Below are 57,671 nucleotides of genomic sequence, written 5' to 3' on the forward strand. Positions count from 1 at the left end.
TTTGCTATTTTGGTTAAACTTCATGTGGATACCTCCGTAAAATATTAGGGTTTAGTCGTCTTAATTTTACATCGAGGTATCTTTTTTTTTCAACCATTTACTTTTTTATTATACAGGAATGCTCCTTTCTGTTAAATATTTAATCTCTATTACCAAATCAAAGGTAATTAAAAAATAATCATATTCACTACTATACTTAATATGATTATTTATGTATAAATCCTTTTAAAAAAAATTCATTAGGTATAAAAAAAATCCTTGACTTTCAATTTAAAAACTGTTATCATTATTTTGTAATCAATACAAAAATGAAACGAAAATCAAATAAAGGGAGTGAATTAGAATGGCTAAAATGAGATGTACAGTATGTGGGGAAATATTAGATGCAAGTTTTGAGGTCTGTCCAGTATGTAAGGCAGGGAAAGACAAATTCGTAGCTTATGATGAGAATGCTACTGAAGAGTGGGCAACTGAACATAAATTAGGAGAAGGTTTAGCTTGCGGGGATGCAGAGATCATCGAAGGTTTAAAAGCTAACTTTGCAGGAGAATGTACAGAAGTAGGGATGTACTTGGCAATGTCAAGAGTAGCAGACAGAGAGGGATATCCGGAAGTAGCTGAAGCTTACAAGAGAATTGCATTTGAAGAGGCAGAACATGCAGCTAAATTTGCTGAATTGTTAGGAGAAGTGGTAACAGATTCATCGGAAGAAAACTTAAGATTAAGAGTAGCAGCTGAATATGGAGCTACATCTGGTAAATTCGAATTAGCTAAGAGAGCTAAACAATTAGGATTCGATGCAATCCACGATACAGTGCACGAGATGGCTAAAGATGAAGCCAGACACGGAAAAGCATTCAAAGGTTTATTAGAGAGACATTTTGAAGGGAAATAATTAAATTACTATAAAAGAGGTGGAAGATATGAAAAAATATGTTTGTGAAGTATGTGGATATGTTTATGATCCAGAAGTTGGAGATGTAGATAACGGAATTGAAGCTGGTACTAAGTTTGAAGACCTGCCTGAAGACTGGGTTTGCCCGCCATGCAGCATGGGTAAAGATGTATTTGCTGAAGAAAACTAAAATAAAAGACCTCCCGACTGCTATTACAGCTGGGAGGTCTTTTATTTTTATATTATCTTTTTGTTATTGTACCATTTTTAATATCCAAGGTGAAATTTTCACTTGGAAGATCTGTAGAAAATTTTAGCATGATAGAAAAAATGCCATTAAACCTTTTTTTGAAAACATTTGATATACTATTTTCCCCAGAAATTTTATTATCTGCATAAACAAGTTTGATGTCAGTATCTGAAAGAACTTTAGATAGAAGTTTATATTGCTCAATTCTCTCAGGAGAGATCTCTTTTAAAGCCAGGGAATCTGCATTTCTTAGTTTATAAAAATCAGTTATAAGGTCAAATCCACTCCAGTTTTCATAGTCTTCCAAAGATTCATCTTTATTTAATAGATTTTTAGCTTTATCTTCTGCATTCACCCATTCAGGGGTATTTTTAAAATCAATGTTATTCCATTGATCGAGACTTATTTCTGTCTCTAATTGTGAAAGGATAAGCATCTCTTTTCCATTGAGTTTAAAAATCATTTCTTTGATATCTTCAGGCCATTCCTTTGGTAGGAAACGAAGCCTGACTAATTCTTTAATGTGCCACTGATTAAATTCATAATAATTTTTAGAAGTTAAGATATCTTTATTCCAAATATTATCATACCCTATTTTATCTAAATGATCATATTCTGTCTGGTAATGCTCAAATAATTCATCAAATCTAGGAACTTCATCTAACATTATGGTATCCACATCTATTGTATTTTTATCCTTAACAGTAAGAACTTTATAAGCGGGAATATAGGCTGAAAGAGAAGGACTTTGAATGTTAAAAATAAATTCATTGTCAGAATATTTTTTCATTCCAGTATCATTAAAGTGCATATGTCCTGCGACATTTACTTTAATTCCTATTTCAGCTAAAATTTGAGAGGTGGTTTCTTTTGGATTTCTTTTTAATTGAAAATTTCCAATACCAAATATATCCTCAATCTCCTCAGCTGCATCATTATAAAAATCTACTGCCGGAAAATGTCCTGTTGTTATGAGTACCTTATTATTGTCTTCAGCTCTTTTAGCTACATCTTTCATCCAAGTAATTAAATGACTTTTGTGGGTTATTACTGCATTAAATCCAGCATTACCAGATCCATTAAAATTAGAACCATTTTCAGGATTATTATCTACAGGAGTTTCCTTTGGGATATAGACATTGGAATCAACTACTAAAAGCCAGACCCCTTCTGTAGGTTCCAATAAATATGAACCATCTGGAACTAAGTATTCTTTTCCTGCCAGATTCTCTTCGGATCCACGTGGACTTATAGGATAACTTCTTTTAGACAGATTCGATTCCTTTACTGCTTTTTCAAAGGAATAGTTATCTTCATTATAAGTTGAAAAAGGAGTTTCCCAGTAGATCATCTGTTCCTGGGGATAAAGGCCATATTTCCCCACTTCGTTAAAAAGCCCTTCATACCCCATAAACTTAACTTCATCTGAAATAATAGGAGGATTGGATAAATTATCTTTCTTATACATACCATTACTGCTGATTGGTTGTTTTTTTCCGTTGTTTCCTAAATAATCCTTTTTTCCTCCTGGAATTTCAAAAGGTCTTGCTGGATCATGGTTTCCAAAGGTAATTAAAAATTCCATTCCATATTTTTTTGAATAATCATCCAAGATTTTTTTGAATCCTCTTACATTGATAGGCTGGCCATCATCTGAAAAATCCCCCGGGAAAACAACATATTTAATCCCTTTATTTTTAATATCATCCAAAGCTGCGATAAATGCAAAATAATTTTCATTAAATAATCTGGTAGAATTAAGTTGTGACTCCATAGTTCTTATAGTTGCAGATTTCTCAGTAGTTTTACTATAAATCCCTTTAAAACTACCATCTTGAAACTCAGCGTAAACATCATGGAAATGGACATCTGGCATAAATGCGATTTTTACTTCTGAACTTTTTTTATTCACAAGGTTAGGGTCTTTAGTTTTACAACCTACTAAGGTTAAAAATAGGCAAAATAAGATAAAAATTTTTTTCATTGTTAATTTCCTCCATTTTAAGTTTTATGTTTTCAAAACAAGATTTTAATCCCTTTCTAGCTACAGGCAATACATTCATTTATCATTAATTCTACAGATCATTTTCCCTCCTTTTTTCTTTTGATAAATATACAAAATGTATATACCGACAACTTAAAATTAATCCTTTATTTGCTTAAAATTTCCTTTTATTCCTTAAGTGAAATATAAAAATAAAGACCTCCCCACTGTACGACTATTACAGCTGGGAGGTCTTTTATTTTTGACTTTATTATTATTTTAATTTTAGTTGGATAGGAAGTGTTATTTAAAATATAATCTTATCCTATAAAAAAATTTTGCTATCTTATATTTTATAAGGTAGTTTTTCGTTTCTTTGAATTTTTTCCATGACCCGTCCTCTAATCTGGAGGGACCTGCATTGTAGGCCACCAGGACTTTTTTTACGTCACCGTCATACCTGTCCATAAGATAGTGGAGGTAAAGGGTGCCAATTTCAATATTATATACAGGATCCAGTAACATCTTTTTAGAATACGGAAGGTTATGAGATTTTGCCATCCACTCTCCTGTAGAAGGCATGATCTGCATAAGACCGACGGCTCCTTTATGGGAAACTACATGTTCCCTGAAGTTGCTCTCGATCTTAATGACTGAATAGATAACCTCTCTGTCTATCTCGTATTTTTTAGATATTTTATCGATTTCTCCATAATATTTTAAAGGAAAGAATGAAATAACTCCTATTGTCCCTGTAAATATAAGAAAAATTAATATATAGATATAGATTCGTTTCATATTACTCTCCGAAATTAAAATCATTCTGCCTTAAAGATTCATATAAAACAATAGCTGCGGAATTTGAAAGATTCAGCGATCTCCCCATTTTAATCATAGGAATAGTGATACAGGTTTCTTGATTTTTTTCCAGGATTTCAACGGGAACTCCTCTGGATTCAGGACCGAATACAATAAAGTCATTTTCTTTATATGTAACATCTGAATATCTTTGGGTAGTCTTAGTTGTAGCAAAATAAAACTTAGATTCAGGATGAGCAGCCATCAGTTCATCTAAACTATCCCATTCGTGCAGGTCGATATGCTGCCAGTAATCCAAACCCGCTCTCTTGATTTGTTTTTCATCCAGGGAGAATCCAAAGGGTTTGATAAGGTGCAGTGATGTATTTGTAAGGACACAACTCCTACCTATATTTCCTGTGTTGTATGGTATTTCAGGTTCCATTAAAACTATATTCATAAATTTACTCCTCTTTTAGTATTATTTTTGTCCATTTTGAATATTCTGATTTTATGGAAAACTTAAAGCCTAATTTGGTAAAAACCTCTTTGGCTATAGTAAGACCTAAGCCGGTTCCATAAATTTTAGAGGAATAAAAAGGAATGGTAACCTCTTCTATCCTGTGTTTTTGTATCCCAACTCCATTATCTTTTATACTGATCTTGTTTTTATTGTTTGCTGAAAGGGTGATGGTAATAAAACGCTCATTCTTATTATAGTCACAGTTTTCAATGGAATTTTTAAAGAGATGGTAGAAAGCTGTGATGACCTTTTCCCTGTTAAATGTAATCTCCATATCATTCTCTATAATCATATAGGTTTTGATATTGGATTTCTTCAAATGCAGGTTTAACTTTTGAATAACTTCCCTGATAAGAGAGGAAAGGTAAAAAGTAGTTGATTTATTTTTAACATTTTCATCTTCGCTGGAATACTCACCGATATCTTCACAAAGTTTGACAACCTTATCGGATTCTTTGAGAATATAATCTAAATAAAGCTCGATTTTTTTAGGATCGTGTAACTTCTTCTTAGCCAAAGATGCGAAACCAACAATAGAAGAAATAGGAGTTCTTAGTTCGTGGATGATGGAGTTTGCAAAGGAGCCAACAGTTTTTAATCTGATATCTTCTGCCTCAAAATCTTCTAATTCCCGGGTGTGTATATAGAGGGAAAAATTATATTTAAACAACTCTAAAATGTGCATCTCCTGTACACTGAGTTCGTAGGGTGTCTTAGCTTGTCTATCTAAGATAAAACATCCATAATATGTATTTTCGTAGTTTATAGGAATGATGGTAAAATGCTTAAATCTATTTAGCAGCCCGTAATTCTCGTGGAAATCAAGCCCGGTTAGATTTGTTTGTATCTCTGTATTATTCAGTATTTTTTCTATGGGAGTTCCATAAAAATTGATCTCCCTTTCAAGATTAGTCGAGATAAACTCTACTTCATCTTTCTTTAATTTTTTCAGATCAAAATATGAATTCAGGTGTTTCAGATTTCTATTCCATCTGTCGTATTTAAAAAAATATCCTTCCGAGTAGCCCAGATCTAACTTTTCAATTAAATTTAAGAGGATAAAAAATACAACTTTTTCAGTATTTTTCTCCTTATGAATTGTAGAAGCTATAGTTTCTAAGGAATTTAAATAGGAAACCATAGATGAGTTTTCCAAGTTTTTAAACATAAAAATCAATCCTTTTTGTTTAATAGATTTCGATAATCTGATGCACTTATTTTACCGTTTTTAATGCCGGGTATCTTAGAAAGATTAGGCTTAGAGGCCATTATATACCCGCTATTCAAGGAATTTATATGGGTTATGGCAATAGCCAGAGCATCGGCGGCATCATCTGGCTGGGGGATTTTAGAAAGTCCTAAAATTCTTTGAACCATCAATTGAACCTGCTTTTTTTCAGCCCGGCCGTATCCCGTTATTCCCATCTTTATCTGCAGCGGGGTAAATGATACCTGGGGGATATTATTTTTTTCTCCACAGAGGACTATGACACCCCTGGCCTGCCCCACAGAGATAACGGTTTTAGCATTTTTAAAATAAAAAAGATCCTCAACAGCCATGTGGGTAGGAGAATATTTTTTTAATATATCATCTAATTCGTTATAGATGGCAGAAATCCTTTTTTCCATGGGAAGATCTTTGGAGGTGTATATGCAGCCATAATCCACTACCCTATACTTACTTCCAGTATAGTCTATAATTCCAAAACCGACAATTGCCGTTCCGGGATCTATTCCAATTACTCTCATCCTTACTCCTCATATTTATAAATTAGATTATAGAGCTAAAGGCATATTAAAGTGCCTATATTTTTATATTTATTTTTGTATATTAAATCTTATCATAAATTATAATAAAATTCTATAAATATAAAAGGAAGTTTCCATAACAAATAGTATACTGTTGACACAGGTAAAAATACATAAAAGGAGGTAAAAATGAACATTTCGAACTATTTAAAAGAAATAGGACACTACCCCCTCCTGAGTAGAGAAGAAGAAATTGAGATATCTAAACATATATTAGAGGGGGATACGGATGCACAAGATCGATTGATAACAGCTAATTTGAGATTAGTTGTGAGCATAGCTAAAAAATACACTAAATTAGGAGTCCCCATTCAAGATTTGATTCAAGAGGGAAATATAGGATTGATGAAAGCTGTTGAAAAATTTGATTATACCATGGGAAAAAAATTTTCCACCTATGCTACTTTTTGGATAAAACAAAGTATTTTGAGATATATATCCTCCAATAAGGGGGTTATCAGATATCCGGTATATATATATGATAATTTGGCTAAGATAAAAAAATATATGGCAAAATATAAATCAAAATATGGGTGTGAACCCACCCTGGAGGAGATTGCAGTACAAACAGAATTAAAGGTAAAGGATATTAAAAGATATCTGAAATTAAATGATGTGACCTTTAATTCTTTGGATGATTCCTATGGAGAAACCGGGGATCTGCACAGTATGATTGCAGATAAAAATGGTCATATAGAGGAAAACTTAATCCTTGAAAGCGATAAGGAAAAACTATTAAAAACTTTGGACATCTTAGGAGCTAAAGAAAGAGAGATAATAATACATAGGTTTGGTTTGCTGGACAATGAAATTTTAACTTTGGATATACTGGGAAAAAAAATGAATTTGACCAGGGAAAGGATAAGACAGTTACAGATCCGGGCATTGAATAAATTAAAAATATATTTACAATACCATAATTAGGGGTGATTTCTATGAGAAAGATATATATACTGGATACAAATGTACTTATTCATGATCCTAAGGCTATGACAAACTTTGAAGATAATGATGTAGTTTTACCTATCTATGTGATTGAGGAGATAGATAAGTTAAAAAAAGAAAGCGGGAATAGAGGTGCTTCAGCAAGGATAGCAGCCAGGTTTATAGATGATCTTCGGTCCAAGGGATGTCTGGCTAATGGGGTAGAGATGGAAAAGGGGATATTTTTCAGGGTGGAAACCAAGGGTGATACTACAGAGCTGCCGAATTCTTTAAGGAGAGATACGGTAGATAACAGGATCCTGGCAATAGCACTGTATATCAAAAATAAAGATAAGGATAAAAAAGTAGTATTGGTCTCAAAAGATATCAATATGAGAATAAAAGCAGATGCCATGGAAATACCCGTAGAGGACTACAGGAGTGACAAGATGGATCTGGAAGAACTGTATACTGGAAATATGGAGGTAGAAGTAGAGGCAGAACTTATTAAAAAATATGAGAAATCCGGAAGAATTAAATATGCAGAGATTATGCAGGAAGAGCCTCCGGCAAACTGTTTCGTAACTATGAAATACAAGGAGAAAACTCTATTCGGCAGGTACAATGAGAAGACAAAACGGATAGAGAGAATGAGCTATGGAGATGTCAGTGTATGGGGAGTTCGGGGTAGAAATGAGGAACAAAATTTTGCATTGGATCTTTTGATGGATGAAGACATCAAGGTGGTAACCTTAGTTGGAAAAGCAGGAACCGGGAAAACTTTGTTAGCGGTAGCTTCGGGATTGGAATTAGTTGTTGAGAGAAGTAAATACAAGAAATTATTTATAGCGAGACCGATAATTTCAATGGGAAAGGACCTGGGATACCTTCCGGGAAGTGAGAAAGAAAAATTAAGACCCTGGATGCAGCCTATTTTTGATAATATAGATTTTTTAGCTGCTGTCAAGGAAGACAAAGCAGGAGAAAAGGTAATAGCAGGATTAGAAGCTTTGGGATTATTAAAGATAGAAGCACTGTCCTATATAAGGGGTAGGAGTATTCCGGCAGGATTTTTAATCATAGATGAGGCACAGAATTTAACGCCCCACGAGATAAAAACCATAGTTACAAGGGCAGGAGAAGATACAAAGATAGTATTTACAGGTGATCCGTATCAAATAGATAACCCGTATCTCGATACAGAGAGTAACGGACTCACTTATTTAGCTGAAAGGTTTAGAGGTGTGGGTATATCAGGACATATTATATTGAAAAAAGGTGAAAGATCAGAGTTAGCCGAATTGGCAGCTACATTATTATAGCCCCCTAAATCTCCTCCATTATCCATGGAGGAGATTTTTTTTCTGCCATGAATCATATTTTGAAACCACTAATATCGCTAATTGTCACGAATGAAACCTTGTTTAGACATAGATTAAATGATCTCGTATTAAAGACGAAAACTTTAGAACTTTTTTGACCTTAATTTTCAATTTTCAATTTTTATTTATACTTATATTCCCCTTTTGCTATAAATTCACTGGGACCAGTCATATAGACTTCATCTTTGACTTCTATAATCAGGTCGCCTAAAGTCAGATGAACAATAACTTTAGAACTCAGGTATCCAAGGAGTTCTCCCATGACTACACTGGCACATGATCCTGTGCCACAGGCTAAGGTATGCCCTGCCCCTCGTTCCCAGGTATCCACAAGAATCTCATCAACATCTAAAATTTGGACAAAATTTACATTGGTTTTTTGTGGAAAAAGCGGGTGGTTTTCAATGGTTTTTCCAACTTCTACCAGATCGATGTTTTCTAAATTATCTACAAAAATCACAGCATGGGGGACACCCATAAGAAGAGCTGAAACCTTATAAACTTTTCCATCAACGACAATCTCTTCATTAATAAATTTTTCTTTAGAAGTGCTCATAGGAATAGACACGGGGTCTAAAAGTGGTTTTCCCATATCAACTTTTACATTGAACTTCTCATCAGGAGAGATATCAAGACTGAGTAATCCAGCCAGAGTCTCTACCTTGTAGGTAGTTCCGTCTAAAATTTTATTGTTATAGATATAGTTAGAAAAACACCTGATACCATTCCCGCACATAGATACGATACTTCCATCAGAATTAATAAATATCATTTGACACCGATCTTCTTTTTCAACTAAAACCATCATCCCATCGGCACCGATTCCAGTGTGTCTGTCACATACTTTTACAGCCAGATCAGGGAAATTTTCCTCTTTTATATTGTTTGCCATTAAATCTTTATAGTTAAAGATTATAAAATCATTTCCTAAACCATGGTATTTTTCAAATTGTATCATATGACATTCTCCTTTTTTCTTGATAATGTTATCTTATAGTTTAATTATAGTATGAGAGAACATAATATTCAACTAAATAACTGAACTTTCGCGATGGTGCACGCCTTTAAAATTCTGGAGTTTGCCCGCCTCCGGCGGGCAAACAGCTCTCTATTTTCTTTAAAATCAAAAAAATATTAAATTTTATATAAAATTTTTAAAAAAATTAAAACATAACCTCAATATTCACAGGGCTTTAACTAGCGCGAAACAATAGTAAATAATATTTTATATCCATGGCTTAATTTGATCTATATTTTTCCATATAATCTTCTATCTTATCCAGGGCTGTTTTTAAAATTTCTACAGGTTTGGTACAGGAAATTCTGAAATATCCCTCTACCCCAAAGGCTATTCCAGGAACTACAGCCACATGTTTGTTTTCAAGTAAGTCTAAGGCAAAATCCAAAGATGAAGTCAGATTAAAATTACCCAAAGAGCCGAAGATATAAAATGATCCTTTTGGCCGGAGGGTGACTATACCCATAGAGTTTAACCTGTTATATACATACTCACACCTTTTTTTATATTCTTTTGTATAGGAAGACATATCTGAACATTTAGACAGTGCGATGTATCCGCCGTATTCTGAAACTATTGAAGGTGCGGTAATGGTATATTGATGAACCTTTATCAGCTGGTCTTTAAGTTTTTTAGAGGTTAAAATATACCCTAAACGCCAGCCGGTCATAGAATGGGATTTTGAAAACCCGTTGATTAATATTATTTTTTCTTTAAGAAAGTCATATTTTCCTACGGAAATAAAGTCATCATCAAAAACAATCTCGCTGTATATTTCATCGGAGATAATATAGATATCTTTATCCCTTAAGAAGTTCATAATTTCATCTAAGTTTTTTTTAGATAAAATCATTCCCGACGGATTGTTGGGATAATTTAAGATAAGTGCCTTAGTCTTAGGGGTAAGGTGTTTTTTTAAAGTCTCCACTGTAAGCTGTAATTCATCGGTCGTGGTATCGATAAATACTGATACCCCCCCATTCAAATCTATATTGGGAAGGTATCCGGGGTAAAAAGGCAGGGGAATCAGGACTTCATCCCCTTCATTTAAGATAGCTCTCAGAGTGGTAGAGATAGCCTCAGTAGCACCTGCTGTGACAATAACCTCATCTATTTTGTAGGATGAACCATATTTAGTATTATAAAAATTTACTATCTCTTCCCTTATTTCCAGAGACCCTCCTAACATAGGGTATCCCATCCTATTATTTTTCATATAAAGGGTAGTTTCTTCTACTATTTCACAGGGGATAGGCAGATCAGGTTCTCCAACAGTGAGGTTGATAACGTCTTTATATTCCCTGCTCTTTATAGATATTTGCCTGATAAGGGAGATCTCTTTATTTATTACTTTAGGATTTATATTCATGCTGACCTCCAATTAATCTTTAACATTACTTTATAACTCTTAAATCTTCCATAATTTCAGTCTTGCCAGCAGTCTTTTCATCCTTATCTTTGATTATTCTGGCCGGGTTTCCAGCTACCACAACACCAGCAGGTACGTTTTTTATAACGATAGCTCCGGCAGCCACAACAGCTCCCTTACCGACCCTGACACCTTCCAGGATTACTGCATTAGCACCTATAACCACATCATCTTCTATGACAACAGGATCAGCACTAGGCGGTTCGATTACACCAGCCAAAACAGCCCCTGCACCGATATGACAATTTTTACCTACAGTGGCTCTGCCTCCCATGACTACATTTAAATCTATCATGGTACCGGAACCTATTTTAGAGCCGATATTTATAACAGCCCCCATCATGATAACAGCATTGTCTCCAATCTCTACCATATCTCTGATGATAGCTCCAGGTTCGATTCTGGCGTGGATATTTTTGGTATCCAACATTGGAATGGCTGAGTTTCTCCGGTCACTCTCTATATGGGAATCGGAGATTAAATGTGCGTTGGCGGTTAAAATTTCATTGACTTCGTCCCACTCTCCAAAGATTGTCTTACTGTTTTTGCATCCAAAGACTTTGCAGTTTAAGAAATCTATCCCTTCTAAATCTCCGTTAAGATAGACTTTCACAGGGGTTGATTTGGTAGAATTTTTAATATATTGAATTATTTCATGGGCGTTATTTAATTTAGTCATAAGATGTTCTCCTTTTAAAATATATTTTTTATAGTCTATGAACTGTCACGTTGCTTTTTAGTTGAAAATATCCTTCATTGTGTAGAATCCTGGATTTTGATTATAAAGCCAGGTTGCTCCCTTGAGGGCTCCATTAACAAAGATCATCTTAGAATGGGCCTCATGCTTTATCTCTATCACTTCATCCTCCCCGGCAAAGATCACGGAGTGTTCCCCCACTATACTTCCCCCACGGACTACATGGACTCCGATCTCCTCCTTCTTTCTTGGAGCAATTCCTTCCCGGCCGTAAATTAATTCCCTTTTAGAACTTAGGGTATTATTTATTTTTGTAAGGAGTGATTGTGCTGTCCCGCTGGGGGCATCGATTTTTTTATTGTGATGTTTTTCAATCAATTCAATATCCCAGTCTTCCAATGAAGAAACCAGGGTCTCTAATAATTCTGTAATCAGATTTATTCCAAGGGAGGTATTGGTTGCCTTGAGTATAGGAACCACCTGGGATGCCTTCTTTATTTTTTCCAGTTCTTCCCCGCTGTGTCCTGTGGTAGCAATCAGTGTGGGAATGTTATGAGCTGTGATCCATGGAAGAATTTTTTCCGAGTTGCTGTAATGGGAAAAATCTATCAGAACATCGGGAACAACAGAAAGATTTTCTAAAGTTTCTACGATCCTGTGGTCTTTTCCCGATGAAAAAGCATCGATTATCCCGGTTAAATTTAAGTTTTTGCTTTTATCGATGGTGTCACAGAGAAGCTTACCCATCTGTCCCCATCCGTATACTGCTATATTCAAAATACTGCCTCCTTTTAGATTAGATTTAATTTTCCCATCTCTATTTTTAAAAGCTCAAGAGATTCGGAACTCATTTCCCATAGGGGCTGCCTTACTCCTCCAACCTTTAAATTCATGAGATTCATAGCAGACTTCACAGGTATTGGGTTGGTCTCTATAAACAAAGAATTTACAAAAGCATTCAGAGAAAGCTGTAAATCTCTAGATTTAGTAAGATCTCCCTCCAGGTAAGACATCACAAGGTTATGAGTTTCCAGAGGCATGACATTTGCCAGGACAGAGATAACCCCTACACCTCCCAGGGAAAGAACAGGAACTATGATGTCGTCATTACCTGAGTAGATAGAAAAATCATTTTCACAGACTCTGGCTATCTCAGCTAAGTAGGAGATATCTCCGCTGGCTTCCTTGATCCCGACTATATTTTTATGGGCGCTCAATTCAACAACTACATCAACGGGAATATTCATTCCGGTTCTTCCTGGAACATTGTATAAGATAATAGGGATATTTACCCTGTCAGCAATGGCTGTATAATGATTGATCAATCCCTGTCTGTTGGTTTTATTGTAATAGGGAGTCACGATGAGGAGACCATCGGCTCCGGCTCTTTCACATTCAAGGCCTAATTTGATTCCGTGCCGGGTATCGTTGCTGCCGCTTCCTGCTATTACAGGAATCCTTCCCCTGACTATCTCAACACTTCTTCCGACTAATTCTATATGTTCTTCATCTGTAAGGGTAGATGCTTCACCGGTGGTGCCTGCTATTATCAGGGCATCGGTTTTATTTTCTATATGCCACTCTATGAGTTCTTCTAATTTAGTGTAATTGATACTCATATCCTCGTTGAAGGGAGTGATAAGAGCTACCCCGGATCCTTTAAAAATTCCCATAATTCCTCCTGTTTAAAAAATATTATTTTTTTATCAATAATTCAGCGATTTGCACGGTATTTGTGGCAGCTCCTTTTCTGATGTTATCGGCTACTACCCATAGATTTATTCCATTTTTCACACTGTAGTCCCTTCTGATTCTGCCTACAAATACTTCATCAAACCCGCTGGCATTTATAGGCATTGGATAGATATTGTTTTTTACATCATCCTGCAGGACAATACCTTCTTTATTTTTAAGTGCTTCTTTTAACTCACTTAGATCGAACTCTTTTTCAAACTCTAAGTTAACCGATACAGAATGACCGTTTTCCACGGGAACTCTGACACAGGTAGAAGTAATTGCCAACTCCGGTTTATTTAAAATTTTTCTGGTTTCATCGATCATCTTCAACTCTTCCTTAGTGTATCCGCTTTCTGTAAAGTCATCTATATGGGGAAGGCAGTTGAAGGCTATGGGGTAGGGGTAATTTGAAGGTTCTTTTCCTTCTATCCCATTTTTTAGATCTTCAACTCCGGCTACTCCGGATCCGGATACAGCCTGATAGGTAGAATAGATAACTCTTTTTATCCCATAGAGATCATCCAATACCTTTAGAGGAACCGCCACCTGGATGGTGGAACAATTAGGGTTAGCGATGAGTAAATTATCCTTTATTGCTTCCGGATTCACTTCCGGTACCACTAAGGGAACAGCCGGATCCATCCTCCATGCACTGCTGTTATCTATAACTGTAATCCCACAAGAAACAGCCACGGGAGCCATTTCTCTGCTCAGATCCCCTCCGGCAGAAAATAAAGCTATGTCTATCTTCTTAGAAAAAGATTCTGGTTTAAGTTCCTCTACTATATATGTTTTATTTTTAAAATTAATTTTTGTTCCACAGGATCTGGATGAGGCTAAAAGGTAGAGGTTATCTATGGGAAAATTTCTTTCCTCCAATACCTTGAGAAAGGTTCTTCCGACCATTCCGGTAGCTCCTACAATGGCAATGTTATATTTTTTCATGATCTCCTCCTAAATTGGTGTTTTTATAAATCAAATTCTCTGGCTAACATCTCAGTGGCAGTCTTTTTATGATCCTTAGAGATTGTACATGAAATACTGATCTCAGAAGTAGTTATATGATAAAAAGGAATTTTATTTTCAGCCAGAGTATTAAACACCTTGGCTGCCACACCGGAATGACTTACCATTCCAATTCCAACCAATGAAATCATGATTAAGTCAGATTTTATTTCTATGGAAATTTCCTCGAATTTATTTTTTAATTCCTCGATGGCTTTCTTTAAAAGTGATTCTTCCCTTTTAAAACAGCTAAAGGAAAGATCTAAGGTTCCTGCAGTAGTAATGTTTTGGCTGATCATATCGATATTTAACTCAAATTTACCCAAGGTGTTAAAAATACCTGCTACCAAGCTCTCTGAATAGGGAAGGTGCTGGATATTTACCATAAAAATATCCTCATTTAAGGTGATACCGGTAATGGGTTTATCCTCCATAATCTCATCTTGATTTAATATAAGGGTACCGTCATGATCCCTCAAACTTTCTCCCACATAGATGGGAACGTTATATTTTTTTCCCAGCTCTACAGCCCTTGTTTCCATGATACCGGCTCCTAAATTTGCCATCTCCATCATCTCCTCGTATGATATATATTTTATTTTTTTTGCATCGGAATATACTCTGGGATCGATGCTGTAAATTCCATCCACATCGGTGTAAATTTCACACCGTGCACCTAAACTGGCAGCCAGGGCTACAGCACTGGTATCCGATCCTCCTCTGCCCAGGGTAGTGATATCCCCTTTTTGGTTCATCCCCTGAAATCCGGCCACAATGACTACTTTTCCGCGATTCAAATGGGAAATTATTATTTTAGGATCGACACTCTTAATCCTGCTTTTAGTGTGATGACCTATGGTGGTTATTCCTGCCTGGGATCCTGTAAGAGAGATGGATTTTTTCCCCAACTCATTTAAGGCCATGGATAACAGGGCAACAGTTTGCTGCTCACCGGTAGCCATAAGGCTGTCCAATTCCCTTATATTTGGTGTTTCAGAAATTTTTTTAGCCATCTCAATCAGTTTATTGGTGGTTTTCCCCATGGCAGAGGCAACTACAACAATCTGCTCCCCTGCATCACTTAATTTTGAGATGTGGGAGGCTATATTTTTTATCTTATCTAAGTCAGCCAGTGAACTTCCTCCATATTTGTGTACAACGATCATATTTTATTTCCTCCTAAAAAAAAACTCTCCAGTAGTGGGAACTACTGAAGAGTAAAAATTACATCCATATCAAAAAACAAGATAAAAGATTAATCTATGACTTCAAATAGCACCCCATTACCTGATTATGATAATGACAGTTATATGGATCTTATCCATATCCCCAGCATAAATTCTTGCAAAATCCACACTTCGGCAATTACACCTTTCAAAACAGATCCTAAAATGCCTTCTCCCTGTTTTTACTATTTGTACTCGCAACCTCTATTTTTATTATTTGAAGTAAGTATATACTAAATGCAAAACAAAATAAAATATAGATAATGTATATGTTATGTATACTATATATATATTAAATTTTTAAATACATGTAGTATATGTATAACATAAATAATATATATTTTTAAATAACAAAAAAATGAGGTTTACTCTTATTTAAGAGTAAAATATTAAAAAATAATATAAATAATTTGTTTTTAAGGAGGAAGAGTGGAAAAAATAACAGAAAATATGAAGAAATACAGGAGAAATTTGCATGAAATCCCGGAATTGGGATATATGGAAAAAAAGACCCAAACTTACCTGCTCCAAGAGATAAAAAAGATGGGGTATGAGCCCGAGATAATTTGCGGAACCGGAATCTATGTCTATCTGGATGGAAATTCCAAGGAAACCTATGGGTTCAGGACGGATATGGATGCTTTAACTATTTTAGAAGAAACGGGAGTTTCTTATGAGTCTAAACACACGGGACTCATGCATGCCTGCGGGCATGACGGTCATATGGCAACCCTATTGGGGTTTATGGATTATTTAAGGGGGAAAAAATTAAAGAAAAATATCTTAATAATTTTTCAGCCTGCCGAGGAAGGACCGGGAGGAGCCAAAGATATTGTAACTAGTGGAATTTTAGAAAAATATAATGTTGTGGGGATCTTCGGACTTCATCTCTTTCCTAAGCTGGAGGAAGGAATAATCGGCTGCAGAGCAGGGGGATTTATGGCCAAGGCAGCCGAGATCAATATAGTTATCAGAGGAAAGAGCGGTCATGGGGGACAGCCTCATTTGGGAGTGGATTCCATCCAGGCAGCCGGGAAGATGCTGGAAGGGTTTAATCTGATTACCTCAAAATTTATAGCTCCCTTTGATCCCAGTATAATAGCCATAGGGAAAATAGAGGGGGGAACCATAAGGAATATCATTCCGGAAGTTACCCGGATGGAGGGGACTATCAGGGCTTTTTCTACAGAGACCTTTAATTTTATCGTAAATAAAATAAGGGATATAGCCCGTGGGATGGAACTCAGTTATGGGGTAGAAATAGAGATAGATCTGGCCGAAGGATATCCCCCTGTCATAAATGACAGGGAATATTATGATGTTCTGGAAGACGTTGTCAGAGGGGAAGAAAAGCTGAAATTTCAAGAGATAGATCCGGAGATGCTGGCAGAGGATTTCGGATTTTATCAGGAGGTAAGCAGGGGACTTTTTTTCTTTGTGGGAACCAAAAATGAGGACCTTGGTTATGTAGAATCCCTGCATAATTCCAAATTTAATTTTGACGAGAAAGTATTGGAAAACGGGCTCAGGGTATACAGGGGTATCTGTAAGAAATTAGGGATCTTGGATTAAAAAAATTACTATTAAAATAAAAAAAGCTGAGACGAGTCTCAGCTTTTTATTTTAATTATACATCTCTGCAAGTCTGGCTTCTACACCTTCGTCTTTGATATATTCATCAAATTCCATCAACTTATCGACGATTCCGTTAGGAGTTATCTCGATAATTCTATTGGATACAGTCTGGATGAACTCATGGTCATGAGCAGCAAATATGATAGTTCCATTAAATTTGATCAACGCTTTATTGAGTGAAGTGATAGATTCAAGATCTAAATGGTCTGTAGGGTTGTCGAATAAGTAAACGTTAGCTCCTGTCATCATTGTTTTAGATAACATACATCTTACTTTTTCCCCTCCAGAAAGAACACTAGGTTTCTTCTGAGAATCTTCACCGGCAAATAACATTCTTCCTAAGAATCCTCTGATGAAACTCTCATGGGGATCAGGTGAGTATGGTCTTAACCAGTCGATAAGGTCGGTTCCACTGTCTGCTTTAAAGTATTCCGAGTTATCTCTAGGCATATAACCTAGAGAAGTTGTTACTCCCCAAGTGATGCTACCTGAATCAGGTTCTATCTCTCCAGCCAGGATCTTGATAAGTGTTGTTTTAACGATATCGTTTTTAGCTAAGAGTACTACCTTATCTCCGGTGTTGACAGTAAATGAGATATTGTCTAATACCTTTACCCCGTCGATAGTTTTAGTTACATTTTCAATCTTTAACATGTTGTTCCCGGCATCTCTTTCAGATTTGAATTCGATGAATGGATATTTTCTGTTTGAAACCTGCATATCTTCAAACTTTAAGTTGTCCAGCATCTTTTTTCTTGCTGTTGCCTGGTTTGACTTTGAAGCATTGGCACTGAACCTGGCGATGAAGGTCTGTAATTCTTCTCTTTTTTGCTCTAATTTTTTATTTTTATTTCTCATTAATTCTAATACAACCTGACTTGATTCGTACCAGAAATCATAGTTTCCTACGAACATCTTAACTTTACCGTAGTCGATATCAGCAATATGAGTACATACCTTATTTAAGAAATGTCTGTCATGTGATACTACGATAACAGTGGCGTCAAAGTTTAATAGGAAATTCTCCAACCAGTTGATAGCATGGATATCCAGACCATTTGTAGGTTCGTCTAATAGAAGTACATCTGGTTCACCAAATAACGCCTGTGCTAAAAGGATCTTAACCCTTTGAGGTTCTGTAAGTTCATTCATCACTCTATAGTGAATTGAAGGATCTACTCCTAATCCTGTAAGTAATTTTTCAGCATTAGTTTCAGCAGACCAACCGTCTAATTCCTCTATTCTATCAGTTAAATCTCCAGCTCTCGCATAGTCTTCATCTGTAGCATCAGGTTTTGCATAAAGGTCCTCTTGTTCTTTTCTTATAGCATATAGTTCTTTATGTCCCATCATTACTACATTTAAAGCTACTTCATCAGCATGAGCGAAATGGTCTTGTTGTAGGAAAGATAATCTTTCTCTATGACCTAAGATAACCTCTCCCTCACTAGCATCGATTTGACCAGCCAGGATCTTTAAGAATGTAGATTTTCCGGCACCGTTAGCTCCAATAAGTCCGTAACAGTTACCAGGTGTAAACTTGATGTTTACATCATCGAATAATTTTTTTCCAGGGAACATAAGCCCTAAACCACTAGTTGATATCATTTGTTAACCTCCAAAATTTTATAAGCTCAACAGATAATTATGGTTAAATATCTGTATCCAGTTATAAAAAATAATTTTTTTATTCGTAACATTATATCATATTTTTCAAGTATTTAGTATATACTATTAGTAGTAAGTCTATTTGTGTAATTTGCGACAAAAGGCTGAAAACTGGGCTACCAATAAACACCAATAAAAAATCTAAGAAAATAATATTTCTGCGAAATAACTATAAAAGTTTTATGTAACTGAGTAGAAGAATTAAAAAATTAAAAATTAGAGTTAAATCCATAGAAATAGGAGTGATGATATATGTTAGCAGCATTTATAATGGCAGGAGGATCTGGGGAAAGATTTTGGCCCCTGTCAACTAAGGAAAGACCTAAACAGTTGTTGAAATTAATAGATGAAGATAGAAGTTTAATCAGGATGACAGTAGACCGTATACTGCCAATCATACCAGCAGATAAAATATTTATAGGGACAAATGCTGTCCAGGCAGAAGCTATCAGGATGGAGCTGCCGGATCTGCCATATGAAAATATAATTGTGGAACCGGCATTCAAGGATACCGCTGCAGCTATTGGATACGGAGCAGTTAAGATAAAGGAAAAATTAAAGGATGAAAAGATTACCATGGTGGTCCTGGCTTCCGATCATATAATAAAAAATGAGGATAACTTCAGAAAAAGAATATTAGGAGCCGGTGAGGTAGCGGAGGAAACAAATTCCATCATCACATTGGGAATAAAGCCCAATAAACCCGAAACGGGGTATGGATATATAGAGGTAAAAGAGGCGTACATAGGGGAGCCCAGTAAGGTAATAAGATTTTGGGAAAAACCAAATCTAGAGAGGGCAGAGGAGTATGTTGAAGCCGGAAACTACCTTTGGAACAGCGGGATGTTTGTCATGGGAATCGATATGATTATGGGGTCCTTTGAAAAATATATGCCGAAGCATTCGAAAATTTTTAATGCAATAGCGAAATTAAAGGAGAAAAATTTAGAAGGGGAAGCTGAATCAGAGGAGCTTAAAACTTTATTTGAGAAGTTTCAAAAGATATCTATCGACTTCGGGATTATGGAAAAAGCTAAGAATATCAAAGTGATCCCTGTGGATTTCGGGTGGAACGACGTGGGAAGCTACCCTGCCCTGGATGAGGTGCTGGAACACAATGAAAACGGGACTGTGAACAGAGCCAACGAACTCATTGAGATCGGGAGTAAGAATAATATAATAATAGGGACGAAAAAAATAGTAGCTACAATAGGACTGGAAGACCTGGTGGTAGTAGAAACTAAAGATGCCCTCCTGGTGTGTAAAAAAGAGAGAGCCCAGGATATAAAGAAGGTGTTGAAGGAGATAGCGGAGAGGGAGAAGGTTAATTAACTCCTCCTTCTTATGGAGGTCGAGACCTCTTCCCTTTTACGGTTTCACGGGGTTACGAGTATTAGAAAATTCTTATAGTAAAAAAGAATTTTTTAAATGTAACATTAGGAGAAACCAAAGTATAGAAGAATGTTTTTACCACAAATTTTCACTAATGATACAAATTTTATTATTAAAATATTAAATGTTTAAGGTTTTAAATTGATATTATAAAAATTATGTAAATGGAATATGAAAATAAAATTTATAAAAATATTCGACGACTTACTAAAAAGATTGCTTCGATTCGATTTTTTATAATTTTTTAGATTATGAAATAATAATTTTTATATAATCTTGAACTTTGGTTACTTTTTTTCAAGAGAAAGTAACAGAAAGATTTATTAAAATTAAGTGTAGATGAGTATATCATATAAAAAAAAGAAAGTTCTAAAGATTCCATCTTTAATACGGGTTCATTTCTTTTTATGAGAAAAAGAAACGAACCAAAGAAAAGCTCACACTTTCTAAAAAATGTTTATTTGAGTAAGTCAGAGGTTATTTTAGTCTTTTTCCAGCTACCGTCCTCGTTACACTGCGGAACCTAACTTGTATGACGACTTAGTAGGATGATTTCTGTGTAGTTGGAAAACATTTAGAAAGTGGGGCAGGGAAAAGAAAGAATAATCTATATAAAAAATATTATGACTACAAGTTCATCAACAGGGGGATAAAGAATGAGTGAAAAAAATATAATAGATAAAACTGAGATGCCTGTCACAAAAAAATCTATATCTGAAGATTTGAAGAATTTGGGGATAGAAAAAGGTGATATATTATTAGTTCATTCTTCTCTCTCTAGTTTAGGATGGATATGCGGAGGGGCACAAACTGTAATAATGTCTCTGCTAGATGCCGTAGGAGAAGAAGGAAGCGTGGTAATGCCAACTCACAGTGGAGATTGGAGTGATCCTGTTGAATGGGGAAACCCGTCTGTACCTGAAAAATGGCATAAAATAATCTATGATAATATGCCGGCTTATGATCCCGATCTCACTCCTACAAGGGGAATGGGAGGGATTCCGGAACTATTTAGGACTTTTCCTAATGTTATACGGTCAAGTCATCCCCAAGGGTCATTTTGTGCCAGTGGAAAATTTAAGGAAAAGATTGCAGGAAATCATCCACTGACTCCTCAATTTGGAATGGGATCACCCTTAGGAGCCCTATATAATTTAGATAAAACCAAGGTTTTATTGCTGGGAGTGGGTTATGATTCCTGCACCAGCTTTCATCTGGGAGAAACTCTTATAGGAAATAAAGTAAATATAAGTAGAACGGGATCAGCAATTTATGAAAAAGGTAAAAGAACCTGGAAATGGTTTGAGGATTATGAATATAATTCAGATGATTTTTCGAAACTTGGGAAAGCATTTGAAGGTAGGCATAAAGTAACAAAAAAAACTGTAGGAAATGCAGAATGCAGGTTATTTTCTTTAAGGGAAGCAGTGGATTTTTCTAAAGAATGGCTGTTAAAAAATAGGTAAGGAAACAGAATAACCTAAGTTACTGCTTGTAAAAAAGACCTAAGGATTCCATCCTTAACTGTGTTCATAATAAAAGCTTATTTCACTCCTAAAGGAGCGAGATACTTTTTCTCTACAGCAAGAAATAAGTATCCAAAAAGTGCCGGAAGTTTCTAATTGCCTTAGTGAGTTAGTCCAGGGATTCCCGTTTCTTATTGGGATGCCTGACGGGCATGGTGGGTAGGACGAAACTCGTTAGATATTTACTGTGAAGTCGGACGACTACAAACTTCAGAGTTATAAATAATAAAGACACTTAAAAATTATTTTCTCTTGGTTTTTTTTTAACTTTGAAAGTGATATTACTTTGTACTTTCATATATACTAGAGCGTTCAACAAATTAAGTTCCGCAGTTAAGCGAGGACTGTAGCTTTCAAAGCTCGTATATTAATATTTTACTTAGGAACAATTTTCAAAGTTTGAGCTTTTCTTTCCTCTGTTTCTTTTACTCACTAAAAGAAATAGAGCCAGTTAAGGGTGGAACCCTTAGAATTTATTAGTGTAGTTCTTTGGTGATAAAAAATTAAATATAAATTTATGTATAGTACGTATACCAACGGGAGGGAAAAATGGTAGAAGAAGTTTATAAAAATATTTGGCGGATAGAAGTACCGCTTCCTAAAAGTCCTTTAAAATTTTTAAATGCTTATGTTATTGTAGGGGGTAAAAAAAATCTTCTTATAGATACCGGATTTAATCGTCAGGAATGTAAGGCTGCTCTTTCCAAAGGTCTGGAGAAAATAGGGGTCTCCATGGATCGGACCGATATCTTTATCACTCATCTTCACAGCGACCATTCCGGCTTGGTATCGGATTTTATAAAAAAAGGAAGAAAGGTTTACTGCAGCAAAAAAGATGCCCTGGATATAAATCTTCTCCGGGATTTTAACAGATGGAAAAATAATTTTACGGGAGCTGAAAAGCTTGGATTTCCGGAAGACCTGGATGAATATTTTGACAGACATCCCGGGTTTAAGTTCAACAATACCCATGATGTAGAGTTTTCCTATGTGGAAGACGGAGAAATAATCCAGATAGGGGAATATTCTCTTCAGTGTGTATCTACTCCTGGGCACACCCAGGGAATAATGTGTCTCTATGAAAAAAATCATAGACTACTGTTTTCCGGAGATCATATTTTAGAGAGAATAACTCCCAATATATCGGTATGGTCCCTGGAAAATGATGCTCTGGCAGATTATATAAATAGTTTAAGAAAAATCAAAAAATTAAATGTAGACAAGGTTTTTCCTTCCCATAGAAACCTCTTTGATTATTGCCACCAAAGGATCGATGAATTAATCGATCATCACCATGAAAGGCTTATAGAGGTAAAAGAAATTCTAGTCAGAAAAAGTTTACAATCTCCATATGAGGTAGCTTCTCAAATGAAGTGGGATATTAAATTTTCAAACTGGGATGATCTTCCCCATGTTCAAAGGTGGTTTGCCACTGGAGAAGCTATGGCGCATTTAGTTTACCTCTATAATTTAAGAAAAGTTTCTCTTTCCGACAATAAATACTATGAATTTTCTAATTTTTAATCTTTATTTATTGAGGGAATGGAAATAAATTGTTGAGCATTTAAAAAATAATGTTAAAAAAATTTATAAGTAAAGTACAAAAATGAAAGTTGATCAAATTGAAAAAGGAGACAAAAATATGAAAATACTGTGGTACGATACGGAAACAACTGGATTAACAGAAAACAGTGCTATGTTTCAGATATCTGGAGTGATAGAGATAGATGGTGAAGTAAAGGAGGAGTTTGATATCTTCTGTAAACCCCATGTGGGAGCAGATATATCGGAACAGGCCTTGGAAGTAACAGGAATAAGTCGTGAACAGTTAGATAGTTTTCCACCTCCTAAAAAAGCCTATGAGGAGTTAGTAGAAATTTTTTCAAAATATATCGATAAATTCGACAGAGAGGATAAATTTATCATTGCAGGGCAGAATGTAAAATTTGATATCGATGTACTGAACAGGTTTTTCAAGAGAAACAATGATAATTATCTGGGAAGTTTTCTTAATTATAAGCAGGTATTTGATACCCTCAGTGTATATACGGCATTGGAGATAGCAGATGTAGTACCTAAACTGGAGAATCATAAGTTGGAAACTATATGTAAAATCATGGGAGTAGAACTGAGTAATGCCCACAATAGTCTGGCCGATATAAAAGCTACCAAAGAGGTAGGGGATAAACTGCTGCAGGGGCTTAGGAGGATAAAAAAACAGAAGATTAAACTTTAAAAAATAGAAGTTTATACATTGAATATTTTAACGGGCTTAATAATTTACAATCATGAAGTCGTAGAGGTAAAGGTTGGAGGGACTGGTTTAAATATTGAAAAGAAAAAGATTAAATTGTAAAAAAAATCTATCCCTGTTAAGGGATAGATTTTAATTATGAGGGACCTAAGGCAAAGATTTTAATTTTTCGTAATCGATTGCACTTGCGTAATCTTTTAATTCTTTCTTGGTTATTTCCTGTCCTTCAACTAATACTAAAAATCTATCAGCAACAATGATTTCGAGTTTACCTTTTTTACTGTAGGGGTCGAATTTTACAATAGCTTTCTCACGTTTAATTCTTTCGAGTTTTCCACCATCAGATGTAGTAAGCATCGGATTACTATATATGGCCATCATATTTTGTATAAGCTGGGAATCGGTGATAATCTGGACAGTAATGGAACTGGATTTGTTATTATATTGACGTTTAGTCGTAATAGCACCACCGAACAAAGATGCATTCGTTGTCTGAGAAGCTGTAGTCCATCCACTCAAAGGTTTCGGAAGAAAAGGTTCCAGCCCTTCTGCCACCTCTTGTTGAATCAATTGGGATGCATAGTTAAGACTTTCGACAGAATATTTATATTCGCCGGCTTTATAATATTTATACGCCTCCTTCATAGAATCTTCAATATCGTTGGCATATGCAGGGACAGAAAATATCATCAATATGATGAACAGTCCATTCATTTTCAGATTTTTAATGTTCAAATTAAACATACAGACCTCCTTTTTATAGGTTAAATTGATAACAATTTTAATGCGGTAAACCATATAACAAAACGACATAAACTGAACAAAATAAATATTCACTATTAATATATAAAGAAAAGTAAAAAATCCTTTTTTTATTAATGATAAATTTTATATGATTTTGAATCACGATTATGATTGCCGTGAACAGAGTGGAAAGGCTATGGTTATAGATTTTATTTTATTATTCCATATTTTTAAATGGAGGAATTGAGAGAGTTTTTGTAAATATATTAAAATAACCTGACTATCCTACTGGCTGAAAAAATATTCAGAATGAAAGCAGGGTAATGTTTTCCTCCATGCTATAGACATGGCTGCAATTAATCCCCCCATGGCAGATAAACTTGCAGGGATAAATGCTTTGACTATGGAAATATCTGGGGTAAAATTAAGAGAGGATAAAATCGAGATAATAAACAACCTGTAGTAGATTATGATAAATATGTCAAAAAAAGGAGTTTCTCGCAGGTAGCTGGATTGAAATAATAAAGTTTTTATTATGGCGGGAAAAAATACAAGATGTTATGATACGTGCCTTGAATGAAATTTAATAAATAATTCTTATGAAACTGTAGAAAAATACGAAGAATTATCGATGCTTATAAAGGAGGAGATTCTTATGATGGTAACAGTATTAATGCCTGTATATAATGCAGGTGAATTTTTAAGGGAAGCAATGGATAGTATTTTAAATCAAACTTATGAGGAATTTGAGTTTTTGATAATAAATGACGGGTCTACAGATTCAAGTGTAAATATAATTGAGTCCTATGAAGATGAAAGGATAAAATTAGTTCATAACACCGAGAATATGGGACTTATAAAGACTCTGAATAAAGGGATAGAGATAGCTCGTGGGAAATATATTGTCAGGATGGATGCCGATGATATAGCAGAAACAAATAGGATAGAAACACAAGTAAATTTTATGGAAAGTAATGATGATGTTGCAGTGGCAGGATCCAATGGGGTAATATTTTTATCCGATAAACCTATGATAAAAAAACCAACAGATTTTCCTATAAGATACACTGAAATCAGGTGCAGACTCCTCTTTGAAAGCCCCATAATGCATCCAGCTGTAATAATGAGAAAAAATGTGTTATTAGAAAATAATTATAGGTATAGGGATGAATATAAGGATACGGAAGATTATGGATTGTGGGTGGAGATAGCAAAGGATCATAAGATCGTAAATATTCCTAAAAAATTATTGAGATACAGGATAGTTTCCAGCAGTATGACCAATCAGGCACTAAAAAAGATGAGTGACAGGATAAGGGTAATGAAAAAAATATATATTCTGGGACTGGATTATTTAGGGGTTGAATATAGTGAAGATGAACTGGATATCCATGCAGAGATAGCTCTCTCTTCTACTTTAAAACACTTTCAGTATACTAAAAGAAGTGTTGAAAAATGGCTGCATAAATTAATAGCTGCAAACAATTTTATCGGAAGATATAAGTCAGAAATTTTTAATAGAGAGATAGCGGAACAGTATTTTAACGTCTGTGTATACAATGGAACCTATGTAGATTATAAGAATAGTAAATTTGCTAACTATAATCCTAAGAGTTTCTTTACGTATATGAAGTTAAAGAGTGCTGTCAGGATAAAACAGATGGTAAGGTAAAAAAATAAGAGGAGTGCAGTATGCCGGAAGATAGACTAAATAAGATAAGTTGTAGTAATTATAAGTGTGAGATTGAGTTAACTCTTGAAATAATAAGCGGGAAATGGAAAGCACTTATTTTATGGAATTTGGGGAACTATGGAACCATAAGGTTCAATGAATTTAAAAGACGTATTCCAGGGATAACTCAAAAGATGCTGACTCAGCAGCTGAGAGATCTTGAAAATAATAAGCTGGTAAGCAGAAAGGTATACCCGCAAGTTCCTCCCATGGTGGAATACTCATTGACAGAGTTAGGAGAAAGACTTATGCCAATCTTAGAAGAGATGGATAAGTGGGGAAAAGACTATATGAGTTTAAGATAAAAAAAGCTCTCAATTATAATTGAGAGCTTTTTTTATTGATTTTTTATCTACTTAAAGATGTATTTTTTTAGTAAGACTGTCTCATTTTTTATGTCACGGTGAATTACAGATTTCACGTCGAAATTAAACATTTTAAAGACCAACTGTATGATACTTCCCGTGAAAAGAGCTGTAATAACTGTGCCCATCCCTGCATATCCGCCGAGAAAATAGCCCATCCCTAAGACACATATCTCGATGGTATTTCTAACGCCTCTCACTGAAAAATTAGTCTTTTTAGTGAGAGCGACCATCAGGGCATCTCTAGGACCACAGCCGAGACCGGCGGAGATATAGAGGTAACACCCCACACTGAATACAAACAACCCGATGAACATCATGGGGATTCCCATGTAGAAACTTTTACTCAGGGGAACTATATTCATATATAATATCAGATCCAGAAAGGTACCGAAAAATAAGATGTTTAATACCGTTCCGCTGCCTATTTTTTCCCCCAGAAAAACATCCAGTGTTATAACAATAATTCCGATAAGGATACTGGCCTGGCCCATGGTAATATTTCCGACTTTAGAGATCCCCTGGTGGAGTACATCCCAGGGAGAAAATCCTAAGTTGGATTTTATGATTATAACTACCCCCAAAGAGCAGACAAAAAAACCTAAAAATAATTTTAAGTATCTGAGTATTTCATTTTTCATGACCTTCCTCCTCTGCTAAAATTCTATGCTTTATATTTTTTTACTCCTAGTATAACCTTTTTCATAGATTGTTCCTAATTAAATATTTTATGCAGTCAAAGTTATCTTGCTGTAGGAGTTATAAGGTAGTTTAACTTTAGTTTTTATTAAGTTAAACAAAGAAAAAAAGCTGGCTGAATAGCCAGCTTTTTCTATAAAATTTTTAGAAATTTACTTTTTCACCGTAATAAACAGCTTTGAATAAGTCCTTCATCTCTTCTACAGAGATATCTCTTGGGTTTGTACCTGTACATGGATCCGCTACCGATGTTCTTGCAATCTCATCTAAGTTTGCCAGGAAGAACTCTTCTTCTACCCCGAATTCTTTCAATGAATGGGGCATATTCATTTGTTCCCTCAATTCTTTAACTAAGTTTACCAATGATTCCACTAACTCAGTTTCGTTATTCCCGGCCAGTCCTATTGTTTTGGCTGCATGGGCATATTGTGTTTTTCCAACCTTATCTTTTGAATTGAACTCAATTGCATATGAAAGGTAGATTGCATTGGCTAATCCATGGGCAATATTTAAAACTTTTCCTGTCTTATGAGCCATTGAATGAACTATTCCAAGGATTGCATTTGAGAATGCCATTCCTGCTAAGTTTTGTGCAATATGCATATCTTTTCTTGCACAATCTTCGCCGTTATAAGAGTTTATTAAAGTATCTGAGATCATCTGGATAGATTTCATTGCCAGTGCATCTGTAAATGGATTTCTTGCCTTTGAAACATAGGCTTCCAGTGCATGAGTCAATGCATCCATTCCTGTATTGGCAACTAATTCCTTAGGCATTGTCTGTACTAAGTTCGTATCTACAATGGCTACATCCGGAGTGATGTTGTAGTCTGCAATTGGATATTTGATATTAGTCTCATTGTCTGTGATTACAGAAAATGATGTTACTTCTGTAGCTGTACCACTTGTTGTAGGAACTGCTATGAATTTAGCCTTATTTCTCAGTTCCGGTAAGTTAAATGGTTTTGCAGCTTCTTCAAATGTGAATGCCGGGTGTTCATAGAAGATCCACATAGCTTTGGCAGCATCTATGGGTGATCCTCCACCTATTCCTATTATTACATCTGGCTGGAATTTATTCATTGCTTCTACACCTTTCATAACAGTAGCTACCGAAGGGTCATTTTCTACTCCTATGAATAATTCACTCTCTATCCCGGCTGTTTTTAAATATTGGGCAGCTCTGGGTACCGTTCCATCTTTAATTAATCTCTCTGATCCTATAACGATAAAAGCCTTAGTTCCTTTAATTGTGTTTAAATGTGAGAGTGATTCTTCTCCGAAATATAAATCTCTTGGTATTGTAAATCTTTGCATTTTTGTTTCCTCCTAAAATTCTTTAATATTTTTTACATGGGATTAGTATATATTAAAATTTTTAGAAAAAAAAGAAGGCACTTTTTAGTGGTATAGTTACCAAAAGGTAGGAATTGAAGGATTAAAAGGCTTTAGACAGGCAAAAAAAATAATTTATTTTTCAGCAGCCAAAATATAAGGCAAAAGTTTGTCAGATTGAAAAAAAGTATATTATCTGATATAATTACCTTTAGAAAATTAAAAATGAAGGCTGATAAATCATCTGTGAAAAGGAAAAAAATGATTTAATAGTGGTTTAATAAAAGGAGATAAAAATGGGGAAATTATTAAGAGGTTCAAGTAAAAATGCAAGATTTTTTATAGTTGATACAAAGGATATAGTACAGGAAGCATTGGATATCCACAAATGCAGTCCTACTGCAATCAAAGCTTTTGGAAGATTATTGACAGGATCAGTTATGATGGGTGCAACTCTGAAGGGAGATGACTTATTAACCATAAGAACGAATACAGATGGTTTATTAAATCAAATGTTAGTTACCAATGATGCCAAGGGGAATGTAAAAGGTTACCTGAGTAATCCAGAAGTTGATTTAGAGTTAAAAGATGGGGAAATACCCAAGGTTGGAGATTTAGTTGGGAGAGGGACGTTAACTGTGATAAAAGATATGGGGTTGAAAGAACCCTATGTAGGAGTATCACAAATGGTTAATGGTGAAATAGGAGAAGATATAGCTTATTATTACTATACATCGGAACAGACACCGTCGGTAGTGGTGTTAGGAGTATCATTAGGTCCTGATATGAGGGTAAAAAATGCCGGGGGATATATGATTCAATTGTTACCGGATGCCAGCGATAACTTTATTACAAAGTTGGAAGCTAAGATAAAAGCCATGAGACCAATGACTGAATTATTAGCAGGCGGTATGAGCTTAAAGAGGATAGCAAAATTAATTTATGAAGATATGGATTCGGAAAATGATTTAGCATTGATTGAAGATTATAATATCTACGAAGAAAAGAAAATCTCTTATGAGTGTAATTGTAATAAAGACAAGTTTTACAAGGGGTTAATTACAATAAGAAGGGAAGAGTTAGAGGAAATATTTACAGAAAAACCTGAATTAGAGGTAGAGTGTCATTTCTGCAGGAAAAAATATTCATTCACAAAAGATGAATTATTAGGATAGATTTTAAGACTACTAAATTTAGTAGTCTTTTCTTTATATGATATAATAAATTAAAGTGAAAATAAATAATTTTTCGGCGTAGATTAGATTAATTGATAATTAAAAATCTGTGCAATCTGCGGCAAAGAAAGATTTCTGGTAAAAAAATAGCTTAGAATTTGGAGGTAAAGATGAAATTAGCGGATACACACTGTCATATAGACAGTGATAGATATGATGAGGATAGGGAGAATATCTTAAAAGAGATAGAAGGAAATTTAGAATTTGCAGTGAATATCGGTTATGATTTAGATTCTTCTAAAAGATCTATAGAATTGGCAGATAGACATGATTTTATGTATGCCGTGGTAGGAGTTCATCCCACAGATATAAAGGGATATAACGATGAATTAGAAGATCAATTGGAGGAGTTAGCCGGTCATCCCAAGGTAGTAGCCATAGGTGAGATAGGGCTGGATTACCATTGGATGAAGGATGAAAAAGAGGAGCAGAAAACAGTATTTAGAAGACAGCTGGAGCTGGCTAAAAGAGTAAATAAACCCGTAGTTATCCATACAAGGGATGCTACCCATGATACTCTGGAGATTTTGAAAGAATATCCTGAAATAAAGGGAATAGTTCATTGCTATCCGGGTTCTTATGAAAGTGCAGTGGAGATTATGGATAATTATTATTTTGGAGTGGGAGGAGTGATTACCTTTAAGAATGCCAGAAAACTTGTAGAAGCTGTATCAAAGATACCTTTGGACAGGCTGGTAATAGAAACTGATTCTCCATATTTGACTCCTACACCATTCAGAGGGAAGAGAAATCATCCTATCTATGTGGAACATATAGCCAGAAAGATAGCTGAGATAAAGGAAATTTCCTATGAGGAAGTAGTGAGAGTCACTACGGAAAATGCCAAAAAAATTTATGGGATATAAATTTATTTTTACCACGAATTAACCTAATAGCACGAATTAAAGAGGTGAAACTATGAAAGATATAATTTTTAAAGATGAAAGTTATAAAATAATAGGAGCTTGTTTTAATGTCTATAATATATTAGGCAGTGGTTTTTTGGAGGCAGTTTATCAGGAAAGTTTAGAAATAGAATTAAATATTGAAAAAATACCATTCATGGCAAAAAAAGAATTATGTATAAATTATAAAGAATATTAGCTTGTACAAAAATATATTCCAGACATTATTTGTTATGAAAAAATAATTTTAGAATTAAAAGCAGTAAAAAAATATCGAATGAACATAAAGCACAGTTATTTAATTATTTAAAGGCTACAGGATATAAATTAGGTATATTAGTTAATTTTGGGAACTATCCTAAATTAGAATATTATAGAATTGTACTCTAAAAATTCGTATAATAAGTGTTATTTGTGGTGAAGAGAAAAGGAGTAAAAAATTATGAGTATATTAAAGTGTCCTGTATGTCAGGGTGAGTTAAATAGGATTGAAAAAAGTTACAGGTGCAAAAATAATCATACCTTTGATATGGGAAAACAGGGGTATGTAAACCTGCATATGTCCAATGAGAAAAGGAGTAAAAATCCCGGGGATGATAAGGAGATGATAGTCTCAAGGAAAAACTTTTTGGAGAAGGGTTATTATAAAAAAATATCAGAAACTTTGAATGAAAGTATAAAAAAGGAGATAGGAAGTAAAAGCGGTATAAATATCTTAGACATAGGATGTGGAGAGGGGTATTATACCAATCTTTTGAGGGACAGTCTGGAGGAGGGAAATCCAGGTTCCCATATTGTAGGAATAGATATATCCAAAGATGGGATTATCCATGCTGCCAGAACTTACAAGGGGATTGAATGGATAGTAGCGAGCGGATCAAATCTTCCCATTGCCAGCGAATCACTGGATTATGTGATCTGTATGTTCAGTTATATAGATCCTGCAGAGTATAAAAGGGTGTTGAAAAAAGGCGGGAAGTTAATAACTGTCAGTACAGGAGAATACCATCTGGTGGAGATTAAAGAGGTGGTTTACGATAAGCTGAAGATGGATTACTACAGACCCACCCAGGATATAACGGAGGGATACAGCCATAAAGAACTGATAAATGTCAGATATGAAACTGAATTAAAAGATGGCAAAGATATAAAAAGTTTATTTGATATGACTCCCTACAGGTGGAAAAGCCCCAAGGACGGGGTGGAAAGACTTTTTAATTTATCGGAATTGAAGATAACAGTAGATGTAAATATAGATATTTTTGAAAAAAATTAAAAATTTGAAACGTGAATCTAACTCCTTTTGTCCTGTGGGACATCTTCCGCGATTCACGAGTACTAGAAATTTATTTTACTAAAAATAAATTTTACGATGTGATAAAAGGAAGAACTTATATGGGGGAAATTGAGATTAGAGATGGTTTGAAATTACAATCTCAATATTCCTGTAGATTACGCAAATTAGCACAGATTAAAATTATAAAAAAAAACTTAGCCACTAATGGACACCAATTATCACTAATAAAATTGAAGAGGATTTGTGTAGATTGGTGGCAAAATAATCAGAATTAAGGGAGAATGCCGTGATTATAGGATTAGGAACGGACATAGTGGAAATTTCCAGGATAAAAAAAGCTATCGAAAGAACTTCTACTTTTTTAGAAAAGGTATATACGAAAAAAGAAATAGAATATATCTCGCAGAAAAAAAATCCATACCCCAGTTATGCAGGGAGATTTGCAGCCAAGGAGGCTATCTCAAAAGCCTTTGGAACTGGTGTCAGGGAATTCGGTCTGCTGGACATAGAGATACTAAATGATGATTTAGGGAAACCCGTAGTTTATCTGTCGGATAAACTGAGTGAAAGATATAATGGGAGATTAAATTTAAGCATCTCTCATTCCAAGGAGTATGCAACTGCAACTGCTATTTTAGAGGGGCAGTAAGGGGAAAATGGGTGGATTTGAGGAATGGTTTTATTGTGGTAAAGGATAAAATAGGAGGAAGCTATGAAGAAAATAATTTTATATCTAATTATGGCAACAAGTATTTTAGGAGCACAATTGGTGGATGGGTATTATGTAGTACAGGAAGCCGAATATTATGCAGACGGATATGCATCGATTACCAGTATCAAGGTAAAAAATGGTGAAATAGTAAAGGTAACGGCAGACCTGATAGATAGAAAAGGAAAGTTAGTCAGTAAGAATAAAAAGTATAACAAACAAATGCGGGCTGTAACAGGAACGGATATGAAAGAATTTTCGGTAAAAGTACCTAAAGATTTTATGGACTCATTGGAAGAAAGAAATAGGGCGGGAGGATCATCCATGGAAAATGTTGATTTTCAATTACCTTATATAGATACTCTGGCAGGTGCTACTAGTGCCAGTAAAAAATTTAAAAAGATGATGAAATTTTTGGTGGAAAAGGCAGAGTCTGGAGAAACAGGGGAATACAAGATTAAATTATAGAAACAGGGGGAACTATGAAGAAAATAATTTTATACCTGGTTATGGGAACGACTATCCTAGGGGCACAATTGGTGGACGGATATTATTCTGTTCAGGGAGAAAAATATCATTATGGATGGTTATCAACTGCCAGTATCACAGTAGAAGACGGTGAGATAGTAGAAATTACCACCAATAAGGTGAATAAAGAGGGAGATTTAGTAACAGAGGATGCGGAATATAACAAAAAAATGCTGGCTAAATCAGGAGTTACTTTTAAAGAATTTTCAGTGGAAGGACCTAAAAACCTTATGGCAGTATTGAAGGGGAACAGGGATACGGCATTTCATCTGCCGGAGATAGATATTGTAGCAGGAGCTACAAGTTCCAGTAAAAAATTTAAAAAGATGATGGAATTTTTGGTGGAGAAGGCAGAATCTGGAGAGGCAGGAAAGTACAGGATGAAACTATAGATTTAGGGGGGAGCCATGTTTTTTAAACCTATATTTTTTAGAGGGGGAATCCACCCTGGAGAGAAAGAAATAACTTCTGAAAAAAAAATTGAAAAGATGCCGGAGGTGGGGACCTACAGAGTAACTACCCTTCAGCATATAGGTGTCCCTGCTGCTGTCATGGTCAAGGTAGGGGATCACGTAAAAAAATATCAAAAGATAGGAAAGGCTCAGGTAAAATTTTCTGCTTTTATTCACTCTCCCTGTTCCGGGAAAATTACCCAGATAAAAAAAATTAATATAAGGGGACGGGAAGCAGAAGAGATAACTATAGAAAATGATTTTTCAGGGGAAGAATTTGAAAGAAAGGGTCTTCGAAATTTTACTCCTGAAAAACTCCAGGAATTAGTGGATGATCTGGGGATAGTAGGTCTCGGAGGAGCTACCTTTCCTACCCATATTAAACTGGAAGGAAAGTTGAAAACCATCATAATAAATGGTGTTGAATGTGAGCCCTATTTAAACGCTGATAATAGAGTAATGATCGAGAGTACGTATGAAATATTAGATGGAATAGAAATTCTTATGACGACATTTGACATGGAAGAAGGGATAATAGGGATAGAGGAAAATAAAGTTGTGGCCATTGAAAAAATGGAACAGGCTGTCAAAGGATATTCCAGGATCAGGGTACAAAAATTACCCACCATATATCCCCAGGGGGCAGAAAAACAGCTTATAAAAGCTTTATTGAAAAAGGAGATAAAATCTTTTCCCATGGAGATAGAGGCTGTCACTTTAAATGTTGGTACTATTTTGGCTATCTACAGGGGAGTAACCTATGGAACTCCAATAGTCGAACGTATAGTCACAGTATCCGGGGAAGGGATAGAAAACCCTAAAAACCTATCTATTCCCATAGGAACTCCGGTAAAAGATGTTTTAAATTATGTAGGAGTTAAGGAAGATATAGTGGATAAAATCATAGCCTGCGGGCCTATGATGGGCCGAGAGATAGGAGAAACAGAGGTCACTTCCAAGGGAATGAACGGTATTTTGGCCTTAGGAAAGGAAAAATTTCCTCCTAAATTACCTTGTATAAGGTGCGGAAGGTGTGTAGACGTATGCCCCATGGGGCTTCTCCCCTTGGAATATGACAGGCTGGCAAAAAAAGGGAAGTATCATCAGATGGAAAAAGAATTTTCCCTGTCTTCCTGTATAAAATGCGGCAATTGTGAATATATATGTCCCAGCCAGGTTCCTCTGATGGAGGCTATATTTTTAGGACTGGAAAAGGGAAGGGATAGAGATGACTAAGACAGCTCCTTATATTAGTTCAAAGAACACAACTCAAAATCTCATGAGAGAAGTGGGGATAGCCCTCCTTCCATGTATGGCAGTGAGTATCTATTTTTATGGAACAGCAGCGGTAAAGATCCTGTTAAGTACGGTAATATTTTCATTTTTTACTGAAATTTTTTGGCAAAATATAAAAAAAGAGAGGACTCACGATGGCAGCGGGATAATAGCCGGGCTGATCCTGGCCCTCTCTCTGCCGTCCACAACTCCATTTTATGTAGCAGGAATAGGAGGGGTTATAGCCATTTCAAGTAAACATATCTTGGGAGGGCTGGGGAAAAATTTATTTAATCCGGCAATCCTGGGAAGGTTATTTTTAATGATAGTATTTCCCATGTACCTCTATCAGGTAAATAACTTTGATGGAACTGCCGGGGTGTCCCTCTACCCTATTATAAAATATGGGGGGCTCTCTGAAATCATAGGTGACCTGGGAGAACCTTTATTTTACAGGAATTTAATCCTGGGAAACAGGCTGGGAAGTATCGGAGAAAGCTCTATAATTGCAGTTTTTTTAGGGTATGTTTATCTGGTCTGTAAAAAATCCATAAAGTGGGAGGGACCTGTAATCTTATTGGGAACAATATATGTATTGAACAGTTTTGTGTCTCCTAATCCATTTTTAAATATGATCATAGGGGGCGGATTATTTGCTTCGGTATTTATAGTTACCGATCCGGTTACCAGCCCCTATACAAGGCTGGGATATGGTTTTTATCTGGTATTGATGGGAATCTTTATTTTCGGGATAACGGAATTTACCAGTCAGCCCACAGGGATAACCATGGGGATATTAGGAGCAAATTTAATGGTTCCCATAATCAATAGATATACTCCAAACAGGGTTTTTGCCAAATCCTATCCCTATCTTAAACTTGTAAAATTGATTTTAATCAGCAGTTTATTTATAATGGGAGGATTTTATCTAGTCACCTATAAAAATAAAGAGATTATTCCCAAGGGGATAAATTATACAAATTTAAGAAAATATTTCGGAAGTGATGTGGAATTTGAGGACAAAATAATTGAGGATGGATTTATCTATTATCCCTTAAAAAGAGATGAAATGGATATAGGAACTTATGTTGTGGGAGACTCCAAGGGATACGGAAAAGAAAGGATAGGTTTTGATCTGGCTGTAGATACAGAACATAAGATAAAAGGGCTGACAATAACTCATGAAAAGGAAACGTGGAGATTGGGAGACCAGATCTCTTCTTCCTGCTGGCAGAATCAGTGGATAGGAAGGGACAGCAGTTATAAGTTCAATAAAGAAGTTGATGGTTTTTTAGGGGCTACATATACCTCTAAAAATCTGCACAGGACCTTTAAAAAAATCCTGCAAACTCATGAAAGACTCTTTGGTAAAGGTTATTCCGACATAGATGGAAGTGGAGGGGCTACCGATACATACACAGATGGAACCGGAGGAGCCACAGATATAGACGGAACCGGCGGGGCTACAGATTAAGAAAAGGAGAAAATATGGATATATATGAAGAGATCGAAAAAATTATAGAAAATTTAGAGGATAAAAATAATGAATTGGAAGTGTTGGAATTCATTCAAAATTCAGAGGGCTGTATATCTAAAGATATGATAAAATTTGTTGCAGAGAAGATGGATAAATTTGATTTTTCTATTGAGAATACAATTAAATTCTATCCCCACCTGAAGACCGAGGGGAAACAAATTATAGAGGTGAAGGTCTGCACCCATACAGCTTGTAAAAACAATGGAAGCGGGAAGATACTGGAGGAAGCTAAAAAGCTTTTAGGGGTAGAAGTAGATGAAATAACTCCTGACGGGAAATACAGATTGATGACCCAGAGATGTTTCGGTCAGTGCGGGAAGGGACCCAATGTGAAGATAGGCAGTGAGATCTATAATAAGATGACCCCTGAGATCCTGGGCAATTTACTAATAGAAAAAAATTAACCACGAATTACACTAATGGACATAAATAAAAGAATTTGTCGATAATAAAAGGAGTATAAGATGTTAATAAAAGATTTAAAGATAGATCAAGTTTTAGAAAACAAGGAGATAGCAGAGACTTTTCTGTGTTCAAACCAGGGGGGAGTCAGAAAGAGTAAGAAAACTAATACCATAGTTCTGCTGGCTAAATTTAATAACTGCTCGTATAAACACAGAAAGGATGGAGATATCCTTTATTTTACCGGGATGGGTAAAAAAGGTGATCAGGAGATGAAAAGACAGAATAAATCTATCTTAAATGCCAAAGGGGAGGGGTTTGCCCTTCATCTGTTAGAATTATATGAAGATAAAAAATATATCTACAAGGGAGAGGTGGAGCTGGTTTCGAGTCCCGTAATAGAGAGACAATTAGATGACAATAAAGAGGAGAGGGATGTTTTTATCTTTCCCCTAAAGATAAAGTAATGGTCAAAAAAAAAACTAAGGACACTATAAATAGTGTCCTTTTAAGATTTTGTTAAAATCTAGGAGGAAAAGGATGAGAATATTTCACTTTGATAAGCTGGGATCTACCAATGACTATCTGAAGGAAAAAAAGGATAAAAAAGAGTGGGATCTGGTTATAGCAGACATTCAAACTTCCGGGCGGGGAAGGAGGGGAAACCTTTGGGTATCTCCTCCAGGAGCAGGACTGTTCAGCTTCGCCTTGAAGGAAGACCCAAACCTAAGTATGGAAGAATACAGCAAACTGCCGCTGATCGCGGGTATCGCCTTATTAAAGGGGTTGAAAACTGTGGTAAAATTAAACTATAAATTTAAATGGACCAACGATATCTATTTATGCGACAAAAAATTATCCGGGATCCTGGTAGAAAAAGTAGGAGATTTTTTTATTATAGGAATAGGGATAAATATAAATAATTTAGAATTTTTAGGAGAATCTAAAAACGGGATCTCTTTAAAAAGTGTAACGGAGGATGAGTATGAGGTCGTAAACACCATAAAAATAATTATGGATTCATTTAAAAAATATTGGAATAGATATCTCAGGGGAGAGTGGAATGAAATTTTATACGAGATAAATGAAAAAAATCACCTTCTGAACAGGGAGATAGAGGTAGAGTTTTTAGGTAATAAGGTATCCGGCATAGGAAGAAAAATTCTGAAAAATGGTAAATTAGAGGTAGAAACTGTGGATGGAATAAAAGAATTTATGGTAGGAGAGGTCCATATTAAATTATAGAGGGAGACTATGGTGAGGAAAAAAATGAAAAAAGGACTTATGAATACAGTAATTCTCCTGATTATTTCCATTATTTTGGGAAATACTCTGAGGATAGATGCAAGTATAGATGAAAACTTGAAAGTTAAAATGTATTATAGTTTGGCTATATTTATGAATTTGATTCCAATAACCTATTTTTTGTTTAAATTCAGAGTGGCTAAAAAAAGACCGATATTCTTTATGGGGTTTATCTTCTATTATTTAATAATCCTGCCCATATGGATGAGCTTTGCCTTTGAAGAAGGAATGGTGGGGAAGTTAGGTCTAACCAGAGATAGTTTGACATCATTGAAATGGATAATAATATTAAACTTAATATTTTTATTGATCTCTCAGTTATTTATATTCAAATATGTATTTGTGGATATTTTATCCGGCAGGAGGAGAGGTAAGAGTAATGATATCGGAATAGTCTTTTTAACCTATATAACACTGGGAATAATTTTTGGTTTTTTGTATATATTGCTGATAGAAAATAATCCAAATGCCTTAGGGGGTATGATACTGGAAGGTCTGGGAGCAAAAGGCTTATATTTCAGGGGAATGTATTTTAGTTTTATAACCTTAACCAGTGTAGGTTATGGAGAAATAGTTCCCATATCTCTGGCTGCCCAGGCATTGACAATATTAGAGAGTGTCATGGGTGTTTTACTCCTGAGTTTTTCCCTGGGGATTGTATTTAGTTCTAATTTGAATATAAAGGAAGAACAGGAAAGAATAGAAAAAGAAAATTTACAGAAAAAGAATATAAATGGGGATATCTCCCCGGAAAAATATGAAGAATTGAAAAGAACGTTAATGACGGAGTTTCAGGATAGTTTGGATAGGAATATTGAAAGGTATATGGAAGAAAAAGATAAAAAATGATGTAAATCTGTGACAAAATAATACCCGTAAAGGGCATCACCAATATACTACCAGTCAGTGGCATCACCAAGACTTCTAGAGATTATTACATAATCTAAGAATCTTGAGATATTAGTATACTTTGTAAACATAGGATATTGCGAAAAAAGGAGAAGAAAAAAATGGAAAAAGTAATCGTCGGATTAAGCGGGGGAGTGGACTCCTCAGTAACGTCATATATTTTGAAAGAAGAGGGGTATGAGGTAACAGCAGTAACTCTGCAGGTGGATAAAAACTCCCAGGGAGAGATAGGAGAAGCTAAAAAAGTGGCCGATACATTAGGAATAAAACACATAGTTTTAGATGTGTCGGAAGATTTTGAAAAGATAGTAGTTAAGAATTTTTTAGAGGGATATAGCAGCGGCACAACCCCTTCCCCCTGTGTAGTATGCGATGAGAGGATAAAGATGAAGAGTCTGATAGACTATGCAGACTCGGTGGGAGCAAAATATATAGCCACAGGACATTACTGTAATTTGGAATATTCTCCAGAAATGGATAAATATCTCCTGAAGAATGCAGCAGATATACGTAAAGACCAGACCTATATGCTGTATAGATTGGATGAGAGCACCCTCAAAAGGATGAAATTTCCCCTGTATAACTTTACTAAAACAGAGGTCAGGGAGATGGCCAAAAAAATAGGATTGGTAACTCATAATAAGAAAGACAGCCAGGGGATATGTTTTGCCCCAGAGGGGTATAAAAAATACCTGCAGGAGAAATTAAAAGATAAGATAGAAAAGGGCAACTTTGTAGACGAAGATGGAAACATAATGGGAACTCATGATGGATACCAGCTCTATACCATCGGGCAGAGAAGGGGTTTAAATTTAAAAAAACCCAGACCCTATTTTATACTGGATATAAGACCTTCTAAAAACGAGATCCTTTTGGGAGACTACGATAAACTTTTTATGAAGGAGGTCGAGCTGATAGATTATAAGTTTGTGGTTGAGATAGATAAATTGTTGGAGGTAGAACTCATGGGGAGACCAAGATTCTCCAGTCATGGATCCATGGGAAAGTTAAAAAGAATATCCGAACCTGGAAGGGAAGACAGGATATATTTTGAATATGAAGAGAAAAATCCGCAGAATGCCAAGGGGCAGCATATGGTCCTGTATTACGGTAAATACCTGGTAGGGGGAGGAGTGATAGGGTGAAAAAAATACTTGTGATATTGATGGTTTTAACCTTTATAGGCTGCAGTAAAGTTGATGAAAGAACTGAAAGGTTGGTTTTTACCGGGCAAATAATTCAGGTTACCATAGACAGTATAGGGGAGTTGGAATTAGGGGACAGTTCGGAAATAACTTTTAAATTATGGGGATATGACCTATATGCGGCCGATGTCAGCGGGACTCTGTTGAATGAATATACATATAACCTCTCTAAATTACCGGTGACCTATGGGGTCGACTATCAAAAAGAATGGGATGAGAAAATAAAACCTGCTGGAAGCGGTAAATACGGATACTATATAACTTTAGAGATGAAAAGCCCAGACGGAAAAGAATATAAGGTAGATTATGAGGCTACCGACAAAGATTATTTTGGAACCAGAAAAACCAGGATTGAGGAATTGTCGGGAAAGATCTATATAAAGGAAGTAAAATAAAATATTATTTTAATATCCTAATTTTATAGGGTATACTGAAAATAGTTATATCATTTAATAAGTGATTAGGAGGAAAGATGGATAAAAGCATTAGAATTACTTTTAGACAAATAATGTTTATTTTAATAGTAATATTTGGTTTTATATTTTTTGAAATAACTAATAAAAATACTTCACATTCATTAAATGTCTTTTCAAGTAGAACTCATTCAAAAGGTGATATATTAGCAGATAGAATGTCTAAAATTGTAATTTTAACAAAAGTAGGAGCAACAGCTCAAAAAGAATTAGCTAATGAAATAAAAAAATCTGGGAGTTATAATTTTTCGTATAATATACTAAAAATAGATGAAGCAATAAGAGAACTTAATGAATTAAAAGTATTTGATGAATTATTACATTACAAAGGTTTAACTTTATCTTATTTAAAAGAAATTAATAAATTATTAGAACTCGGAGAAGAAAAATTCAAAGATTATAATAGTGTAACAGTATCTAAATTTAATAATCAAGCAAAAATAGTTGAAAAATTGTATGAATTAGATAGAGAAGAACTATTAAAAATTCTCCATAAAAATAATATTGAATATTATGTAAAATCTGATGGTGGAATTAGATTTACATGGAAAGAATTGAAATAAAATTTATACAAAAGATATCAAAATTAATAATAAGTAATCAGGAGGAGATAAGATGTCGCATAGAATAAAAAAAGATGAGTGTATTTCATGTGGAGCATGTGAAGATATATGCCCGGTAACTTGTATTTCAGAGGTAGAAGACGGCAAAAGATTGATAGATGAAGATGCGTGTATCGACTGTGGAGCATGTGCAGGAGTGTGCCCGGTAGCTTGTATAGATCAAGTATAAGTTTATTGGAGGATTAAAATATTCGGTGAATATTTTAATCCTCTTTTTTTATAGATGAATAAACTAAAAAAAAATGATATAATAGTAAAAAACCACAGGGGGAATCATGGATATAAAGAAATACGCTCAGGAAATATTTGATGTTGAAATAGAGGAATTGAAAAAAGTAAGGGATAAGATAGGAAAAGAAATAGAGAGAACAGCCAGGCTGATCATGGAGTGCAGGGGAAAGGTTGTTGTTACAGGAATCGGAAAATCCGGGATAGTAGGAAAAAAAATAGCCGCTACCCTGGCTTCTACAGGAACATTGACAGTATTTATGAACTCAGCTGAAGGTCTTCATGGAGACCTTGGGATGGTACACAGAGAAGATGTGGTAATAGCTATCTCAAACTCAGGAAACAGTGATGAAGTGGTATCGATAATCCCATCAATAAAAAAAATAGGTGCAAAATTAATAGCCATGACTGGAAACAAAAATTCGAAATTAGGAATGGAAGCCAATGAAATACTGGATATAGGTGTTGAAAGGGAAGCCTGTCCTATGAATATAGCTCCTACCTGCTCTACTACAGCTACTATGGTTATGGGAGATGCTTTAGCATCGGTACTTATTAAACTCAGAAACTTCAAACCGGAAAACTTTGCTGTATATCATCCGGGAGGCAGCCTGGGGAGAAGACTGCTCATGAAGGTAAAAGATGTAATGCATAGCGGATCCGACCTTGCAGTTGTAGGAAAAAATACCGGTATAGATGAGATATTGGTGACTATGACAAAGAAAAAATTAGGAGCTGTCTGTGTATTGGAAGACGGGATGATGACAGGAATAATAACAGAGGGAGATATCAGAAGGGCATTGGGAAATAAAGAGGAATTTTTCACCTATAAAGCTAAAGATATCATGATCTCTAAATTTACCTATATTCAAGCTGAAAAGATGGCCGTAGATGCATTGGAACTAATGGAAAACAGGGATAGCCAGATTTCGGTTTTACCTGTGTTAGAGGGGCAGAAATTAATAGGTATGGTAAGGATCCATGATTTATTAAATAGTGTTAATTAATCTTGACAAGTTTACTATGATAATATATAATTCATATATTAAGAGAATATAATATTGATTTATGGGAGGAGTTAAAATGGTAAATAAAGATATGAATATATTAGAAGCTGTACAACAGTATCCAGTAATAGTTCAAGTGTTCCAAAGATACGGACTTGGGTGAGTAGGTTGTATGGTAGCCTCAGGTGAGAGCTTAGGAGAAGGAATCGCGTCACACGGATTAAATGCTGATGTTGTAATCGAAGAGATGAATAAATTAATCGAAGAAACTAAGTAATTTTATTAAGTTATTTATATAGAAAAGACCTCTGAAATTTCAGAGGTCTTTTTTATATATATACTCTAATTTTATCAGATAATCATATTGCCGGCCATGACCAAGGACATAACGATAAAGATAGGCTTTATAAATTTAGCTCCATTTTTTACAGCCATTTTACTACCTAGTTTAGAACCTAAGATCATAAATACTGTAGAGATAAGCCCGTACCTAAGATCCACTTGTCCATGGTATAAAAAAGTAAGGAGAGCAGCAAAACCAGTGGTTAAATTTAACACCTTGGTATTGGCAGTGGCAGCTGTGAAATCAAATTTAAAAATTTTGACTAAACCAAACATAAAAAATGTTCCCGTACCGGGGCCAAAGAAGCCGTCGTAAAATCCCAAAATAGAAGTTAAAATCTTACCTAAAAATTTATTTTTAGGAGTAAACCCGTCAAAGGAATTTATCATCCCTACTTTTTTAGAAATAATAGTGTAGATGGCTACTCCAAAAATCATAAAAGGGATCAGCACCTTTAAGATATCAGGGGTAATAAATTGCAGGGCACTTACACCAATAACTGCTCCTATAAATGCAAAGGGAATCATAAGCTTGAGTAATTTAAAATTTAATTTATTACTCTTAAAAAATTCGTGGCTGCTGACCAGTGTTCCGGCAGAGGCAGCCAGCTTATTTGTACCTAGAGCAAGATGGGGTGGAAGGCCGACTAAAAGCAGTGTAGGGGTACTGATTAGTCCTCCTCCTCCAGCGATAGAGTCGATAAATCCGGCTATAAACATTCCTAATCCGATCAATAAAATTTCCATAGTTCCTCCATAATTTTTAATATAATTAATATTCTATAGGATTCTATCAAAATAATCAATGGCTGATATTTTCAGAAAGGGTATTTTTATCAGAACATTCTATTATTAAATTTGCTCAATGCCGAAATGACGCACTTTTTGTCTATAAATATGGTATAATATTTTCCTGTTTTCTGGACTAAAGTTCGTAGTTTTTCTTATGATATTGTTAAAAAAATAACTTAATAAAAAATAATAGAAAAATAATTTCAATATACGTAAATAAATTGTGAAAAAAGTTGATAATAGATTGATAAAAAATGATCAATTGTTGATTTAAGTGAAATTTAAGTGTATATAATTAAAGTACTATATTTATATATATATGTTCTGAATTTAATCTTTTTATTTTGAAAAAGTTAGAAAAGATCTAAAAAAGAATATCTGTATTTTCAGAGGTTGTTAAAATGAAAAAAATGGAAACGGGAAAATAAAAAAAATAGGGAGTGATTTATGAAAAACAAAGATGTATTTATATTTGGTTTGGCGATATTTGCCATGTTTTTTGGAGCAGGAAATTTAATTTTTCCCCCGGAAATAGGAATGGTATCTGGAAAAGAGTGGTTAAAAGCGGCTATGGGATTTTTTACAACAGGGATATGTCTGCCTGTCTGTGGTTTATTAGCTTTTAGTCAGGTTGGAGATATAGATAATTTTGCAGTAAAAGTATCGGAGAAATTTAATAAAGTGTATTTTATGCTTTTAATTACAGCTATAGGACCAATGCTTGGAATTCCAAGGACTGGAGCTACAGTTTATGAGATGGGAATAGTTCCTAATTTTGGGAATATAAACTCATTGCTGGTATCATCTCTATATTTTCTGGTTGTGCTTATGTTGGTAATAAAACCTACTAAATTAATAAATATAATAGGTAAATATTTAACGCCGATAATTTTGGCAATATTAGCGGTTATAATAATAAAGGGAGTTTTATTTAAAATAGGAGTAGCAGGGGAAAAAACCATAGAAGAAAGTGCGTTTTCTTATGGCTTTTTAGGCGGGTATCAGACTATGGATGCCATAAGTTCAGTTCTTTTGGGAACTATAATTATCAAAGGTCTCAAGGAAAGCGGGTATGTTGATAAAAAAGTTCAAAGATCTATGATTATGAAATCAGGATTGGTAGCAGGCTTAGGCATGGCTTTAGTATATGGAGGATTGTTATATCTGGGATCTATGGTAAATGGAGATGGAAACACATTAAGCAGATCTGCTTTGACTATGCATCTTGCAGTCTCTACTCTGGGTAAATTCGGAACGGTGGCTTTGGGACTCTGTGTGACGGTTGCATGTTTGACAACTTCCATAGCCTTGGTTGCTATAACATCTGATTTTTTTTCGGAGCAATTAAATGTGTCTTACAAAATTACAGCTATAGTTATTTGTGTGGTATCGGCAATACTGGCAGCCACAGGGGTTGGTTTTATAGTGAAGATAGCTATCCCTATCCTTACGTTACTTTATCCTGTGACGATAGTATTGATAACTTTAAATATTTTTAAAGTGAAAGAAAAATTAATTTTTAAAGGCAGTGTATATACAACGTTATTTTTTAGTATCCTTGAAGTAATAAATAAATATACTGTTTCCCCTGAAATTGAAAATATCTTTAATCGTATACCATTTGGAGAAAATGGGTTTGCCTGGCTGATCCCAGCAGTACTCATAACTGTTTTTACAAAACTAACTATAGAGTTCTCTCCTAAATTGGAAATGAAAAAAATAAAAAAATTCTCATTAAATATCAAGAAGGTTTTAACCTCTATAATAAAATAAACTTTAGATAATAGAAAAAATAAAAAATTAAATTTTAAAAATGTTAACACAAAAACCTTTGAATTTTCAGGGGTTTTTCTTTATATATTTTAGAAGACCCTGGGAGGATAATTCAATAGACGTTAAATATACGTTAAATATACACTCGGTATATATTAAATATATATACTGGATTAACATAGTTATAAATTTGAATATAAGGGGAACATAATTATATTGAATGATTCTAGAAGATGTTCTATAATGGTTTGATATGTTAAATTATTAGAGGGGGATTAAGGTGGAACATAAGGGGTATGGACTTGCATTTTTAGCAGGGGTAACGTGGGGAACTCTTGGGATTATCTCACATTATTTAGGAGAAACAGGGGTTGGACCATTTGAAATAGCTTTTTTGAGGCTATTATTTGCTTTTTTATCGATGTTTGTATTTTATTTAGTTACAGACAGAAAAAAGCTGAAAGTAGGAAGAGAAGGGTTGAAACATTCTATGTTAATAGGGGTAATAACCCAGGGTACCATGAGTTTGGCAATATATAAATGTATATCTATGACATCTACCACAGTTGGGGTAATGATGGTGTGTTTAGGACCGCTTTTTACAGCGATATTGTCGAGAATATTTTTTAATGAAAAACTTACTCTCTTCAAGGGGTTAGCCCTGAGTCTGGCATTTTACGGGGCATTTCTTGTGGTGGCTGGAGGAGACGTATCTGCTCTGCAGGCTAACGGGATTGGTCTTTTGATAGGTTTGATATCGGCACTGGCATACGGATTTTTCCCTATACTGACTAAGAGAATACCTGAAAAATGCAATCTCACAGGGATCCTTATGTATAGTTTTTTAGTGGGAGCTGTATACGTATTTTCCATGCTGGATATGGAAATATTATTGGGAGCACTCAGTTTAAAAATGGTAGGGATATCTGTGATATTGGGAATAGTTCCCACGGTTTTATCCTGTACTTTTTATTCTTTTGCGTTGAAATTTACTACACCTACAAAGGCTGGAATAATGAGTCTGGTGGAACTTCCAACTGCTGCCATTATAGGGCACTTTTTCCTGGGGGAGTATCTGTTTGTTGTGAATGTGATAGGAATTATCATATTACTCACAGGAACAGTGGTATCAAAGGTAGAGCTGCCGGAGAAAAAAACAGCTGTTTTAGCTGAATAACTTATATTTTTATTCACTTTAAAAATATAAAATTTAACTTAACTGCTTTAAAAAAAAAACTTATTATGTTATAATCAAGTAAATATAGACTAAGAAATTAGGAGAAAGATATGAAATTTGAAGACAACCAAACTTATTATTACTATTATTAATTGAGGGACTGTGTAGAGATATTACAGCCCATTTTATAGTATACTAATAGGGGTTGTATCTGAATTAAACTTTTTAAAGCTTGCAGATATAATCTGTGAGCTTTTTTTTATAAAAAATAAAAATTATGTATATAAAAGGAGATCAATTATGGATATCAATGTAGAGGTGCAAAGACAGTTAAATATATTAAAAAGGGGAGTAGAGGAATTAATTTCTGAGAAGGAATTAGAAAAAAAATTAAAGAAATCACTGGAGACAAATACCCCGTTAATCGTAAAATTAGGGATAGACCCGACTGGTTCAGACTTACACATAGGTCACGCAGTACCCCTTAGAAAGTTAAAGCAGTTTCAAGATCTGGGACACAGGGTAAAATTTTTAATCGGAACATTTACAGCCAGGATAGGAGATCCTACAGGAAAATCTGAAACCAGGCCAATGCTGTCTTCTGAAGATATCACAAAGAATATCCAGACATATTTAGACCAGTTAAAGCTGATCTTAGATATGGAAAAAACAGAGGTTGTGTATAACGGTGACTGGCTGGAAAAATTAAAATTAGAAGATGTATTGAAATTATTATCTCAATTTACAGTGGCACAGATGATTCAAAGGGATGATTTTTCCAAAAGATTAGCAGCAGGAAAACCTGTATCACTGGTAGAATTTATGTACCCGATCTTACAGGGATATGACTCCGTAGCAATAGATGCCGATGTAGAATTAGGAGCAACTGAGCAGACATTTAATTTATTGAGAGGTAGAGATCTGCAGAGAAATGCAGGAACAGAACCGCAAGTATGTATGATGATGCCTATCTTAGAGGGGTTAGACGGAGTAGAAAAGATGTCTAAATCACTTAATAACTATATCGGGATAACAGAAGCTCCCAACGATATGTTTGGAAAAGTAATGTCTATCTCAGACGACCTTATGTGGAACTACTATGAGGTAGCTACAGATGTTCCCATGGAAGAGGTTGGAAGATTAAAGGCAGGAGTAGCCGATGGCAGTATCCATCCTATGGATTGTAAAAAAAGATTGGGTGCAGAGATTGTAACTATCTACCACAATGAGGAAGAGGGAAGAAAGGCCTATGACTGGTTTGAAAATGTATTCTCCAAGAGAAATATGGATGTAGACCTCCCAGAGGTAAAGATAGATGAAGATGAAGTAGGAGCAATCGACCTGTTGGTTAAAAAGTTAAACTTCTTTAAGGGAACTTCTGATGCCAGAAGACTCATCACTCAGGGTGGATTTAAGGTAAATGATGTGGCAGTTAAAGATGTAAAAGCAATGATAAAGATAGAGGCTGGAATGATAGTAAGAGCAGGAAAAAAGAAGATAGTTAAAATCACTAAATAAGAGCCCCAGGAGGGGAGATGAAAAAATCCCTGATTTTCAGGGATTTTTTTGATCTCTAGAACTTTCAACTTATATATTTTTTAATTTTTCAATAAACATATCTATGGGCTGTACCCCTAACAGGTCATCTTTGTCATTGAAAAAAATCCTAGGGACAGAACTTATCCCAAATTCATTGGAAAGATCACTGTATAGGTTGGTCTGTATCATCTCAGCGTCAATATTTTCATTTAATTGAGCTATTTTAAAAGCTGTCATAACTGCCTTGGGGCAGTGGGGGCATTGTAAACTTACAAATACTTTGATATTTATTTTTTTATTGATCTGTTTAATAGCATCTTCTAATTTGCTTTCCAACGGAACTGCCAATCCAGAACTTTCCAGGATGGCAAATAAAAGTGAATTTATCTCATGCCCGGTGGGAATTCCATAAAATTTAATTCCGGTAGGCTGATCTTCTGCCAAAATGGTAGTTCCCGGAACCTTATCAATTCTATATTTTTCAGCTAAATCAGAGTTTTTAATTAAATCATATTCTATAAATTGTATCTTATTATTCAATTGGGCTAACTGCATCATCATAGTGACTACCTCATCACACAGAGGTTTCCCACTTTCCACAAAGGTAATAATTTTAATTGGATTTTTTATTTTATTCAGCTCTTCTTTCATATGCTTTAAAACTTCATTATTGAATATTTCCGGCATCTCCTTCCCTCCCTTCTCATCTATCTGAAATATATATATTTCATTTATCGTTCTCTTTCTACTTACTCTCTAATTATATATTTACCATAGATGAAAAAATCCTTTAAGAAAATAGAAAAAATATGCTAAACTTTTATCATGGTAGTTCGATTAATAAAAAAAAAGGGGGACAAATGAGGTTAGAAAAGAAAATATATATATATTTAGTAGTTTTGATAACGGTTATACTGCTTATAACGCACTTTATTTTTTTTAAAACCAGAGTTCAGATAGAAAATGTGAATGAACGGAAAAATCTTGGAAATATAGCTCTGACACTCAGCCGGGATCCGTTTATAATAGAAAATTTATATAAAAAAAATTCCAAAAATATACAGGCTTATACCAATAAAATATGGTCTGAATTAGAGGATGTAGATTTTATAACTGTAGCGGATATGGAGAGCAGGAGATATTCCCATATAGATCCTCAATATATAGGTGAAATCTTTAAAGGCGGGGATGAAAAGGCAGTTGTAGAAGAGGGAAAGTCATATTTTTCAATGGCCAGAGGAACCCAGGGAGTGTCTCTCAGAAAATTTATACCTATAGATTATGAAGGGAAACAGATAGGGTTTATAAGTGTGGGAAAATTCCAGGTAGAGAGAGATAAGTGGAAAAATAATTTTATTTTTGAGTCAATATTTTTATTTTTTATAATCCTTTCATTTGGAGCTTTTTTATCATATTTTCTGGCTGAGAGTATAAAAAAAGAAATTTTCGGATACGAGCCTGTGGAAATAGGGAGATTTTATGCTGAAAAAAAAGTGATATTTGACAATATGCACGAGGGAATAGTAACTATAAACAATAAGGGAGAAATCACTAAAACCAATATAGCAGCTCAAAATATGCTGACTTCAGAGGATGATGAAATATTCAAACGGTTATTTGAAACAGTGATAAAAACACAATCCGGATTTGACGACAGGGAGATAATGGTAGAAGGCGGAAAATTATTTGTAAGTGCGATAAAATTAAATAAAACAAAAAAAATCCTGGATGTTATCTTTATCCTGAGGGATGGAGGAGAGGTAAAAAGGGTGGCCAGGGAGATAACGGGAGTCGGCCAGATAATCAACTCCATGAGAGCCAATGTCCATGAATTTAAGAATAAGATCCATGTAGTTTCCGGGCTGCTGCAGCTGGAGGAATATGAAAAAGCTAAGGATTATATCCTCTACCTGGAATATGAAGTGGAGAATGAAAAACACAATGTTGTAGGAGTAAAAGACCCCATAATAGAAGCCCTTATCCTGGCAAAGATGAGTTTAGCTAAGGAACACAGGATAGATTTTAAGGTAGATGAAAAAGCGAAACTGGATAAAACCCATGGTGGGATAGATACCAATGATTTGGTTGTGATAATCGGGAATCTGTTGGAAAATGCAAGGGAAGCCTGTGAAAACAGTGCGGAAAAGAAGATTCAGGTTAATTTTTTTGAAGATGAGAGTAAATTGAGGGTAGAGGTTACAGACAGCGGCCGGGGTATAGACACCTATGAGATGGAAAAAATATTTAATATGGGTTATTCCTCCAAGGGTGAGGGACGCGGGTCCGGACTGGCGCTCATTAAAAATCTTGTGGAGATATATAGAGGCAGTATGAATATTAAGAGCCGGAAAAACAATAAAACATTTTGTGTGGAACTCAGTAAGGAGGGGAAGTTATGATAGATGTAGTTATTATAGAAGATGATCCCATGGTAAGTATGATAACGGAGAAGATAATAAATTCTGTAGGAGAATTTCGGGTAGTCAAAACCTTCAAAGAGGGAAAAGAAGCCGTTAAATATCTGGAAAAAAATAAGGTGGAATTAATAATATTGGATATGTTTTTACCTGATACCAATGGTTTGGTAACTTTAGAAACCATAAGAAAGAAAAAAGTTGGTGCAGAAGTTATTTTTCTGACAGCATCCAATAATACTGCTGAGATAGAGAGGGCATTTAAATTAGGAGCTATAGACTACCTCATAAAACCCTTTGATTTTAACCGGTTAAAGGATTCTTTGGGGAGATATTTAAATAAAAAAGCTAATATTTCAGGGAAGGAAGTTTTAAATCAAGGTGAAGTAGATAAATTATTTTTAAGGAATAAAACTAAGGGAAGCAGTGTCAAAGGGATCAGTGAAAAAACTTTGACGAAAATAATGGAAGTATTATTGCTGGATCCTTCCAAGGAATGGTCCTCCAAGGAAATTTCAGAAATTTTAAATACAAGTACGGTGACAGTAAAAAAATATCTGGATTATCTGATGGAGTTGGGAAGGGTGGAAAATTCAATATATTACGGCAGTGTAGGCCGACCTGAATATAAGTATAAGGTAATATTGTAAAATCAGAAAAAGATTGCTAATTTATTAGCAATCTTTTTTTAATTTAATAACTCTTTTTTTAATTTTGTTTTATATCTTTATACGGAAATGAGGAATATACTACAGATATAGAAAAAAAAGACAAAAATGAAACAGGAGGAAATAAGATGAAAACAGAAGTTTTATTACAGGGTAAGATAGAGAGTAAATTTAAATTATTAGGTCTGGAAATGAAATATTTTATACCTGTGGCACTGATAATAATGGGAGCTGCATTTACAGGAGCACTTCCAAAGGGGATGGAGGGAGTGATTCCTTTTTTACTGATAACGGGAGTACTGCTCAATGAGATAGGGAACAGAACCCCTATTATAAAGGATTATTTTGGCGGCGGGCCGATAGTAGCAATATTTGCAGCAGCGGCATTAGTTACATATAATATTTTACCGGAAACGGTGGTTAGTTCTTCAGCGACCTTTATGAAGAGCGGAGGATTTCTAAATTTTTATATAGCGGCTCTCATAACAGGTAGTATTTTGGGAATGGACACGAAACTACTGATAAAGGCTGGATTAAAATATCTTCCGGTAATAATAGGGGGAGTAGTTGTATCGATCCTGATGACCGGGGCAGTAGGAGCATTGATGGGCTACGGATTTGTCAATGCAGTATTTTATATAGCTATCCCGATAATGGGTGGTGGAATGGGAGCAGGAGCAGTACCTTTGGCTCAAATCTTTGGTAAAGCCATGGATCAGGATCCGACGCAGCTTCTGTCTATAATGGTTCCGGCAGTAGCACTGGGTAATGCAGTGGCTATAGTCTGTGCAGGAATATTAAATAAATTAGGGAAAAAATATAATAAATTTTCTGGTGACGGAAAGTTATTGAAGGGGCAGGATGATGTAGGGATAGAAGAGGAAAAGGAATTAAAGGTAGATTATCTATCCTTAGGAAAAGGGTTGCTGATAGCCACGACCTTTTATGTATTGGGAAAATTTTTAGGAAGGTATATACCGCTGCATCCCTATGCACTTATGATTTTATCGGTAGCTTTTGCCAAATTGACAGGTATTTTAAAGAGAGAACATGAGGAAGCAGCAACCACATGGTTCCAGTTTGTGATGAAAAATTTTACACTGGCACTCTTGGTAGGGATCGGGATAGCATACACAGATTTAGGAGCAGTAATCAGTGCATTTAGTCTGACTTATTTATTACTGGTAATTACAACTATTGTAGGTGCTATGTTAGGTACTGCAATAGTCGGTCGTTTATTGGGATTTTATATGATCGAAGGAATGATAACGGCAGGATTATGTATGGCAAATATGGGTGGAACAGGAGATATCGCAGTATTATCAGCTTCTAATAGGATGGAACTGCTGCCATTTTCACAGATATCATCCAGGATTGGAGGAGCATTTATGCTTATACTGACATCTTTACTTATAAATTTATTTGTTTAAAAAAAAGATGCCCCAGGGCATCTTTTTGATTATTTAGGTTAAAAAAACTAAAAAAGATAATAGTCCTTCTCAATAATTATTTATCTTCACTATTTAAAGCTTCCTTCTTTATTTCAATATCCCTATTTAACTCTGCTTCCTCTTTCTTCAGAATAATTAATCTATCCTGAAACATCTTTTCTCTAAATTTATCAGGGGTGGAATTCATTTCTTTTTCAATTTTTTCAATTTCATTTTTGATATCTGTAAGATGATTAACGTTTTCATGTAATAATTCTGCCATATTGGCCTTTTCAAATACGGTGTCTTCAGGATTTATCTCAGTATCTTGAACCTCATCTTTTAGAGGTTCCTTGGAAATGAATCTTATATCATTTACAGTTCTCGTATTCATAAAATTTGGAGATACTATTTCTATAGAGTTTCTATGGAGAACTTTTAATATTTGATCATTTAATTGTGAGTGAGCTGAAATTAGATATTTAACCTCTGGGAGAAGGCCGTTAACCCTGTAGAGTATTGAAAAATCAGCAAGTTTGAGGATATAAACAAAGGGATCTTCCAAACCAGAATTTTTTGCAGCCTCAATAAGTAAAGTTTTTATTCGATCTGATGAAACATCATACCCCAAAGAAACTTCAGAGGAAATTATTGTTCCAGAAGAATGGATCACTTTGATAGGTTTTGCTATAAGAAAGATATTTGATATGGTTATAAGGTTTCTGTATTCCGTCTGAATTTCAATATGAAAAAGTCCTTTTTCCGATATCCTTCCAAAATGATCACCTGTTTTTATAAAGTCCCCAATTTTTAGAGAGCCCATACCTCTAAGCATAATTCCAGCCAATATATTCCCTAAGAGGGTAGTTGAACTCAAAGCGAGAGTCGCACTGAGAAGAATTCCTAAGAAACTAAGAATTTGTCCCTTGAAAGTGTCGCGGACAGGCAGGACTAATATAACTAGAAATACACAAAAAAAGATCTCAGCGGCTATTATCAATTGGGAAAAAACTCTTATATGTGAATTTTTAACAGCTATTTTTTTTAAATATTTATATGTCAAAAACAAAACTATAAATGAAAACACGACAGCCAACAAAGGATATATTAAAATATTAAGATCTATATTAATTTTTTCCATGAAAATCCCCCCCAAAAAAATATTATTATTCGATATTTAAATATACCTAAGTTTTACCCTGTTTCCTATATCTAACCAAGTTAGCTTAATACATTTAAGATTAACAGATGAACAGCAAAAAAAAATAGAAGAATTAAGAAAAAAACCTCCGATAAAAATATAAAAGTAGTTGTAAGATTTAATCTATTCCTGTTATCATAAATAGTTATAAAAGACATAAGGTCATTAATCAGGGGGATCAGCATGTGTCACACCCATCCTATGTTTACAATGCCGATAGGGTCAAATATAAGGTTGGATGCTGCAAATAAACAAATAATCCTTTTAAACCATTGATCTAGAAAAAAATTAAAAATTATTAGGAGGATCTATGAAAGAAAAATGAATTGCAGTCATTGGAAGTCCTAGAAGAGGTGAAAATACAGATAGACTAACTGATTTTGCCATAGAAGCTTTAAATAATAAAAATATAGAAGTTAAAAAATATTATCTAAACAGCAGAAATATTTTTGGATGTAATGCCTGTGAATACTGTATAAAGAATGGTGGCTGTAATATTACAGATGATTTAACAGAGATAATCAATGAAATGAAGGTTTCCGACGGATATATCTTTGCTGCACCTTCATATAATTATAATGTAAGTTCACAGATGAAAATATTGATGGACAGGACATTTAGTTTAAATGACTACTCCAATAATACCTGGAAATCAAGACTGGATTCGGGGAAAAAAGCTTTAATAATAGGAGTCTGCAGAGGAAAGAGTATGGATTCCATGGGATATACTATGGAAGCTATGAGAAAACCTATAGATGAATTAGGTGTTAAAATAATTGATGAAATAAAATATTTTGATACAAAACATAACCCTGTTATCGGTAACCGTGATATAAAACAGGAAATGATTTTTAGAATTATGAACAATCCAGAATTTAAAAAAGTCTAAAAATTATGGACAAATATCAATGTAAGACGCGGACAAAAATTAAAAAGTATCAAATAAAAGGACACTAGAAGTGTCCTTTTAAGGTTGATTTTATTGATTTTAATTATGGAAGTTGCAAAATAGGTACTACGGAATTTTGTGATTTTTATACATCTTCTTCTAATTTTTCATTTATAGTAATGGGATCACCTGAATTTGTATCATCTAAAAGTATATCTCTAGATATTTCCTCCGTTGTCCCATCGGGATGTTGAATTGTTAAATTAACCTGATCTTGAGCACTCTTTATTAAATTTACACTCTGTACTACATAGGTTCCATTACTTCCTGTTGTTCCCAGCTCAAAATAAGAAACAGGCTGTGTTATTTCAAAAGAATATTGATCTGAAAATGATCCTGAGTCCCTATAACTACTCTGTGTTTCTATTAAAACCCCGTTTTCATCAAAGGCAGAAATTTCTACCTGAGTAGCGTGTGAACTGGTTGCATCAAAATATCCTCCTAATCCATCTAAAGTGAAAATAACCTTATTGATATCTTCCCCGTCTATATCTATTCTTAGAGTGTCACCTGAACTTAGCCCTGATGAACCATTAGAAGTACCTATTCCAGCTCCAAGATGACTATTTGGACCATTAAATGCTTCTAGATTTCCAGATGAAACTGTAGTAGTAATAGTTGTCCCATCAGATTCCAATACTGCTGTATTGCCTGAAATTTTCCCCCAATCACTTAAGCTAACTGTTTCTCCAGTATTTGTGCCGATATTTATTTGATTTGCATTCCCTGAAACATTACCTTTATATGGAACATATTGTATTTCTGTATCCGATGAATAGACCTCTCCATCTACCATATCTTCCCAATGACCATCTTCATTTTTAAATTGCAATTTTCCATAAGATAGATCATCACTACCATTATAAGTTATTTCAGATATGGCAGGTGTTTCTCCGCCCCATATTTCATATCCTTCATCTTTTGTATATGCTCCATCTGGTAAATTAGCATAGATTTCTCCCTTCTCCCTATTATATATCCAGCCACCGTCATTAGTTCTAGAATAAGTAACTTTTGAAGTAGCTTCATGACCTTCTCCCTTTCCATCTGTAAATGAAGGAGTAGACTCAATAATATAGGCTTTTAATAAGTCTGTATTTGTTTTATCATATAAATTTGGAAACTCTTCTAAGAAAGTTTCGTCTAGAGACAGCCTGGATCTTATTACTCCTAAATTATGTTGTACTTTAGCTACTGTAGCTTTTCTCATTTCTTTTAATAATTTTGGTGCAACAGTTCCAGTGAGAACACCAATCATAGATATTACAACTAATAATTCAATTATTGTAAATCCTTTTTTAAAATTTTTTTTCATAAAATCACCTCATTTTCTTTTTTTATATTTCATAAAATCAAAAAAATTAAATTTTCCCAATAGTTTAAGCTATTATTTTAATAATATTTTTTATGAAAAAATAACTCTTCAGATCTTCTTCTTTAATTTTATTTATAAATATAGTGTGTATTTTTTTACATTATTTTAACATATTAGTTTAGTCTTCCCTAATGAAAATTCAATAAATTTAATTTTTATTCATCATAAGTTGCAACTTCAATTTCTGAATAACCTAGTCTTACTATTTTATTTTGTTTATTATATTTCGGATTTTTTTTATCCTTAAAACAGTATATTTTGACTTAATTCACGAAAGAAAAACCTGTTTAAAAAAATTGAATTTAAAAATAATGTTTTATTTTTTTTTAAAAAATGATAATCTTTTACAAAGGAGGCTGATAAGATGAAAGTAACTATAAAAGATGTAGCTAAAGATGCAGGAGTATCACCTTCTACGGTATCCAGGGTAATATCCAATACCTCCAGGATAGGAGAAGCAACTAAAATCCGGGTTCTCAATTCCATTGAAAAATTAGGGTATACCCCCAATATATTGGCCAGAAGTCTGGTAAATAAGAAGACTAAGATAATAGGTGTGGTTATGCCCCACGAGGCGGATTCACTCTTTTCCAACCCTTTTTATATCCAGGCCATGAAGGGAATAAGTATAGCTGCAGAAAAGCATAAATATCATATCATGTATGCCTTTGGGAAAAATAAAGACAACGAGTTGGAAGCCGTGAAAAATTTTATCTCATCCAATATAGTGGACGGGATATGCCTACTTACCACAAGAAAAAAAGATGAATGTCTTAAATATTTAGAAAAAAATAAATTCCCGTGCGTAGTTATCGGCCGCCCGGAAGTGACTGATTCTTCCAATATTCTCTGGGTAGACAACAACAACGAAGAAACTACAAAAGAGATAGTTAA

General features: G+C 34.7%; 56 protein-coding genes, 2 pseudogenes and 1 riboswitch (1 of these 59 running past the window's edge). Of the genes and pseudogenes, 38 read left to right on the forward strand and 20 right to left on the reverse strand.

Annotated features, from left to right (window positions below; translation table 11 throughout):
- Nucleotides 1-343: 343 nt before the first annotated feature.
- Nucleotides 344-895: a ferritin family protein gene (locus DYH56_RS09170; RefSeq protein WP_114642567.1), complete on the forward strand. Its 552-nt coding sequence runs from the start codon at nucleotides 344-346 to the stop codon at nucleotides 893-895.
- A gap of 28 nt (nucleotides 896-923) precedes the next feature.
- On the forward strand, nucleotides 924-1,085 hold the full coding sequence (gene rd, locus DYH56_RS09175) for a rubredoxin (RefSeq protein WP_114642568.1): 162 nt from the start codon (nucleotides 924-926) through the stop codon (nucleotides 1,083-1,085).
- Nucleotides 1,086-1,137: 52 nt separating this feature from the next.
- Here rd and DYH56_RS09180 read toward each other — a convergent pair whose 3' ends face one another.
- The 5 genes from DYH56_RS09180 to ruvC form a co-directional block, all read right to left on the reverse strand.
- Nucleotides 1,138-3,129, reverse strand: a complete 1,992-nt coding sequence (locus DYH56_RS09180) for a metallophosphoesterase family protein (protein ID WP_114642569.1) — start codon at nucleotides 3,127-3,129, stop codon at nucleotides 1,138-1,140.
- 303 nt (nucleotides 3,130-3,432) lie between these two features.
- Nucleotides 3,433-3,927 (reverse strand): lytic transglycosylase domain-containing protein, encoded by a 495-nt coding sequence (locus tag DYH56_RS09185; RefSeq protein WP_158539107.1) that lies wholly within the window; start codon nucleotides 3,925-3,927, stop codon nucleotides 3,433-3,435.
- A gap of 1 nt (nucleotide 3,928) precedes the next feature.
- Nucleotides 3,929-4,387: a tRNA (cytidine(34)-2'-O)-methyltransferase gene (locus DYH56_RS09190; protein ID WP_114642571.1), complete on the reverse strand. Its 459-nt coding sequence runs from the start codon at nucleotides 4,385-4,387 to the stop codon at nucleotides 3,929-3,931.
- Between the two features lie 4 nt (nucleotides 4,388-4,391).
- Nucleotides 4,392-5,618, reverse strand: a complete 1,227-nt coding sequence (locus DYH56_RS09195; protein ID WP_114642572.1) for a sensor histidine kinase — start codon at nucleotides 5,616-5,618, stop codon at nucleotides 4,392-4,394.
- A gap of 5 nt (nucleotides 5,619-5,623) precedes the next feature.
- The gene (gene ruvC / locus DYH56_RS09200; protein WP_114642573.1) at nucleotides 5,624-6,199 is read right to left on the reverse strand and encodes a crossover junction endodeoxyribonuclease RuvC; all 576 of its coding nucleotides are present in this window, start codon (nucleotides 6,197-6,199) and stop codon (nucleotides 5,624-5,626) included.
- A 189-nt stretch (nucleotides 6,200-6,388) separates the two neighbouring features.
- Here ruvC and DYH56_RS09205 point away from each other — a divergent pair, with 189 nt between their 5' ends.
- Together DYH56_RS09205 and DYH56_RS09210 are read left to right on the forward strand one after the other, a co-directional pair.
- Nucleotides 6,389-7,183, forward strand: a complete 795-nt coding sequence (locus DYH56_RS09205) for a sigma-70 family RNA polymerase sigma factor (RefSeq protein ID WP_114642574.1) — start codon at nucleotides 6,389-6,391, stop codon at nucleotides 7,181-7,183.
- Nucleotides 7,184-7,194: 11 nt separating this feature from the next.
- Entirely contained in the window at nucleotides 7,195-8,505 is a 1,311-nt protein-coding gene (locus tag DYH56_RS09210) for a PhoH family protein (RefSeq protein WP_114642575.1), read from the forward strand.
- 181 nt (nucleotides 8,506-8,686) lie between these two features.
- Here the strand turns inward: DYH56_RS09210 and dapF are convergent, their stop codons facing one another.
- The 7 genes from dapF to DYH56_RS09245 form a co-directional block, all read right to left on the reverse strand.
- Nucleotides 8,687-9,523 carry a diaminopimelate epimerase gene (gene dapF, locus DYH56_RS09215; RefSeq protein ID WP_199533007.1) on the reverse strand — a complete coding sequence of 279 codons (837 nt, stop codon included), beginning with the start codon at nucleotides 9,521-9,523 and terminating at the stop codon, nucleotides 8,687-8,689.
- Between the two features lie 280 nt (nucleotides 9,524-9,803).
- Nucleotides 9,804-10,952 (reverse strand): pyridoxal phosphate-dependent aminotransferase, encoded by a 1,149-nt coding sequence (locus DYH56_RS09220; protein ID WP_114642576.1) that lies wholly within the window; start codon nucleotides 10,950-10,952, stop codon nucleotides 9,804-9,806.
- 25 nt (nucleotides 10,953-10,977) lie between these two features.
- Nucleotides 10,978-11,691: a 2,3,4,5-tetrahydropyridine-2,6-dicarboxylate N-acetyltransferase gene (gene dapD, locus DYH56_RS09225; protein WP_114642577.1), complete on the reverse strand. Its 714-nt coding sequence runs from the start codon at nucleotides 11,689-11,691 to the stop codon at nucleotides 10,978-10,980.
- A 57-nt stretch (nucleotides 11,692-11,748) separates the two neighbouring features.
- A complete protein-coding gene (gene dapB, locus DYH56_RS09230; protein ID WP_114642578.1) occupies nucleotides 11,749-12,486 on the reverse strand; it encodes a 4-hydroxy-tetrahydrodipicolinate reductase in 738 nt (245 codons plus the stop codon).
- 14 nt (nucleotides 12,487-12,500) lie between these two features.
- A complete protein-coding gene (gene dapA, locus DYH56_RS09235; RefSeq protein ID WP_114642579.1) occupies nucleotides 12,501-13,382 on the reverse strand; it encodes a 4-hydroxy-tetrahydrodipicolinate synthase in 882 nt (293 codons plus the stop codon).
- Between the two features lie 22 nt (nucleotides 13,383-13,404).
- Nucleotides 13,405-14,391, reverse strand: coding sequence for an aspartate-semialdehyde dehydrogenase (locus DYH56_RS09240; protein WP_114642580.1), 987 nt, complete (start codon nucleotides 14,389-14,391; stop codon nucleotides 13,405-13,407).
- A 23-nt stretch (nucleotides 14,392-14,414) separates the two neighbouring features.
- Nucleotides 14,415-15,617 carry an aspartate kinase gene (locus tag DYH56_RS09245; protein WP_114642581.1) on the reverse strand — a complete coding sequence of 401 codons (1,203 nt, stop codon included), beginning with the start codon at nucleotides 15,615-15,617 and terminating at the stop codon, nucleotides 14,415-14,417.
- 99 nt (nucleotides 15,618-15,716) lie between these two features.
- Nucleotides 15,717-15,892, reverse strand: a riboswitch (Lysine riboswitch).
- Nucleotides 15,893-16,106: 214 nt separating this feature from the next.
- Between DYH56_RS09245 and DYH56_RS09250 the strand changes: the two genes are divergently transcribed.
- Nucleotides 16,107-17,249 carry a M20 metallopeptidase family protein gene (locus DYH56_RS09250; protein WP_114642582.1) on the forward strand — a complete coding sequence of 381 codons (1,143 nt, stop codon included), beginning with the start codon at nucleotides 16,107-16,109 and terminating at the stop codon, nucleotides 17,247-17,249.
- A 51-nt stretch (nucleotides 17,250-17,300) separates the two neighbouring features.
- On the opposite strand, the gene DYH56_RS09255 is transcribed toward DYH56_RS09250, so the two are convergent.
- Nucleotides 17,301-18,920: an ABC-F family ATP-binding cassette domain-containing protein gene (locus DYH56_RS09255; RefSeq protein ID WP_114642583.1), complete on the reverse strand. Its 1,620-nt coding sequence runs from the start codon at nucleotides 18,918-18,920 to the stop codon at nucleotides 17,301-17,303.
- 312 nt (nucleotides 18,921-19,232) lie between these two features.
- Here DYH56_RS09255 and DYH56_RS09260 point away from each other — a divergent pair, with 312 nt between their 5' ends.
- From DYH56_RS09260 to DYH56_RS09275, 4 genes are all read left to right on the forward strand, one after another.
- Nucleotides 19,233-20,312: a mannose-1-phosphate guanylyltransferase gene (locus DYH56_RS09260; RefSeq protein WP_114642584.1), complete on the forward strand. Its 1,080-nt coding sequence runs from the start codon at nucleotides 19,233-19,235 to the stop codon at nucleotides 20,310-20,312.
- Nucleotides 20,313-21,028: 716 nt separating this feature from the next.
- Complete coding sequence (locus DYH56_RS09265; RefSeq protein ID WP_114642585.1) at nucleotides 21,029-21,838, forward strand: AAC(3) family N-acetyltransferase; 810 nt, start codon at nucleotides 21,029-21,031, stop codon at nucleotides 21,836-21,838.
- Nucleotides 21,839-22,447: 609 nt separating this feature from the next.
- Nucleotides 22,448-23,422, forward strand: a complete 975-nt coding sequence (locus DYH56_RS09270) for an MBL fold metallo-hydrolase (protein ID WP_114642586.1) — start codon at nucleotides 22,448-22,450, stop codon at nucleotides 23,420-23,422.
- A gap of 118 nt (nucleotides 23,423-23,540) precedes the next feature.
- Complete coding sequence (locus tag DYH56_RS09275; protein WP_158539108.1) at nucleotides 23,541-24,134, forward strand: 3'-5' exonuclease; 594 nt, start codon at nucleotides 23,541-23,543, stop codon at nucleotides 24,132-24,134.
- Between the two features lie 165 nt (nucleotides 24,135-24,299).
- On the opposite strand, the gene DYH56_RS09280 is transcribed toward DYH56_RS09275, so the two are convergent.
- Nucleotides 24,300-24,896 carry a hypothetical protein gene (locus tag DYH56_RS09280; RefSeq protein WP_114642588.1) on the reverse strand — a complete coding sequence of 199 codons (597 nt, stop codon included), beginning with the start codon at nucleotides 24,894-24,896 and terminating at the stop codon, nucleotides 24,300-24,302.
- A gap of 655 nt (nucleotides 24,897-25,551) precedes the next feature.
- Between DYH56_RS09280 and DYH56_RS09285 the strand changes: the two genes are divergently transcribed.
- A complete protein-coding gene (locus tag DYH56_RS09285) occupies nucleotides 25,552-26,568 on the forward strand; it encodes a glycosyltransferase family 2 protein (RefSeq protein WP_158539109.1) in 1,017 nt (338 codons plus the stop codon).
- A 20-nt stretch (nucleotides 26,569-26,588) separates the two neighbouring features.
- Nucleotides 26,589-26,933 (forward strand): winged helix-turn-helix transcriptional regulator, encoded by a 345-nt coding sequence (locus DYH56_RS09290; protein ID WP_114642590.1) that lies wholly within the window; start codon nucleotides 26,589-26,591, stop codon nucleotides 26,931-26,933.
- A 47-nt stretch (nucleotides 26,934-26,980) separates the two neighbouring features.
- Here DYH56_RS09290 and DYH56_RS09295 read toward each other — a convergent pair whose 3' ends face one another.
- Complete coding sequence (locus DYH56_RS09295) at nucleotides 26,981-27,634, reverse strand: YczE/YyaS/YitT family protein (protein WP_114642591.1); 654 nt, start codon at nucleotides 27,632-27,634, stop codon at nucleotides 26,981-26,983.
- Between the two features lie 202 nt (nucleotides 27,635-27,836).
- Complete coding sequence (locus DYH56_RS09300; protein ID WP_114642592.1) at nucleotides 27,837-29,009, reverse strand: iron-containing alcohol dehydrogenase; 1,173 nt, start codon at nucleotides 29,007-29,009, stop codon at nucleotides 27,837-27,839.
- A 314-nt stretch (nucleotides 29,010-29,323) separates the two neighbouring features.
- Here DYH56_RS09300 and hslO point away from each other — a divergent pair, with 314 nt between their 5' ends.
- The 19 genes and pseudogenes from hslO (at nucleotide 29,324) to DYH56_RS09395 (ending at nucleotide 43,394) form a co-directional block, all read left to right on the forward strand.
- Nucleotides 29,324-30,202 (forward strand): Hsp33 family molecular chaperone HslO, encoded by an 879-nt coding sequence (gene hslO, locus DYH56_RS09305; RefSeq protein WP_114642593.1) that lies wholly within the window; start codon nucleotides 29,324-29,326, stop codon nucleotides 30,200-30,202.
- 170 nt (nucleotides 30,203-30,372) lie between these two features.
- On the forward strand, nucleotides 30,373-31,128 hold the full coding sequence (locus DYH56_RS09310; protein WP_114642594.1) for a TatD family hydrolase: 756 nt from the start codon (nucleotides 30,373-30,375) through the stop codon (nucleotides 31,126-31,128).
- 52 nt (nucleotides 31,129-31,180) lie between these two features.
- Nucleotides 31,181-31,539 (forward strand): annotated as a pseudogene (locus DYH56_RS16420) (GxxExxY protein); the annotation flags it as partial.
- Between the two features lie 70 nt (nucleotides 31,540-31,609).
- A complete protein-coding gene (locus DYH56_RS09320) occupies nucleotides 31,610-32,443 on the forward strand; it encodes a putative RNA methyltransferase (RefSeq protein WP_202922776.1) in 834 nt (277 codons plus the stop codon).
- A 307-nt stretch (nucleotides 32,444-32,750) separates the two neighbouring features.
- Nucleotides 32,751-33,113 carry a holo-ACP synthase gene (gene acpS, locus DYH56_RS09325; protein WP_114642595.1) on the forward strand — a complete coding sequence of 121 codons (363 nt, stop codon included), beginning with the start codon at nucleotides 32,751-32,753 and terminating at the stop codon, nucleotides 33,111-33,113.
- A gap of 63 nt (nucleotides 33,114-33,176) precedes the next feature.
- Nucleotides 33,177-33,641 (forward strand): hypothetical protein, encoded by a 465-nt coding sequence (locus tag DYH56_RS09330; protein ID WP_114642596.1) that lies wholly within the window; start codon nucleotides 33,177-33,179, stop codon nucleotides 33,639-33,641.
- A gap of 14 nt (nucleotides 33,642-33,655) precedes the next feature.
- Entirely contained in the window at nucleotides 33,656-34,093 is a 438-nt protein-coding gene (locus DYH56_RS09335) for an FMN-binding protein (RefSeq protein WP_114642597.1), read from the forward strand.
- 15 nt (nucleotides 34,094-34,108) lie between these two features.
- Nucleotides 34,109-35,389: an electron transport complex subunit RsxC gene (gene rsxC, locus DYH56_RS09340; protein ID WP_114642598.1), complete on the forward strand. Its 1,281-nt coding sequence runs from the start codon at nucleotides 34,109-34,111 to the stop codon at nucleotides 35,387-35,389.
- Nucleotides 35,382-36,902: an RnfABCDGE type electron transport complex subunit D gene (locus tag DYH56_RS09345; RefSeq protein WP_114642599.1), complete on the forward strand. Its 1,521-nt coding sequence runs from the start codon at nucleotides 35,382-35,384 to the stop codon at nucleotides 36,900-36,902. Before rsxC ends, DYH56_RS09345 begins: the two co-directional genes overlap by 8 nt.
- A gap of 14 nt (nucleotides 36,903-36,916) precedes the next feature.
- Entirely contained in the window at nucleotides 36,917-37,369 is a 453-nt protein-coding gene (locus DYH56_RS09350; RefSeq protein WP_114642600.1) for an NADH-quinone oxidoreductase subunit NuoE family protein, read from the forward strand.
- 60 nt (nucleotides 37,370-37,429) lie between these two features.
- Entirely contained in the window at nucleotides 37,430-37,834 is a 405-nt protein-coding gene (locus tag DYH56_RS09355; RefSeq protein WP_114642601.1) for an SRA domain-containing endonuclease, read from the forward strand.
- Nucleotides 37,835-37,907: 73 nt separating this feature from the next.
- Nucleotides 37,908-38,612 carry a biotin--[acetyl-CoA-carboxylase] ligase gene (locus tag DYH56_RS09360; RefSeq protein WP_114642602.1) on the forward strand — a complete coding sequence of 235 codons (705 nt, stop codon included), beginning with the start codon at nucleotides 37,908-37,910 and terminating at the stop codon, nucleotides 38,610-38,612.
- A 24-nt stretch (nucleotides 38,613-38,636) separates the two neighbouring features.
- Nucleotides 38,637-39,521 (forward strand): potassium channel family protein, encoded by an 885-nt coding sequence (locus tag DYH56_RS09365; RefSeq protein ID WP_158539110.1) that lies wholly within the window; start codon nucleotides 38,637-38,639, stop codon nucleotides 39,519-39,521.
- Between the two features lie 137 nt (nucleotides 39,522-39,658).
- Nucleotides 39,659-40,726, forward strand: coding sequence for a tRNA 2-thiouridine(34) synthase MnmA (mnmA, locus tag DYH56_RS09370; RefSeq protein ID WP_114642604.1), 1,068 nt, complete (start codon nucleotides 39,659-39,661; stop codon nucleotides 40,724-40,726).
- Complete coding sequence (locus tag DYH56_RS09375) at nucleotides 40,723-41,181, forward strand: hypothetical protein (RefSeq protein WP_114642605.1); 459 nt, start codon at nucleotides 40,723-40,725, stop codon at nucleotides 41,179-41,181. Before mnmA ends, DYH56_RS09375 begins: the two co-directional genes overlap by 4 nt.
- 77 nt (nucleotides 41,182-41,258) lie before the next feature.
- Nucleotides 41,259-41,822 carry a hypothetical protein gene (locus tag DYH56_RS09380; protein ID WP_114642606.1) on the forward strand — a complete coding sequence of 188 codons (564 nt, stop codon included), beginning with the start codon at nucleotides 41,259-41,261 and terminating at the stop codon, nucleotides 41,820-41,822.
- Nucleotides 41,823-41,874: 52 nt separating this feature from the next.
- Nucleotides 41,875-42,051, forward strand: coding sequence for a 4Fe-4S ferredoxin (gene fdxA / locus DYH56_RS09385; protein ID WP_114642607.1), 177 nt, complete (start codon nucleotides 41,875-41,877; stop codon nucleotides 42,049-42,051).
- A 106-nt stretch (nucleotides 42,052-42,157) separates the two neighbouring features.
- Nucleotides 42,158-43,117, forward strand: coding sequence for a KpsF/GutQ family sugar-phosphate isomerase (locus DYH56_RS09390; protein ID WP_114642608.1), 960 nt, complete (start codon nucleotides 42,158-42,160; stop codon nucleotides 43,115-43,117).
- 76 nt (nucleotides 43,118-43,193) lie between these two features.
- A pseudogene (locus DYH56_RS09395) lies at nucleotides 43,194-43,394 on the forward strand (DUF1858 domain-containing protein).
- 74 nt (nucleotides 43,395-43,468) lie between these two features.
- Here the strand turns inward: DYH56_RS09395 and DYH56_RS09400 are convergent.
- On the reverse strand, nucleotides 43,469-44,206 hold the full coding sequence (locus DYH56_RS09400) for a TSUP family transporter (protein WP_114642609.1): 738 nt from the start codon (nucleotides 44,204-44,206) through the stop codon (nucleotides 43,469-43,471).
- Nucleotides 44,207-44,698: 492 nt separating this feature from the next.
- Between DYH56_RS09400 and brnQ the strand changes: the two genes are divergently transcribed.
- From brnQ to tyrS, 3 genes are all read left to right on the forward strand, one after another.
- Entirely contained in the window at nucleotides 44,699-46,024 is a 1,326-nt protein-coding gene (brnQ, locus tag DYH56_RS09405) for a branched-chain amino acid transport system II carrier protein (protein ID WP_114642610.1), read from the forward strand.
- 280 nt (nucleotides 46,025-46,304) lie between these two features.
- Nucleotides 46,305-47,201, forward strand: coding sequence for a DMT family transporter (locus DYH56_RS09410; RefSeq protein WP_114642611.1), 897 nt, complete (start codon nucleotides 46,305-46,307; stop codon nucleotides 47,199-47,201).
- 300 nt (nucleotides 47,202-47,501) lie between these two features.
- Complete coding sequence (gene tyrS / locus DYH56_RS09415) at nucleotides 47,502-48,719, forward strand: tyrosine--tRNA ligase (RefSeq protein WP_114642612.1); 1,218 nt, start codon at nucleotides 47,502-47,504, stop codon at nucleotides 48,717-48,719.
- 69 nt (nucleotides 48,720-48,788) lie between these two features.
- Here the strand turns inward: tyrS and pdo are convergent, their stop codons facing one another.
- Nucleotides 48,789-49,427: a protein disulfide oxidoreductase gene (gene pdo / locus DYH56_RS09420; RefSeq protein WP_114642613.1), complete on the reverse strand. Its 639-nt coding sequence runs from the start codon at nucleotides 49,425-49,427 to the stop codon at nucleotides 48,789-48,791.
- Nucleotides 49,428-49,600: 173 nt separating this feature from the next.
- Between pdo and DYH56_RS09425 the strand changes: the two genes are divergently transcribed.
- The 3 genes from DYH56_RS09425 to DYH56_RS09435 all read left to right on the forward strand — a co-directional run bounded on the left by DYH56_RS09425 (nucleotide 49,601) and on the right by DYH56_RS09435 (nucleotide 53,252).
- Nucleotides 49,601-51,139, forward strand: coding sequence for an ATP-binding protein (locus DYH56_RS09425; protein WP_158539111.1), 1,539 nt, complete (start codon nucleotides 49,601-49,603; stop codon nucleotides 51,137-51,139).
- A complete protein-coding gene (locus DYH56_RS09430) occupies nucleotides 51,136-51,804 on the forward strand; it encodes a response regulator (protein WP_114642615.1) in 669 nt (222 codons plus the stop codon). The genes DYH56_RS09425 and DYH56_RS09430 overlap by 4 nt, the downstream gene beginning before the upstream one ends.
- A gap of 146 nt (nucleotides 51,805-51,950) precedes the next feature.
- On the forward strand, nucleotides 51,951-53,252 hold the full coding sequence (locus DYH56_RS09435) for a 2-hydroxycarboxylate transporter family protein (RefSeq protein ID WP_202922775.1): 1,302 nt from the start codon (nucleotides 51,951-51,953) through the stop codon (nucleotides 53,250-53,252).
- Between the two features lie 76 nt (nucleotides 53,253-53,328).
- On the opposite strand, the gene DYH56_RS09440 is transcribed toward DYH56_RS09435, so the two are convergent.
- A complete protein-coding gene (locus DYH56_RS09440) occupies nucleotides 53,329-54,393 on the reverse strand; it encodes a mechanosensitive ion channel family protein (RefSeq protein ID WP_114642616.1) in 1,065 nt (354 codons plus the stop codon).
- 394 nt (nucleotides 54,394-54,787) lie between these two features.
- Between DYH56_RS09440 and DYH56_RS09445 the strand changes: the two genes are divergently transcribed.
- Nucleotides 54,788-55,342, forward strand: a complete 555-nt coding sequence (locus DYH56_RS09445; protein ID WP_255414700.1) for a flavodoxin family protein — start codon at nucleotides 54,788-54,790, stop codon at nucleotides 55,340-55,342.
- A gap of 145 nt (nucleotides 55,343-55,487) precedes the next feature.
- On the opposite strand, the gene DYH56_RS09450 is transcribed toward DYH56_RS09445, so the two are convergent.
- Entirely contained in the window at nucleotides 55,488-56,717 is a 1,230-nt protein-coding gene (locus tag DYH56_RS09450) for a type II secretion system protein (RefSeq protein ID WP_114642617.1), read from the reverse strand.
- A gap of 424 nt (nucleotides 56,718-57,141) precedes the next feature.
- Here DYH56_RS09450 and DYH56_RS09455 point away from each other — a divergent pair, with 424 nt between their 5' ends.
- Nucleotides 57,142-57,671, forward strand: partial view of a LacI family DNA-binding transcriptional regulator gene (locus tag DYH56_RS09455; RefSeq protein WP_114642618.1) — the 5' portion only. It continues 469 nt past the right edge of the window; 530 of the gene's 999 nt are visible here — the first part of the coding sequence; it begins with the start codon at nucleotides 57,142-57,144; its stop codon lies off the right edge, out of view.

The organism is Psychrilyobacter piezotolerans, from assembly GCF_003391055.1.
GTDB classification, from domain to species: Bacteria; Fusobacteriota; Fusobacteriia; order Fusobacteriales; family Fusobacteriaceae; genus Psychrilyobacter; species Psychrilyobacter piezotolerans.

Coding starts and splice junctions, on each gene's coding strand:
- DYH56_RS09170 (WP_114642567.1), top strand. CDS start 344: ATGGCTAAAATGAGATGTACAGTATGTGGGGAAATATTAGATGCAAGT.
- DYH56_RS09205 (WP_114642574.1), top strand. CDS start 6,389: ATGAACATTTCGAACTATTTAAAAGAAATAGGACACTACCCCCTCCTG.
- dapF (WP_199533007.1), bottom strand. CDS start 9,523: ATGATACAATTTGAAAAATACCATGGTTTAGGAAATGATTTTATAATC.
- brnQ (WP_114642610.1), top strand. CDS start 44,699: ATGAAAAACAAAGATGTATTTATATTTGGTTTGGCGATATTTGCCATG.
- DYH56_RS09310 (WP_114642594.1), top strand. CDS start 30,373: ATGAAATTAGCGGATACACACTGTCATATAGACAGTGATAGATATGAT.
- DYH56_RS09290 (WP_114642590.1), top strand. CDS start 26,589: ATGCCGGAAGATAGACTAAATAAGATAAGTTGTAGTAATTATAAGTGT.
- DYH56_RS09440 (WP_114642616.1), bottom strand. CDS start 54,393: ATGGAAAAAATTAATATAGATCTTAATATTTTAATATATCCTTTGTTG.
- DYH56_RS09260 (WP_114642584.1), top strand. CDS start 19,233: ATGTTAGCAGCATTTATAATGGCAGGAGGATCTGGGGAAAGATTTTGG.
- DYH56_RS09400 (WP_114642609.1), bottom strand. CDS start 44,206: ATGGAAATTTTATTGATCGGATTAGGAATGTTTATAGCCGGATTTATC.
- DYH56_RS09270 (WP_114642586.1), top strand. CDS start 22,448: ATGGTAGAAGAAGTTTATAAAAATATTTGGCGGATAGAAGTACCGCTT.
- ruvC (WP_114642573.1), bottom strand. CDS start 6,199: ATGAGAGTAATTGGAATAGATCCCGGAACGGCAATTGTCGGTTTTGGA.
- DYH56_RS09320 (WP_202922776.1), top strand. CDS start 31,610: ATGAGTATATTAAAGTGTCCTGTATGTCAGGGTGAGTTAAATAGGATT.
- DYH56_RS09265 (WP_114642585.1), top strand. CDS start 21,029: ATGAGTGAAAAAAATATAATAGATAAAACTGAGATGCCTGTCACAAAA.
- DYH56_RS09285 (WP_158539109.1), top strand. CDS start 25,552: ATGATGGTAACAGTATTAATGCCTGTATATAATGCAGGTGAATTTTTA.
- DYH56_RS09295 (WP_114642591.1), bottom strand. CDS start 27,634: ATGAAAAATGAAATACTCAGATACTTAAAATTATTTTTAGGTTTTTTT.
- rd (WP_114642568.1), top strand. CDS start 924: ATGAAAAAATATGTTTGTGAAGTATGTGGATATGTTTATGATCCAGAA.
- DYH56_RS09195 (WP_114642572.1), bottom strand. CDS start 5,618: ATGTTTAAAAACTTGGAAAACTCATCTATGGTTTCCTATTTAAATTCC.
- DYH56_RS09330 (WP_114642596.1), top strand. CDS start 33,177: ATGAAGAAAATAATTTTATATCTAATTATGGCAACAAGTATTTTAGGA.
- DYH56_RS09380 (WP_114642606.1), top strand. CDS start 41,259: ATGGATAAAAGCATTAGAATTACTTTTAGACAAATAATGTTTATTTTA.
- DYH56_RS09355 (WP_114642601.1), top strand. CDS start 37,430: ATGTTAATAAAAGATTTAAAGATAGATCAAGTTTTAGAAAACAAGGAG.
- DYH56_RS09435 (WP_202922775.1), top strand. CDS start 51,951: ATGAAAACAGAAGTTTTATTACAGGGTAAGATAGAGAGTAAATTTAAA.
- DYH56_RS09255 (WP_114642583.1), bottom strand. CDS start 18,920: ATGATATCAACTAGTGGTTTAGGGCTTATGTTCCCTGGAAAAAAATTA.
- DYH56_RS09245 (WP_114642581.1), bottom strand. CDS start 15,617: ATGATCGTTGTACACAAATATGGAGGAAGTTCACTGGCTGACTTAGAT.
- pdo (WP_114642613.1), bottom strand. CDS start 49,427: ATGCCGGAAATATTCAATAATGAAGTTTTAAAGCATATGAAAGAAGAG.
- DYH56_RS09365 (WP_158539110.1), top strand. CDS start 38,637: ATGAAAAAAGGACTTATGAATACAGTAATTCTCCTGATTATTTCCATT.
- DYH56_RS09180 (WP_114642569.1), bottom strand. CDS start 3,129: ATGAAAAAAATTTTTATCTTATTTTGCCTATTTTTAACCTTAGTAGGT.
- tyrS (WP_114642612.1), top strand. CDS start 47,502: ATGGATATCAATGTAGAGGTGCAAAGACAGTTAAATATATTAAAAAGG.
- dapD (WP_114642577.1), bottom strand. CDS start 11,691: ATGACTAAATTAAATAACGCCCATGAAATAATTCAATATATTAAAAAT.
- DYH56_RS09185 (WP_158539107.1), bottom strand. CDS start 3,927: ATGAAACGAATCTATATCTATATATTAATTTTTCTTATATTTACAGGG.
- DYH56_RS09430 (WP_114642615.1), top strand. CDS start 51,136: ATGATAGATGTAGTTATTATAGAAGATGATCCCATGGTAAGTATGATA.
- dapA (WP_114642579.1), bottom strand. CDS start 13,382: ATGGGAATTTTTAAAGGATCCGGGGTAGCTCTTATCACTCCCTTCAAC.
- rsxC (WP_114642598.1), top strand. CDS start 34,109: ATGTTTTTTAAACCTATATTTTTTAGAGGGGGAATCCACCCTGGAGAG.
- DYH56_RS09240 (WP_114642580.1), bottom strand. CDS start 14,391: ATGAAAAAATATAACATTGCCATTGTAGGAGCTACCGGAATGGTCGGA.
- DYH56_RS09335 (WP_114642597.1), top strand. CDS start 33,656: ATGAAGAAAATAATTTTATACCTGGTTATGGGAACGACTATCCTAGGG.
- fdxA (WP_114642607.1), top strand. CDS start 41,875: ATGTCGCATAGAATAAAAAAAGATGAGTGTATTTCATGTGGAGCATGT.
- DYH56_RS09425 (WP_158539111.1), top strand. CDS start 49,601: ATGAGGTTAGAAAAGAAAATATATATATATTTAGTAGTTTTGATAACG.
- DYH56_RS09450 (WP_114642617.1), bottom strand. CDS start 56,717: ATGAAAAAAAATTTTAAAAAAGGATTTACAATAATTGAATTATTAGTT.
- DYH56_RS09350 (WP_114642600.1), top strand. CDS start 36,917: ATGGATATATATGAAGAGATCGAAAAAATTATAGAAAATTTAGAGGAT.
- DYH56_RS09275 (WP_158539108.1), top strand. CDS start 23,541: ATGAAAATACTGTGGTACGATACGGAAACAACTGGATTAACAGAAAAC.
- DYH56_RS09210 (WP_114642575.1), top strand. CDS start 7,195: ATGAGAAAGATATATATACTGGATACAAATGTACTTATTCATGATCCT.
- DYH56_RS09220 (WP_114642576.1), bottom strand. CDS start 10,952: ATGAATATAAATCCTAAAGTAATAAATAAAGAGATCTCCCTTATCAGG.
- DYH56_RS09360 (WP_114642602.1), top strand. CDS start 37,908: ATGAGAATATTTCACTTTGATAAGCTGGGATCTACCAATGACTATCTG.
- DYH56_RS09345 (WP_114642599.1), top strand. CDS start 35,382: ATGACTAAGACAGCTCCTTATATTAGTTCAAAGAACACAACTCAAAAT.
- DYH56_RS09390 (WP_114642608.1), top strand. CDS start 42,158: ATGGATATAAAGAAATACGCTCAGGAAATATTTGATGTTGAAATAGAG.
- DYH56_RS09300 (WP_114642592.1), bottom strand. CDS start 29,009: ATGCAAAGATTTACAATACCAAGAGATTTATATTTCGGAGAAGAATCA.
- hslO (WP_114642593.1), top strand. CDS start 29,324: ATGGGGAAATTATTAAGAGGTTCAAGTAAAAATGCAAGATTTTTTATA.
- DYH56_RS09280 (WP_114642588.1), bottom strand. CDS start 24,896: ATGTTTAATTTGAACATTAAAAATCTGAAAATGAATGGACTGTTCATC.
- DYH56_RS09190 (WP_114642571.1), bottom strand. CDS start 4,387: ATGAATATAGTTTTAATGGAACCTGAAATACCATACAACACAGGAAAT.